Genomic DNA, 54,454 nt, shown 5'->3' with positions numbered 1-54,454 from the left:
CGCCATCCAAGGAGTACCCTTCCATGTCGCCTTACGAACGGCTCGCCGAACTCGGCCTGACCCTGCCCGAGCCGCCGACACCCATCGCCAATTTCGTAACCCATGCCGAGAGCGGCCGTCTGATCTTCCTTTCGGGCCAAGGGCCGCTGCGCGCCGACGGCACGCTGTGCACCGGCAAGGTCGGCGACGATGTCACCGTCGAGCAGGCTTATGAGCATGCCCGCCTCACCGGCCTCAACCTGCTTGCGGTCATGCATGCGGCGGCGGGCGACCTCGGCCGCATCGTGCGCGTGGTAAAACTGCTCGGCTTCGTCAACGCAACCCCGACCTTCAGCGACCACCCGAAGGTGGTCAACGGCTGCTCGGACCTTTTCGCCGATGTCTTCGACAAGATCGGCGGCCATGCCCGCTCGGCGATCGGCGTCGGCTCGCTGCCTGGCAACATCACCGTCGAAATCGAAGCGGTCGTCGAAATCACCGCCTGACTTTAGGAGTTCGCCCTCATGAAAACCTATTCCGACGCCGGCTCCAACACCACAATCCGTGAGCGTCTGGGGCTGAGACCCATCATCAACGTCTCCGGCACGATGACGGCATTGGGTGCTTCGATCATCGTGCCCGAGGCGATCAGCGCCATGGCCGAGATGGCCTCGCAATGGGTGGAGATGGACGATTTGCAGCGCGCAGCGAGCGCGGTCGTGGCTCGTCTCACCGGCGGCGAAGCCGGCTTCATCACCGCCTGCTGCGCCTCAGGCATCACCATGGCGGTCGCCGGCGCGATGACCGGCACCAACCTTCTGGCAATCGAGCGGCTGCCGGACGACACGGAAGGGCTGAAGTCGGAAGTCGTGATCCAGCTTGGCCACATCGTCAACTATGGCGCGCCCATCGACCAGTCGGTCCGCGTCGCCGGCGCCAAGGTCATTCCGGCGGGCACAGTCAGCGTCACGCAGGACTACCATGTGCGCGAGGCAATCAATGAGCGCACGGCGGCGGCCCTCTACGTCGTCGCCCACCATACGGTGCAGTACGGCATGCTTTCGCTGGAGGAGTTCTGCGAGATCTGCCACGCCAAGGGCGTTCCGGTGATCGTCGACGCCGCCTCGGAATACGATCTGCGCAGCTTCCTGGCGCGCGGCGCCGACATCGTGGTCTATAGCGGCCACAAATTCCTTTCAGGGCCTACCAGCGGCATCGTCACCGGCCGCAAGGACCTGGTGCGCGCCGCCTATCTGCAGAACCGCGGCGTGGCGCGCGCCATGAAGGTCGGCAAGGAAAGCATCGCCGGCACGATGGCGGCGCTCGACGCCTGGGAGAGGCGCGACCATACAGGCATTCGCCGGCGCGAGGAGGCGGCGCTCAATCTGTGGAAGGACGCGGTCCAGGGCATTCCGGGCATCAATGCGCAAATCATTCCCGACCCGACCAACAACCCTCTCGATCGCCTGCAGGTGTTCGTGCGCCCTGAGAGCCGCTTCACCGCTGCCGGACTTGCCTCCGCGCTCGCTGCCGGCTCGCCGCCGATCATCGTGCGGAATCACGAGGTCGAGCGCGGCCATTTCTTCCTCGACCCCTGCAATTTGCATCCCGGCGAGGCGGAGATCGTGGCCGAGCAACTGCGCGCGGTGCTGACGGCGAAGGACCGGCCGACTGACGCGATGAAAGTGGCGCGCAAGGATTCGGCCGGATCGTTGCGCTGGCCGGACTAGCTGGCCGCCGGCATCGACAATCCTTGCGGCTATCGGCGAATTCCGCTAAGGCGCGCCTTTGCCGCCGGGAGCGAAACCTTGACCGATCAGCGTGCCGACGTCGCCATTATCATGGGCAGCCAGTCCGACTGGGCGACGATGCGCCAGGCGGCCGAAACCCTGGATGCGCTCGGCATCCCGCACAAAAGGCTGATTGTCTCCGCTCACCGCACACCCGACCGTCTCTATGACTTCGCCAAGGGCGCCAAGGCCGCCGGCTTCAAGGTCATCATCGCCGGCGCCGGCGGCGCGGCGCATCTGCCCGGCATGACCGCAGCGATGACGCCGCTGCCCGTCTTCGGCGTTCCGGTCGAATCCAAGGCGCTGTCGGGCCAGGACTCGCTGCTCTCCATCGTGCAGATGCCGGCCGGCATTCCGGTCGGCACACTGGCGATCGGCAAGGCCGGCGCGGCCAATGCCGCGCTGCTTGCCGCGGCGGTGCTGGCGCTCAACGACGACAAGCTCGCCGCCCGGCTCGACGCCTGGCGTTCGGCGCAGACCGCCAAGGTCGCCACCGAGCCGACGGACGCGCCGTGAGCCTGGCCCCCGGATCGACCATCGGCATCATCGGCGGCGGCCAACTCGGCCGCATGCTGGCGATGGCTGCCGCCCGCCTCGGCTACCGCATCGTCGTCCTGGAGCCCCAGGCCGACTGCCCGGCGGCCCAGGTCGCCAACCGGCAGATCGTCGCCGCCTATGACGATCCGCCGGCGCTTGCCGAGCTCGCTGTCGCCAGCGCCGTCGTCACCTACGAATTCGAGAATGTCCCGGTCGCCGCCGCCGAAACGCTGGCGGCGAGGGTTCCAGTCTATCCGCCGGCCCGCGCGCTCGAAGTTGCGCAGGATCGCGTCACCGAGAAAAGCTTTTTGAACGGCATCGGCATTCCCACGGCCGAATTCTGCCCGGTCGACAATGACGATCAGCTGACCGAGGCGTTGAGGACGTTCAACGGCAGCGGTGTGCTGAAAACCCGTCGCATGGGCTATGACGGCAAGGGCCAGCGCGTCTTCCGCAACATGGAAACGGGCGGCTTTGCCGGCGTCTGCGAGGCGATGGGCAATGTGCCGCTGATCCTGGAATCGCTCGTGCCCTTCGAGCGCGAGATTTCGGTGATCGCCGCGCGCGGTCTCGACGGAACTGTCGCTGCCTTCGATCCGGCCGAGAATGTCCACCGCGAGGGCATATTGCGCAGCTCGACCTTGCCGGCGAGCATCCGCTCCGAAACGGCCGCTGCCGCCAAGGATGCCGCCGCGAAAATCCTTTCCGCGCTCGACTATGTCGGCGTCATCGGCGTCGAATTCTTCGTACTCGCCGACGGCTCGCTTCTGGCCAACGAATTGGCGCCGCGCGTGCACAATTCCGGCCATTGGACCGAGGCCGCCTGCGTCGTCTCGCAGTTCGAGCAGCATATCCGCGCCGTCGCCGGCCTGCCGCTGGGCTCGCCCGCCCGGCATTTCGACTGCGTGATGGAAAACCTGATCGGCGACGACATGCTGAAAGTGCCGGCGCTGCTCGCAGAGCCCGACCTGATGCTGCATCTCTACGGTAAGGCCGAGTCGCGCCCCGGCCGCAAGATGGGCCATTTCACGCGCCTCATCAGGCCGTGATTGCGCTCTATTGCATATCCTGGTCGTCGTCGCCCGCGTCCGAGCCGGCGCAGCTCGGATCGCTCAGCTTGCAGTTGGCGCCGGAGATGAGCTGCTTTATGCGCTCGTTGGTGAGCTTGGTCAGGCACTGCGACACCTCCATCGGATGGATCGAGCCGCCCTCGCTGTCGGCGGTCGAATAGGCGCATTCGGCATCGCGAAAGGCGATCCAGGCGCGCTGCGCCGTCTGTAGCAGCTTGTTCGAGGCCTGAGCGTTGCTGCTGACGATGTTCTTATAGGTGGCGTTGAGCTTGGCATCGGCGGCCTGATAGTCGGCATCGGCGCAGATGTTCAGCATCGACTGGCTGTCGTCGCTGCGGTCGCAATCCTCGGCAAAGGCAGCGGGGGCGGTTGCCAGAAGGAGCAGGCAGGCGGACAGAAAGAGGCTGCGCATGGGAGATCTCCAGTCGCTTGAGCGTTGGATCACCATCCCAGCCACCCTTGAGTCGCGCAATGCCGCGCCTGTCGAGGTGGCGAATATTTGATGGATCGCGCCAATTGCCCTATTCCGGCGCCGTCACGTGGTTGACACGAACAACACTCCTCGTTTATGAGCCACGCCAAGTTCAAAGGCGCGCTTTTTTCCGGCGCGCCTTTAAAATTCGGCCCGGGACGGGCCCTGACCGAACAGGCAAGACCATGAAGATCAAGAATTCGCTCAAGGCGCTCAAGGCGCGTCACCGCGACAACCGGCTGGTTCGCCGCAAGGGACGCATCTACATCATCAACAAGACCGCTCCGCGCTACAAGGCGCGCCAGGGCTGACGCTTGCGCGCGCGGCTTAGTGCATGTCGGCCAAACGCGCCAAGCGGCTTGGGTGAACGAGATGCACGAAGAGACCAGGCCGCGCTGATGTCGGGTGCCGGTTCGCCGGCCCTTTCACGCTAAAATCACTTTGACGATCCGCCGTCCGGGATTAGATTCCGGCGATGCGGATTCTCTTTGCATTTTTCACGGCGTTTTTGCTTTCCGGCGCAGCTTCGCCTGCGGGAGCAGAAACGGTGCCGGGCGCGCTGCCTCCCGATGCCGCGCCGCCCACTGCGACACCGCCGCCGGCCGCGCCGACCAGGCAAGGCCGCCTCGACCAGCTGTTCACGGAGTTGAAGCGCGAGCGCAATGAAAAGGCGGCTGAGCGCATCGCCGGCCGCATCTGGAACGAATGGAACCAGTCGGGCAGCGCCTCGATCGACCTGATGATGCAATGGGCGCAAAAGGCGACGGAAGACCAGAAATTCGACGTCGCGCTCGATTTCCTCGACCAGGTGGTGACCTTGCAGCCCGATTATGCCGAAGGCTGGAACCGGCGCGCCACCGTGCATTTCCTGATGAAGAATTACGGGAAGTCGATGGCCGACATCGACCGCACCCTGCAGCTCGAGCCGCGCCATTTCGGCGCGCTCTCGGGCCTCGCCCAGATCATGACCGAGACCGGCCACAAGCAGTCGGCACTGGAGGCCTGGCAAAAAGTGCTGGCGATCTATCCGATGATGCGCAGCGCCCAGAACCAGGTCTCGACGCTTTCGGAAGAACTCGCCGGCGAGGGCATCTGACGCGTTTACGTGCGTTTCTTCATCGTAAAGCGCGTCGCGCTAACCGGATCCGCGCAACGCGCTTCAAGCTTCTGTCTTGATGTTGCGAAGTTCCTCGGCCTTGCGCTCGACGACGGCCTCATAAGCTGCCCGCAACTGCTGGCGCACGGTCGGCGCGCCGGGTGGTGTCCTCGAGGGCGCGCCCAGATGCTCGTGGCGCAATTCGTCCATGAACTGCTCCCATAGCGGCGGACCGCCCTTTTCGAGCAGCTCGGCGCGGATCGACAATTCTTCGCTGACCGGCAGCCAGACCCGGCCCCAGGCGCCGAGCTGCGCCATGATCGGCACCAGCGTGATCGCCATCTCGGTCAGGCTGTAGATCGCCTTCTGCTTGTGGCTGGGGTCGTCAGCCTTGGTCAGCAGGCCGAGCGCCATCAGCCGCTTCAGCCGGTCGGCCAGGATGTTGGAGGCAATGCCCTCCAGCGAGCCATTGAGCAGTTCGCGAAAATGACGCCGGCCGCCAAAGATCATGTCGCGCAGGATGATCAGGCTCCAACGGTCGCCGAAGACCTCGAGCGACAGATTGATCGGGCAACCGGACCGGCGGTCGATGTTCATGGCAGTCTCCAGAAAAACCAGTTGCATTATGATATCGGTTTCAGTATCGTGCAACTGATTGCAAATTGCAATCGGATTGGAGGAGCAGATGACCACCACAACACAGCGCCCCGACGTCGTTTCGGAAAGCTTCGGCAGTCCGAAAGATCCGCCGATCCTTTTGATCATGGGCGCCATGGCATCGATGTCGTGGTGGCCCGAAGCCTTCTGCCGGCAGCTCGCCGGGCGCGGCCGCTTCGTCATCCGCTACGACAACCGCGACACCGGCCTGTCGACGAAGTATCCGCCAGGCGCGCCGCCCTACAATTTCGAGCACATGGTGGACGATGCCATTCGCGTGCTCGACGACCACGGCGTCGGCAAGGCGCATGTCGTCGGCATGTCGATGGGCGGCATGCTCGCGCAGAGCGTGGCGCTGAAATATCCCGAACGCGTCGGCGCGCTCACCGTGATCTCATCTTCGCCGCTCGGCGTCGATACGTCCGGCCTGCCCGGAGCGACCGAAGCCTACAAGGAGCATTCAGCGCAAGGCGGCGACGTCGACTGGTCGAAGCGGGAGCAGGTGATCGACTTCATGGTCAAGGATGCCCGCGCGATCGCCAGCACGCGCCATCCATTCGACGAGGAATGCACGCGCGCGATGATCGAGGCGGACTATGATCGCTCCGGCGGCCTCGCCAGCACGACCAACCATTTCCTGCTCAAGGGCGGCGGCCCGAAACGGACGGTGCGAGACCTGGCGGCACCGCTGCTTGTCATCCACGGCACCGCCGATCCGCTCTTTCCGATCGAACATGGCGAAGCTCTGGCAAAGGCCGTTCCCGGCGCAAGGCTGGTCAAGATCGAAGGCGGCGGCCATGAGCTGCATCGCAACGACTGGCTGCAAATCGTCGACGCCATCGCCGCGCACGGCTAGTGGCACTGCACAGGGATTTTGACCGGTTGGCTTTGTTTGCGTTGGCAGGCGGCATGCCTTGGAGGTTGGCCGAAACGCCCATCGCGATCGTCATTCTAGGGCGGAGCAAGGAGCGAAGCGACGCGCGCAGACCCTAGAATCCATGCCGTTACCTTCGCCCAGGAGTGCAACGGAGCAGAATTCTGTACCGTGGCGGCGCTTAGAAGTCACGGCATGGATTCTATGGTCTGCGCGCGTCGCTTCGCTCCTTGCTCCGCCATAGAATGACGAGGTTGGGGCGGCTTCAACATCCCCGGCGTTTGCGCTGATTTCGCGGAAATGAATGGAAAATCTTGTGCCAAGACAGACGGCAACCTTTCAAAACCCCTGTGTCGGGGTGCTCGGCGCGGAAGCTCCGGCTTGACTCAGCGAGCTTACGACAATAGTGAAGCAATTACTTCAGCATTGCCCTATGGCCAAACGCGAAAGAGAGCGAGAATGTCCCTGACGCTGCATTTCCACCCGCTGGCCTCATTCTGCTGGAAGCCGCTGATCGCGTTTTACGAGAACGGCACGCCTTTCGAACCGGTGATCGTCGACCTGGGCGACGAGGCTTCTCGCGCCGCCTTCTTGAAGGTATCGCCGACCGGCAAGATGCCGGCGCTTCGTGATGACGCGCGGGGCCGCACGGTGCTGGAATCCACCATGGTGGTCGAATATCTCGCCGCTCACTATCCGGGGCCGGTCGAGCTTGTTCCGGCCGACGTCGATCTCGCTTTGCAGGTCCGCCAGGCCGACCGCTTCTACGATTTTTACGTGCAGCATCCGATGCAGAAGATCGTCGGCGACAGGCTGCGGCCAAAGGACAGGACCGATCCGTTCGGCGTCGAGGAGGCCCGCGCGCAACTGCGCAATTCCTACGCCATTATCGAAGAGGAGATGGCGGGAAGGACCTGGGCGGTGGCCGAGAGCTTCACCATGGCCGATTGCGCCGCCGCGCCGGCGCTGTTCTACGCCAACAAGGTCGAGCCGTTCGGCGAAAAATTCCCGGCGGTGAAACGCTACCACGACCGGCTGCTGGCGCGTCCGTCCTTCGCCCGCGTCATCGAGGAAGCGCAGCCCTATTTCAAGCTCTTTCCCTATAACAACGACTAGAACAAGATGCTGCATGATCCGGCCCAGCTCGATTTGATGTTTCAGGCGCTTGCCGATCCGGCTCGGCGCCAGATGGTGGACCGGCTGTCGCGTGGGCCGGCGTCGGTCAGCCAGCTGGCCGAGCCGCTGGCGATGTCATTGTCGGCCGTCGTCCAGCATCTCAACGTGCTCGAGGCGAGCGGCCTGGTCAGGACCGAAAAGCTTGGCCGAGTGCGCACCTGCCAGATCGAGCCGAAGGCACTGGGCGCGGCGGAGAACTGGATTAACGAGCGGCGGCTCGCCTGGGAGCGCCGGCTCGATCGTCTCGGCGATTTCCTGGCTGAGACCAAAGACCACACCTGAAGGGACCCGTCATGACTGAACGATCCGTCGTCCATTCCACCTTCGTCATCGAGCGCGTCTACCCGGTGGCGCCCGAGAAGGTCTATTTCGCGCTGAGCGACAAGGAGGCCAAGAAGCGCTGGTTCGCCGATCCGGCCAACCCCAGACCCGACAGCTATCGGATGGACTTCCGCATCGGCGGCCAGGAGGTCAACACTGGCGGGCCGAAGGACGGACCGCTTCATACCTACACCGCTACCTACCTCGACATCGTGCCCAACGAGCGCATCGTCTACAGCTACGACATGCTGTTCGGCGACATCCGTATCTCGGTGTCGCTGGCAACAATGGAATTGCGGCCGGAAGGCGCGGGCACGAGGCTGGTGCTGACCGAGCAGGGCGCCTTCCTCGACGGCCATGACACGTCATCGACACGCGAGCATGGAACCAACATCCTGCTGGACATGCTCGGCAGAGCCCTGTCGGCAAGCTGACGTCTTTCGCGACTCCGATTGCCGTCGAACTGGCAATCGGCAGTCGCGAGAGCTATTCCCCCGGCGCCGTTTCCCAGAACTGGTCGAGCCAGATGTTGAGCCTGAGGAAGCCGGCGCTGCTGACAGTATAGACGCGCCGCGTGCCTTCGGCCTTGGCCTTGACCAGGCCGGCATCGAGCAGGACCTTGAGATGCTGGGAAACCGCCGGGCGCGAGACGGGCAGTCCGGCCGCCAATTCGTTCACCGTCTTCGGGCCGCGCCGGAGTTCTTCCAAGAGATAGCGCCGATTGGGATCGGCGATCGCCACGAAGGCATCAGAAAAGATCATGCCTTCATTTGTGGGGCAAAGTTTTCGGAATCTCAACTATTGGTTTCAATCTTTCTGCGCGGATCGAGCCGGGTTGCTTCGGGCGTGACCGCACGGTCCGCGGGTTGCGTCTTGAAGGCATCGCGGTTTTCGATCGGCACGGGCGCGCGGGCGCGGATACGCAGCAGCGTGTAACCGGCGAGGCTGAGATGCGCGAGCGCGGTTGCAAGAAAAAGCCCTTCCGGACGCACCGAACCCATCAGGGCCGCTGCCAAAAGCGGGCCGATCATGGTGCCGAAGCCGTAGAGCAGGAGCAGGCCGCCGGAAACCTTGACGAAGTCCTCGGGGCGGGCGTGGTCGTTGGCATGCGCGACGGCGATCGAATAGAGCGTGTAGGCGAAACCGCCATAGGCGGCGGTCAGCACGATGACGAAGACACCTGAACGCGGCGCAATCAGGAAGATCAGCACCGCGACCAGAGCCGCGCCGAAGGCAGCACCCGCCAGCACGAAGCGGCGGTCGGTTGTATCGGAAAGGCGTCCGGCCGGAAGCTGCATGGCGGCGCCGGCAACGACCACAAGGCTCATCATCAGCGCGATCTCGGCGGTGGAGATGCCTATGCGCGCGCCATAGACCGCGCCCAGCGTGCCCCAGGCACCATTGGCGATGCCGACCAGGAGGCAGGCCACCGCCGACACCGGCGAATTGGCGTAGAGGCCTTTGACGTCGAGCTTGACGTCCTGCAGCGGTTTCGGGGTCGATTGGGTAGAAACCGCCGTCGGAATGAGCGACAGGCAAAACAGGATGCCGGTGATCATGAACAGCGAAGCCGACCGCACATCGCCGCCGGCGACGATCATCTGGCCGCCCATGATCGAGGCATAGGTGACCATCATATAAAGGCCGAAGACGGTGCCGCGGTTCTCGTTGGTCGCCTTCTCGTTCAGCCAGCTCTCGATCACCATGAACGCGCCGGCCATGGTGAAGCCGGTGAAGGCGCGCAAAAGGATCCAGAAATACTCGTTGATGATGAGGCCGGTGAGCAGCGCGATGATGGCGCCCGACGCGGCGAAGGCGCCGAAGGCCCTGACATGGCCGGCGCGGCGCACCAGCCGCGGCGCGAAGAAACAGCCGGTGACGAAGCCGCCGGCCCAGGCCGTGCCCATCAGGCCGAGCGATGCCGTCGAAAAGCCCTCGATCTGGCCGCGCAGCGGCAACAGCAGCCCGTGCAGGCCGGATGCAGCGAGCAGGAAGGCGGTACCGCGCAGCAGCGAGAGGATCGGTCGGTAGGTTGCAAACATCGCTTGTCCTGGTTCGGGCGCCGGGGTCTGAAAACAGGCGTATTGGGGCTTTTCGGCGGCAGTCTTGCGCGCCGACGAAATTATCCGCGGCGGAACAATGCGTCGGCGGCGGATTTGGTGGCGCCCTTGGCGACCCGCTCTGCCTCCAGCCTGGAGATCTCGTCGCGCAGCAGCGCGATGCGCTCCGACAATTCGTCGACGGAAAGCAGCGACAGATCCTGGCCGATCTCGTGCGGGCGCGGCTTCTTCCTGGGTTCGTCGTCGAAGATCGCCATCGTCGCTTCTCCCTTGCTTGGCCATTTGCCTGATTTGGCGATCAGCATACATAGGGCAGGGGCGCCGATGCAAACCACGAGCGACGACAAGGGATCCGAGGAGACGGGAAAGCCATGGCAAACGGACACAAGATACCGGCAAAGATGACGGCCATCGCGATCTCGCAACCCGGCGGCCCCAGGGTGCTCAAGCCGGAAACCCGCGATGTGCCTGAGCCCGGCCCCGGCGAAGTGCTGATCCGGGTGCACGCGGCCGGCGTCAACCGGCCGGACGTGCAGCAGCGCAAGGGCGCCTATCCGCCGCCGCCCGGCGCCTCGGACCTGCCTGGCCTCGAAGCCTCGGGTGAAATCGTGGCGCTTGGCGACGACATATCGCGCTGGCGCATCGGCGACCGGGTTTGCGCGCTGACGCCGGGCGGCGGCTATGCCGAATATGTCAAGGTGCATGCCGGCAGCGTGCTGCCGCTGCCGGCGGGCTTCACGCATTCGGAGGGCGCGGCGGTGCCGGAGAACTACTTCACTGTCTGGCACAATGTGTTCGAGCGCGGCGGCCTGAAGAAGGGCGAGACGCTGCTCGTCCATGGCGGCTCGTCCGGCATCGGCACCACCGCCATCCAGCTTGCCTCGGCCTTCGGCGCCTATGTGATCACCACTGCCGGCAGCAGGGAGAAATGCGACGCCTGCCTGAAGCTCAGCGCCGACCGGGCGATCAATTATCGCGAGGAGGATTTCGTCGCCGCGGTCAAGGAGGCGACCGACGGTAAGGGCGCCGACGTCATCCTCGACATGGTTGGCGGCGATTATGTCGCCCGCAACTACGAAGCCGCGGCCGTCGAGGGGCGGATCGTCCAGATCGCGGTGCAGGCTGGCGCTATCGCAAGCACCAATTTCGGGACGCTCATGGTCAAGCGTCTGACCCATACCGGCTCGACGCTTCGCCCGCGCACCGTCGAGTTCAAGGCGGCGATCGCGGCCGCGCTGGAGGCGCAGGTGTGGCCGCTGCTCGGCACGCGCAAGGTGGCTCCCGTCATGGACATGATCTTTCCGCTCACCGAAGCCTGGCGGGCGCATGAGCGGATGGAAGAGGGTGAGCATATAGGCAAGATCGTCCTCGACGTCGGCTAGGATGTGCGCACATTCAGGTGAGGCCGGCCTGCAAATGACAGCTTCCTCCGCTTCCGGTGCTCACGTACTTAAGTACGCTCCGCTCCGGTTCTCGGAAGCTGCCATTTTCGTCTCGGCCTGACCTGAATCTCCGCACATCCTCAGGCGCCGCGCGTCCCCGAGTGACAAGCTGAACAAAGGCTTAATGGTGCAATGCACAAAACGCATTGCGGCCATGCAAAAGCGTCCGTTCAATTCTTGGGCAGGCATGCCTATTTACGCGGCATCAAACGATTTCCTCAAATGACTGGAGAAACTGAAATGAACCCGATCCGTGCTTTCCGTAAGTGGCGCATGTACAACGAAACCGTGCGCGAGCTGAACAAGCTCAATGCCCGCCAGCTGAACGACCTTGGTATCAGCCGTGGCGACATCGAGCGCATCGCCCGCCAGGCGGTGTAATCAGACGCAGCCCGGCCGCAAGGCCGGGCTGGACAGGCAAGCAAGAGCCGTCGAGACGCTTGCTTCGTTTCCGGTTCCAAACCCGCTGGACCTCGTCCAGCGGGTTTTGTCTTTTCAGGGCCCTGAATCGGGTCCTTCCCAAAAACATTGCGAAAATTCGAGGGAGCGTTTATACAGGCCGCGAATTTCCCATTTTGGTGGCTCTAAAACCACCGCCCGCGCGGGAACGCGGGCGAACGAGAAGGATTTTTGACATGGCCAATACGCTGCTGATGCCCAAGGCGACCGCCGTCTGGCTGGTCGACAACACCGCGCTCTCCTTCGAGCAGATCGCGCAGTTCTGCGGGCTGCATCCGCTCGAGGTCAAGGCGATCGCGGACGGCGAGTCGGCGCAGGGCATCAAGGGCATGGACCCGATCATCACCGGCCAGCTGACGCGCGACGAGATCGCGCGCGGCGAGAAGGACGTCAATTACCGGCTGAAGCTGTCGGAGCCGAAGGTGCGGGTGCCGGAATCGAAGCGCAAGGGCCCGCGCTACACGCCGCTGTCGAAGCGCCAGGACCGGCCGAATGCCATCCTGTGGCTGGTGCGCAACCATCCCGAGCTCAAGGACGCGCAGATTGCCCGTCTCGTAGGCACCACCAAGTCGACCATTGAGCAGATCCGCGAGCGCAAGCACTGGAACTCGGCCAATCTGCAGCCGATGGACCCGGTGACGCTCGGCCTCACCTCGCAGATCGACCTCGACCTCGAAGTCAACCGCGCCTCGCGCGGCCGCGAGCAGCCTCAACCCGTCGGCGACACGCTGCTGCCGGCCGCGCTCACCGAACGGCTGGTGCCGGCGCCGGAGAAGCCGAAGGACGAGGACCAGGAGCTCGACGCCAACGCGGTCTTCGCCAAGCTTTCGGCGTTGAAGTCGAAGGACAAGGACGAAGGCGACGATCAGGAGTAAGCCCTTCGGGGTACTCAACAAAAAAGCCCGCTTCGAGCGGGCTTTTTTGTTGAGCTTGGGAGGAAGTCACGTCCGCGCGGCGCGGTCGGGCGCCATGCCGTAATCCTCTGACCGCTCGACGGCGCGGTAGAAATCGGCGAGCTGCTTGCCGCGCTCAGGCTTGAAGACACGCCCTGCGATGACGACCGAGGCGATGCGGTCGATGCGGAAGGCGCGGAAATCGTCGCGCATCTCGCACCAGGCGACCAGCGTCCAGACCTTGCCCCAGAACCACAGGCCCAAAGGCCGGATGTCGCGCGCGGTGCCGCGCCCGGCCTCGTCGGAATAGTCGATGGTCAGCACCTGGCGTTTCTCGACGGCGCGCTCGATCAGGTCGATCGCTTCGCGCGCGGCGTCGCTCACCACCCACATCGGCGTGTGGATCTCGGTGCGGGCGATGCGGTCCTTCTCGGTGTCGGGCAGCACGGCGCCGATCTTGACCAGCGCCTCGTCGGCCGCCCTTGCCATTGCCGCGCCGCCAAAGGCGCGCACCATGCGGGCGCCGGCAACCAGCGCCACGATCTCGTCACGTGTGAACATCAGCGGCGGAAGGTCGAAACCCTCCCTCATCATGTAGCCCACGCCTGCTTCGCCGTCGATCGGCACGCCGGTCGACTGCAGGTCGGCTATGTCGCGGTAAATGGTGCGCTCGGAAACCTCGAGCCACGTGCCGAGCTTCTGCGCGGTGACCAGCCGACCACCCCGCAAATGCTGCACGATCTGAAAAAGCCTGTCGGCGCGGCGCATCGGTTTCTCCCCCGGGGGTTTATGGCTTCAGCCCTTCGCGCTTGCGCTGCGCGGCAACGAATTTCGCCCCGAAGGACAGTCTGCCCGTGGTCGGCGTCCCAGCGTCCAGCACACGCCAGAACGGCGCGACGTCGCTCAGCGCCATGCCGCGCTCGAGATCCTCGTGAGCGGCCTCGGCAACGGTGCGAAGATGATAGCCGATCGTCACCGGGCATGTCACTTCGGCCCCGTGCTCGATGGCCAGTGCGGTGCGCAGCGCGCGAACGTCCATCTCCACCCCTTCGGGGATCGAGCGGATGAAGTCGTCGACCTGGCGCGCGGTCGGCACCAGCATCGACTGGCCCTCAACGACATCGCCGACCGTGCGCGGCGACGGCTTGATGCCGTTGATGCCCGGCGTGTTCAGCCTGTCGTTCCAGCTTTTCACCATACGCGGATTACTCCGGATAGTCGGTTCATGTTCGTAACTGTCAGGATTGAAGCCACCCCAATTACCGTATGCCTCCTGACAACATACTGTCAGGAGGCTGCGGTGAAGCTATCGGCAACAAAGGCTTCTTTCCCTGAACTCAACATCACTGGCCGCATTACATCTGGGCGTGGTGCCGCCACAATCCAAGTCGCGGCGGCAAAATTTCAGTTTTCACGCACGCGGCCGGTGTAAAGATCCGGCCAGCCGATGTCCTTACGGATATCCGCCGGCAAGGTGTTCAGGAAACGCTGGGTGCGGATCTCGTTGCGCACCGCGCGGATCCTGCCGACATAGTGCTGCACGCCGCGCAGAATGGTAGAACCGTTCATGACCTCACTCCTCTCTTTTCGATGAGAAGAGTATCTCACACCCCTCCTGACAGCAGTCTGTCAGGAGGTTGGCAGGGTAGGAAAGAAGGCGGCGCGGTGTCCCTCGCAAGGCCCGGATGAAGCCGATTTCTGTCAGGAGTGCTCGGCCCGAATTGTGCCCTAAGAACAGCTTTGACAGCCGCCATCGTTGCTGGTCAAAGGCGGCATGACGAAACTGCTCGCCCTAGTCATCTGCGGCATCATGCTGATCCAGGTCATCAAGCCGCTGGGATGGCCGGGGCTGAAGCGGCGCGGCGATTTCTGGAAGCTGGCGCTGCTCGCCATGGTGGCCATCTCGCTTGCCGCTGTGCTAGGGCACTGGGCTTAGTTCCTTAACACAGAAGTTTTGACCGGTTGGTTAGTGTGCGTTGGCACGTCCTATGCCTTGGCGATTGGCCTCGACGCCCATCGCGGTCGTCATCCACGGGCGGAGCAAGGAGCGAAGCGACGCGCGCAGACCGAGGATCCATGCCGAGACTTGGAAGCGCCGCGGCGATCCAGAATTCTGCACCGTTGCACACTTCGGTCCAGGCAACGGCATGGATTCCAGGGTCTGCGCGCGTCGCTTCGCTCCTTGCTCCGCCCTGGAATGACGAGGTTCAGGAGCCTTCAGCTCATCGCCAGCGTTTGCGCTGACCACCCAACAGACGTTGATGGCCTTGCACGACAAGTCTGCGGAACCCGCAATTCTCGGCTCGCCCTGACCTCAATCTCAACGTACCTCAGCGCGGTCCAGCACGAAATCCAGCAGATGCTCCGCCCAGGCGATAGCCTGCTTCGGAAGCGTGGATGCCGTCAGAGGCGAAGCCGGCTTTCGGGTTGGTGATCGGCAGGCGCGAGGCGGGCACGGCGCCGCGTTCGTTGCGGAGCCGCACGCCCATGCGGTTTATTTCCGTGTTAGCGCATGTTTCAGTCGAGGTGAACGAGACGATCACGCGCAGCAGTCCGGCCGGTCCTCGTCCCTGTCCTGGTATTCGTCGTGGAGGCGCACCCAGTCCATCAGGTTGTGATAGGGGCCTGTCTCGCCGCGGCCCTTCGGCGTCATGTCGAGATAGTGATAGGCGCCGATCAGCGCGTCCCCACCGCGGGCCCGCGACAGGAAGGTGAGGAAGATGTCGCCATTGCCGTGGCGGTAGAAGATGCTGGTGCCGGGCAGGTCTTTCGAGCGCAACGGTCGCTTCTCGAAATTGTAGGTGGTGTCGCCCGCCGCGATCTGCATGTCGGTGAAGGAGACCTGCAGGTCGAAGTTGAAATCCGACGCATAGGACGACACCCAGTCGAACTTCCAGCCCATGCGCTGCTTGTAGGGCAGGATCTCGGCCAGCGGCGCGCGTGCAACGACGACCAGCGATACGTCATGATGTTTCAGATGCTGGTTGGCGCCGTCGATATGGTCGGCGAGGAACGAGCAGCCGTGACAACGATGATCGCAACCGGGCGTCATCATGAAATGATAGACGATAAGCTGGCTCTTACCGGCGAACAGGTCGCCAAGGCGTTTCGGCCCCGCTTCGCTCTCGAACACATAATCCTTGCGCAGCTTGAACCAGGGCAGCTGCCGCCGCTCGGCGGCAATAAGGTCGCGGAACTTTGTCAGTTCCTTCTCGCGTTCAAGATGCTTTCGGTGCGCTTCGAACCAGTCCTCGCGTGAAACCACGGCATTGCGTTGCATGACCATCTCCTGTCCTCTCCTGCCAAGGACGTTCGACATCGGCGCGACCCGACATCGCTGCCTCAGGTAGGAGTGCGGCCTGCAAAAAACAAAACCCGGGCCACTGGCCCGGGTTGTCGATGAACGAGATGGATAAACGTCAGGCGGCTTTTTCAAGCGCCGGCTGCCATTTCCCGAGCGCCGCCAGATGGTTCATATGGGCGCGGTGGGTGAAGGCGGCCTGGCCGGCGGCGATGTTCGAGGCCTTGCCGCTCCATGCCTTCTGCGGCGCGGCCTGCAGCGCGCGGCCATAGGAGAAGGTCAGTTTCCAAGGATGCGGGCCGATGGCGTTGATGGCGTTGAGGTTGGCGGTCGCCTCCTCGTCCTCCTGGCCGCCGGAGAGGAAGGCAATGCCCGGCACCGCCGCCGGTACCACTTCGCGGAACAGCTTGATCGTCTTTTCCGCGATTTCCTCGGGGCTGTCGGTCTTGCCCGATTTCTTGCCGGAGATGACCATGTTCGGCTTCAGGATCGAGCCTTCCAGCACGACGCGCGCCGCGTAGAGCTCGTCATAGAGCTTGACCAGCGTCGCCTTGGAGACGTCGTAGCAGGTGTCGATCGAATGCGCGCCGTCCATCAGCACTTCCGGCTCGACGATCGGCACGATGCCGGCCTCCTGGCAGAGCGCGGCATAGCGGGCCAGCGCATGGGTGTTCGAGGCGATCGAATTGGCCGATGGCACGCCTCTGCCGGTGTCGATATCGATCACCGCGCGCCATTTGGCGAAGCGGGCGCCGAGCTTGTAGTAGTCGGCGAGCCGCTCACGCAGCCCGTCCAGGCCCTCGGTGATGGTGTCGCCGGGAAAGCCGGCAAGAGGCTTGGCGCCTGCATCGACCTTGATGCCTGGAATGGAGCCGGCCGCCTTGATGATATCGACCAGCGGCGTGCCGTCGGCAGCCTTCTGGCGGATGGTCTCGTCATAGAGGATGACGCCGGAGATGTACTTCGTCATAGCCTCTTTCGAGCGGAACATCATCTCGCGATAGTCGCGCCGGTTGTCGGCGGTCGATTCGACGCCGATGACGTCGAAGCGCTTTTTGATGGTGCCGGAGCTCTCATCGGCGGCCAAAAGGCCCTTACCACCGGCCACGATGGCAGCGGCAATATCTTCGAGACGTTCGCTCATGGGTGCTCTCCTTGACGGTGTCGGTTCCGCGCTTAGCGGAACTCTACCGCCAATGGAATGGCGTCGAAAAGCACGAATCGATTGAAAGTTTTCGCGACTGAAATCGGCCAGCCCTGAGTTGGTCGCCCCTTGCCGGTCTTACCGCTTCAGCACCTCGACGCCGGGCAGCGGCTTGCCTTCCATCCATTCGAGGAAGGCGCCGCCGGCGGTCGAAACATAGGTGAAATCGTCGGCGACACCGGCATGGTTGAGCGCCGCCACCGTGTCGCCGCCACCGGCGACCGACACCAGCTTGCCTGCCTTGGTGCGGGCCGCGGCATGCTTTGCCGCCGCCACCGTTGCGCGATCGAAAGGCTCGATCTCGAAGGCGCCGAGCGGGCCGTTCCAGACCAGCGTCGCGGCACGGTCGATCCAGTCGTTGACGCTCTGCACGGTCTTTGCACCGACATCGAGGATCATGCCGTCGGCCGGCACGGCCTCGATGGCGACGGTCTCGCTCGCAGCACCAGCCTTGAATTCCTTGGCGACCACGCCGTCGGCGGGAAGGATGATGGCGCAGCCGGCTTCCGCCGCCTCGATCATGATCTGCTTGGCGGTGCCGGCAAGGTCATGCTCGCAAAGCGACTTGCCGACATCGGTGCCGCGCGCGGCGAGAAAAGTGTTGGCCATGCCGCCGCCGATCACCAGCGCGTCGACCTTCTTCACCAGGTTCATCAAAAGGTCGATCTTGGTCGAGACCTTGGCGCCGCCAACGATGGCCACCACCGGCCGAACCGGATTGCCGAGGCCCTTCTCCAGCGCGTCGAGCTCGGCCTGCATGGTGCGGCCGGCATAGGCCGGCAAATGACGCGCCAGGCCTTCGGTGGAGGCATGTGCCCGGTGCGCGGCGGAAAAGGCGTCGTTGACATAGATGTCGCCATTGGCGGCGAGCTTTTCGGTGAAGGCGGGCTCGTTCTTCTCCTCGGCCTTGTAGAACCGGGTGTTTTCGAACAGCAGGACGTCGCCGTCCTTCATGGCGGCAACCGCTTCGGCGGCCTTGTCGCCGACGCAGTCGGCGGCGAAGCCGACCGGGCGCCCGAGAACTTCAGCCGTGGCCCTGGCGATCGGCTCCAGCGAGAACTCGGCAGAGGGGCCGTCCTTGGGACGGCCGAAATGCGCAAGCAGGATCACCTTGGCGCCCTTTTTCGAGAGCTCGGCGATGGTCGGCGCGATGCGCTCGATGCGGGTTGCGTCGGTCACCTTGCCGTCGGCGACGGGAACGTTGAGGTCGACGCGCACCAGCACGCGCTTGCCGCTGACGGCGCCGATATCATCGAGTGTCTTGAAGCTGGCCATGGTCGTCGTTCCTTCCTGGTGCCTTGACGCAATTCCGGACGGAAAACCGCCCACACTCTTCCTGGAATTGCTTTAGCGAAAACGCGGGCGACCTTACCCGGCGCGAAGGACGATGCAAGGGTCGCGTCGACGGCGCGCGCGCAAAAATGATGTCGCCGTGAGACATCAGCCTTCGCCGGTTGCCTTTTGCTCGCCCGGTGCCGGCGCCACGGGGTCGATCGGGACGTCCTCGACCGGCTGCTTTTCCACCGGCCTGCGCCAGTTGCGGATCAGCGCCGCTATGCGGTCGCCGATCTCGCCGGCGCTCATGAACACCGGCACGCGCGCCACCGGCGCGGTTGGCTCGAAGGAGAGGCCAAGTCCGGTGATCCTGCCCTTTTCGTCGACATCGCGCACGATCAGCTCGATCGGACCGATCACGACGCGGTCGGCATATTCGGGACGGCCGCCGAGCCGCTCCGAAACCAGCGCTGCGACGGTGAGTCTCTGCTCGGCTTCTGTCAGGCCAGGCCCATAGGCAGCTTCAAGTTCGGCCGCCGGGCGGGCCGGATCGAGCGCGAAGGCGCCGAAGAAATCGGCATCCTCGGGATCGACGATGGCACGGCTGGCGAAAAGCTTGTCGAGCAGGCGTGGGTAGCGGTCCGGCACGAAGATGTAGACTTGGTCGCCGGCGGTGAGCCGGCCCATGTCCTGGAAGCGCATGGATCGGCCGTCGCGTAGCACCAGCGAGGGCCTTGCCCAGCGCGGGATGCGCTCGCCGCGCGCCACCGGACTGCCGGGCGCCACGCGATAGGCGAGCAGCTCGTGATGGGCCGAGCCCGGCAATTCGAGCTCGACCTTGTCGAGCGGCCCGAGCCGGGCCGGCACGATCAGGCCGAGGCGGCGCGCCAGCGGGCCGACGGTCCAGCCTTGAACCACCAGCGAGACAAGCACAATGATGAAGGCGGCGTTGAAGATCAGCCGGCCATGCTCGAGGCCGCCAAGCAGCGGCGTGATGGCGAGCAGGATCGAGACCGCGCCGCGCAGGCCGACCCAGGAGACGAAGGCGACCTCGGGCCGCGGCAGGCGGAACGGGATCAGGCACAGCCACACGGCGACCGGCCGCGCCACGAAGATCAGGAACAGGCCGAGCAGGATCGCCGGCACCAGGATCGCCGGAAACTGCGAGGGCGTGGCGAACAGACCGAGGATCAGGAACATGATGATCTGCGCCAGCCATGACATGCCGTCCTGGAAGCGCTTCAGGATGGTGACGGCGCGGATATCGGAATTGCCGGCAATCAGCCCGGCAAGGTAGACAGCAAGGAAGCCCGAGCCGCCAATCGCGCCGGCCGCCGCGAACACCATCAGCGACAGCGTCAGCACGAAGATCGGCAGCAGGCCGTGATCGAGATTGAGCCGCTCGACAAGCCGCACGATGCCAAAGCCGCCGAGCACGCCGATGACGGCGCCGAGCCCCATATTGACGAGGAAGCCGAGCAACAGGCTGGTGGCCAGCACATTGGCTTCCGGGTTGGCATGCGCGGCGATGATCTCGACAAGGGTGATGGTGAGGAAGATGGCGATCGGGTCGTTGGTGCCGGATTCCACTTCCAGCGTAGAACGCACCCGCTCGCGCAAATGGATCTCGCCGGCGCGCAGCAGGAAGAACACCGCGGCCGCGTCGGTCGAAGCGACGGCGGCGCCAAGCAGCGAGGATTCCAGCCAATCGAGTTTGAGAACATAGGACGCGGCGGCGGCAAAGATGCCGGTGGTCAGGATCACGCCGATCGTGGCCAGCGACAGAGCGGGTCCGGCCGCTTGCCTGAGCGCGTTGAGCGGGGTGCCGAAACCGGAATCGAACAGGATGATCGCAAGAGCCAGTGAGCCGGCAAAATAAGCCAGCCGCGCATTGTCGAATTCAATGCCGAGCCCGTCGACGCCGGTGGCAAGTCCGATGCAGAGGAAGAGCAGCAGCAAAGGAGCGCCGAAGCGGAAGGCGATCAGGCTCGAAAACGCGGCGGCAACAACGAGCGCGGTGCCGACCAGCGTCACAAGATAGATCGCATGCTCCATCAGCCAGTGCCCCTCAAGTCCCTCTCATTTGTCGGTTTAAGGGAGAGTGGGGCGAAGACATGACCAGTGCAAGGCAACGGCGTGGTTTTTTGGATTCTGCTGGCGTCGGGAAATGGAGGAGCCGCTTTCCTGTCGTCGTCCACGGGCTCCGCCCTTGCTCCGCCCTGGAATGACGACGCAACTTGTGCTCCGCCAGGTCTTAAATGAAAACGCCCGGCCAAAGCCGGGCGTTTCAAACTGCCAATGAACCTTGGATCAGGCGATGGTCTTGCCGAAGGCGACGGCGGTGTCGCCCATGCGGTTCGAGAAACCCCACTCATTGTCGTACCAGGACAGCACCGAAACGAAGTTGCCGTCCATGACCTTGGTCTGGTCGAGCGCCGCGATCGAGGAATGCGGATCGTGGTTGAAGTCGATCGAGACGTTCGGGTGGTGGGTGACCGAAAGGATGCCCTTCAGCTTGCCCTTCGAGGCGGCGATCAGCGCTTCGTTGATCTCCTGCGCGGAGGTCGAACGCTTGGCGATGAACTTGAGGTCGACGACCGAGACGTTCGGGGTCGGCACGCGGATCGAGATGCCGTCGAGCTTGCCCTTGAGATCGGGCAGGACCAGGCCGATCGCCTTGGCGGCACCCGTCGAGGTCGGGATCTGCGAGAGCGCTGCCGCGCGGGCGCGGTAGAGATCCTTGTGCATGGTGTCCAGCGTCGGCTGGTCGCCGGTGTAGGAGTGGATCGTCGTCATCATGCCCTTCTCGATGCCGACGGTCTCATGCAGCACGGCCGCCAGCGGCGCCAGGCAGTTGGTGGTGCAGGAGGCGTTCGAGATGACGACGTGGTCCTTGGTCAGCTTGTCGTGGTTGATGCCGTAGACGACGGTGAGGTCGGCGCCTTCGGCCGGTGCCGAGACGAGGACGCGCTTGGCGCCGGCGGTCAGATGCGCGGCGGCCTTGTCGCGGGCGGTGAAGATGCCGGTGCATTCAAGCGCGATGTCGACGCCGAGCTCTTTCCACGGCAGCTGGCTCGGATCCTTGATCGCCGTGACCTTGAACTTCTCCTTGCCGACCGAGATCTGGTCGCCGTCGACGGTCACCTCGTGCGGGAAGCGGCCATGCACGCTGTCATAGCGCAAGAGGTGCGCGTTGGTCTCAACCGGGCCGAGATCGTTGACGGCGACGACCTCGATATCCTTGCGGCCGGATTCATGGATGGCGCGCAGGATGTTGCGGCCGATACGGCCAAATCCGTTGATGGCAACTCTGACGGTCATTGTTTTCTCCCTAGGGACTGGGGCGATTGGGTCCGCTGCTTCATAGCGGCGATGGGCCAAAGAATCCAGCCGCAGAAGGTCGAACTTAAATCGATTAGGTTGGTCCAGCATCGCGGAGCCGCCTATTTGCGGCCCCGCGAATTGACGCAGCCGGTCAGCCGTGCAGACGAGTCTCGACCGCCTTCGCCGCGGCCTCGGCGGTGATGCCGAAATGCGGATAGAGCTGCTCGATCGAGCCGGAGGCGCCAAAACCGTGCATGCCGATGAAAATGCCGTCGGTGCCGATCAGGTGATCCCAGCCCTGGCGGATGCCGGCCTCGATCGCAACCTTCACCTTGGCGTTGCCGATGGTCTTGGCGCGATAATCGTCGCTCTGCTGGTCGAACAGCTCGAAGCAGGGCACCGAGACGACGCGGGTCGGATGGCCATGCTTTTCGAGCAGGTCGCGCGCGCCGAGCGCGATCTCGACCTCGGAACCGGTGGCGAAGATCGTCACCACCGCCTCGCCATTTGCCGGGGCAAGCTCGTAGGCGCCCTGGCTGGAGAGGTTCTTCGCCGAATGCTCCGTGCGCACCGTCGGCAGGTTCTGGCGGGTCAGCGCCAGGGTCGACGGCGTCTTTTCGGATTCGAGCGCGATCTGCCAGCATTCGGCGGTTTCCACCGCATCGGCCGGGCGGAAGAAGTTGTGGTTCGGGATGGCGCGCAGCGCCGCCATGTGCTCGACCGGCTGGTGGGTCGGGCCGTCCTCGCCGAGGCCGATGGAGTCATGCGTCATGACGAAGATCGAGCGGATGCCCATCAGCGAGGCGAGCCGCATCGACGGGCGGGCATAGTCGGAGAAGCACAGGAAGGTGCCGCCATAGGCGATCAGACCGCCATGCAGCGTGAGACCATTGATGGCCGCCGCCATGCCGTGCTCACGGATGCCGTAGTGCACATAGCGCTGGCCATAGTCGTCGGGCGTGATGTTCTTGGTCTGGCTGGTCTTGGTGTTGTTGGAGCCGGTGAGGTCGGCCGAGCCGCCGATGGTTTCGGGAACCGCGCCGTTGATGACTTCGAGCACCATCTCGGAGGATTTGCGGGTGGCGACTTTCGGCTTGTCGGCCGACAGCTTCTTCTTGTAGTCGGCGATGACGGCGTCGAAATTGGAAGGCAGCTTGCCGGCGATGCGACGTTCGAACTCGGCCTTGAGCTTCGGCTCGGCCTTGGCCAGGCGGCCTTCCCAGTCGGCGCGCGCCTTGGCGCCGCCCGTGCCGATGGCCCGCCAGGCGTCGAGGATGTCGGCGGGAATCTCGAAGGGCGGCGACTCCCAGTTGAAGAATTTACGGGCGCCGGCGATTTCCTCGGCGCCGAGCGGCGAGCCATGCGCCTTGTTGGTGCCGGCCTTGGTCGGGGCACCGAAGCCGATGGTGGTCTTGCAGGCAATCATCGTCGGCTTGTCGGAATGGCGCGCCGCCTCGATGGCATAGGCGATCGCTTCCGGATCGGTGCCGTCGATGTGGCTGGCGTTCCAGCCCGAGGCCTGGAAGCGGGCGACCTGGTCGGTGTTGTCGGCCAGCGAAACCGGGCCGTCGATCGAGATGTTGTTGTTGTCCCAGAAGACGATCAGCTTGTTGAGCTTCAGATGCCCGGCCAGCGCGATGGCTTCCTGGGAGACGCCTTCCATCAGGCAGCCGTCGCCGGCCAGCACATAGGTGTAGTGGTTGACGAGATCATTGCCGAAGGCGGCGTTCATGATGCGCTCGCCGAGCGCGAAGCCGACCGAATTGGCCAGGCCCTGGCCGAGCGGACCGGTGGTGGTCTCGATGCCGGCGGCATGGCCGTATTCGGGATGGCCGGCGGTCTTGGAGCCGAGCTGGCGGAAATTCTTGATCTGGTCGATGGTCATGTCCTCATAGCCGGTGAGGTAGAGGAGCGAATAGAGCAGCATCGAGCCATGGCCGGCCGACAGGATGAAGCGGTCGCGGTCGGCCCAGTGCGGGGCCTTGGCGTCGAATTTCAGGAAACGGCTGAACAGGACTGTGGCGATGTCGGCGCAGCCCATCGGCAGGCCGGGGTGACCGGAATTCGCCTTCTCGACGGCGTCCATGGAAAGGAAACGGATCGCGTTGGCCATCCGATCATGTTGTTCACGCGAGGTCATGCTTCCTCCGGAAGTGGGTTGGAGCCTGGGGAGAACCCTTGGAAAAGGATGCCGCGACACATAGCAGGCGCGGCCTTTTAGTCAACAAATCGGGACGGATTTTGCCGGGCTTGTGATGGCGTCTTTTTGTGGGTCGGGCGGCTTACATTAGCGATAGCGGGGGACAGTCGCGAGAGCTTTGTTGACGCGCCCTTCACCCGGCGCCTAATCTTTCCGAGGTAACGCGTTCTGAATGCGTGCGATTCGGTGATGGGCAGGGCATAGGACGAAGGCCATGACCGGGGAAACGACCCTCAAGGAAGTCATCGCCAGGCTGGGCAAGGCCATGGAAGGGCTGGAAAACGCCGTGGCGGCGAAGCTCGAGCATGAGCGCGATTATTCGGAAGCCGAGGCCGAGGTGCAGCGCATGAACGCCGACCGTTCGCGCCTGGCACAGGAGCTCGATAATTCCGAGGCGCGTGCCGAGCGGCTTGAAGACGCCAACAAGGAAGTGTCGCGACGGCTGGTGACCGCCATGGAAACCATCCGGGCGGTGCTGGACAGGTAGCGCAATGGCACAGGTCACGGTTTCCATCGACGGCAAGCAGTATCGCATGGCCTGCGACGAGGGCCAGGAAGAGCACTTGATCGACCTTGCCGAGCGCTTCGACCGCTATGTCTCGCATCTGAAGGATTCCTTCGGCGAGATCGGCGACCAGCGGCTCACCGTCATGGCCGGCATCATGGTGATGGACGAACTCTCGGAGCTCACCAAGCGCGTCAAGGGCATGGAAAGCGAGGTGCTGACCCTGCGCAAGACGCGCGACGAGGCGCTGACCAAGGCCGACAAGAGCGACAGCGTGCTGACAACCGCGCTTGGCGCGCTTGCGCAGCGCATGGAAGATCTCGCGCTGACGCTCGCGGTGAAGAAGGCCTGAGCGGCTCCCCTATCTTCGCAAGCAGAATAACTGTCGCGGATTACCGGCGGTCGCGGAAAAATTTCGCGCGGTGACGTTCTCGATTGCGGCTCCCGACGTTGGACCGTTACCGCGATGGTGCTAGCTTAGCACCCGCGCCGGTCCATGCCGGTCATTGCTTCACAAAAAAGGGTTGGGAGAGCGTCATGAGTCTTCGTATCAACGATGTCGCGCCGGATTTCACCGCCGAGACCACGCAGGGCACCATCAAGTTCCATGACTGGATCGGTGACGGCTGGGCGGTGCTGTTCAGCCATCCAAAGAACTTCACGCCGGTCTGCACCACCGAGCTCGGCACCATGGCCGGTCTCGAGGGCGAGTTCAAAAAGCGCAACGTCAAGATCATCGGCATCTCGGTCGATCCGGTGTCGAGCCACGACAAGTGGCAGGCCGACATCAAGACCGCTACCGGCCATACCGTGCACTATCCGCTGATCGGCGACAAAGACCTTCACGTCGCCAAGCTCTATGAAATGCTGCCGGCCGGCGCTGGCGAAAGCTCGGAAGGCCGCACGCCGGCCGACAACGCCACCGTGCGGTCGGTCTATGTCATCGGCCCGGACAAGAAGATCAAGCTGGTGCTGACCTATCCGATGACCACGGGGCGCAACTTCGACGAGATCCTGCGCGTCATCGATTCCATCCAACTGACCGCCAAGCACCAGGTGGCGACGCCGGCCAACTGGAAGCAGGGCGAGGACGTGATCATCACCGCCGCGGTCTCCAACGAGGATGCGATCAAGCGTTTTGGGGCGTATGAGACGGTGCTGCCTTATCTGCGCAAGACCAAGCAGCCGACGGCGTGAGCCTTTTCCTTCTCCCCGGTCAACGGGGAGAAGGTGCCCGAAGGGCGGATGAGGGGCGGCGCGGCGGTCGGAGGATGAGCGCGCCGGCTCCCGATCCGATTGTTGGAACGATACCTCGCAGCTCGGCGCTGCCCCTCATTGCCCTGCCGGGCATTTCTCCCAGTATAGTGACGGGGAGAAAGGGCTGGTTCGCCGCCTTCGCCAATAAAAAAACGGCGGCGCCAGATCGTGGCGCCGCCGTTTTGTCTTTTGCGTAATGCTTTCGAGCTTATTAAGCCGCCGGCTGCGCTTCGATGGTGCGCAGCGCCTGCATCTGGCGCTTGGCGGCGGCCTTGACCGCGTCCTGCACCTTCTCGAAGGCGCGCACCTCGATCTGGCGCACGCGCTCGCGGCTGATGTCGAACTCGGCCGAGAGCTCTTCCAGCGTCAGCGGCTCTTCGGCGAGGCGGCGCGCCTCGAAGATGCGCCGCTCGCGGTCGTTGAGGACCGACAGAGCGCCCGACAGCATGGAGCGCCGGTTTTCCAGCTCGTCCTGCTCGATCAGCATCTCTTCCTGGCTTTCGTGGTCGTCGACCAGCCAGTCCTGCCATTCGCCGGACTCGCCTTCGCTTGCCCGGATCGGAGCGTTGAGCGAGGCGTCGCCCGACAGGCGGCGGTTCATCGACACCACTTCGGCCTCGGAAACGTTGAGGCGGGTGGCGATCTCGGCGATCTGGTCGGGCTTCAGGTCGCCTTCGTCAAGCGCCTGGATCTTGCCCTTCACCTTGCGCAGGTTGAAGAACAGACGCTTCTGGTTGGCGGTGGTGCCCATCTTGACCAGGCTCCACGAGCGCAGGATGTATTCCTGGATCGAGGCTTTGATCCACCACATGGCATAGGTGGCGAGCCGGAAACCACGCTCCGGTTCGAATTTCTTCACGGCCTGCATGAGGCCGACATTGCCTTCCGAGATCACCTCGCCGATCGGCAGGCCGTAGCCGCGATAGCCCATGGCAATCTTGGCGACGAGCCGCAAATGGCTGGTGACGAGCTTGTGCGCAGCCGTGGTGTCCTGATGCTCGGCGTAGCGTTTCGCGAGCATGTACTCTTCCTGCGGCTGAAGCATCGGAAAGCGGCGGATTTCTTCCAGGTAACGGGCGAGACCGCCTTCACCGGAAACAATACTGGGTAATGATTGGGCCATGATAGCGCCCCCTCTCTCTTTGGAGTGGATGCCCCCGAAACGCGGCGGGCATTCGTCACGGATGCCAAAGGCTCATCCGCGACAACCTGTGTATATAGGAACAAAACCAGAAAAGACAGGCATTTGTTCAACGCTAAACAGTCTGTCACGTTGAAGTGAACAACGCCGGTCAGGTTTTTTGATGGCTGGTTTGCAGCTTGTTTCGTGGCGGGTGAAATTCAAAGTCTCCGGAAGTCGCCGACGAGTTCCTCCATGTCTCCGGGCATCGGCGCTTCGAACCTCATCGTTAAGTGGGTGGTCGGGTGCCGGAATTCAAGGAGCCAGGCGTGCAGGGCCTGCCGGGGAAAGGCTTTGACCTTGGTTTTCAAGGGTGCGGGCAGCCGGTTGGCCTTGGTGCGGAAGGCCTGGCCGTAGTCCGGATCGCCGACAACCGGATGGCCGATATGGGCCATGTGGACGCGGATCTGGTGGGTGCGGCCGGTTTCGAGCCGGCATTCGACCAGGCTTGCGGTGGCAAAGGCCTGCTGTTCCACGCCGAAGCGCTCGACGACGCTGAAATGGGTGACGGCATGACGGGCGTCGTCGCGGCCCTCGGGAACGACCGCGCGGCGCACACGGTCGGCGGCGCGGCCGAGATGGGCGTCGATCGTGCCGGTCGGCCGCTGCGGAATGCCCCAGACCAGCGCCAGGTAGGCGCGTTCGAGATCGCCGGTGCGGCCATGGTCGGCAAAGGCCTCCGACAGGGCCTTGTGGGCGCGGTCGGTCTTGGCCACGACCATGACGCCGCTGGTTTCCTTGTCCAGCCGGTGGACGATACCCGGCCGCCTAACGCCCCCGATGCCGGACAGGGTCTCGCCGCAATGATGGATCAGCGCGTTGACCAGCGTACCGGTCCAGTTGCCCGCGCCGGGATGGACGACCAGTCCCGCCGGCTTGTTGATGACGACCAGCTCGTCGTCCTCGTAGAGGATGTCGAGGGGAATGTCCTCGCCTTGCGGCGCGGCCGGTTCGGGCGCGGGGACCAGGATTTCGATGCGCTCGCCGGCCGTCAGCTTGCGCTTGGCTTCCAGCACCGGCTTGCCGTCGATAGAGACCGCGCCTTGTTTGATCAGCGCCTGTACGCGGCTGCGCGAGAGATCCGGGTCGAGCTGGGCGGCAAGCCACTGGTCGAGGCGCTGGCCGGCGGCGTCGGGGCCGGCTTCCAGCGCGACGGCTTCGCCGGATTCCTCGTCGGCCAATTCGTCCTCTATCAATATCGGGGTCTCTTCGTTATGAGCGCTCATCGAAACCCGTTGCGGATTGTTTAGCCATGGCCCGGCCGATCGCCGAAGAAGATGAGGAAAAGCCGCTCGACCCTGCGGCCGAGAATGTGCGCCGCAAGCTCGTTCGCTTCATGATCGTCAATCTCGGCCTTCTGTTTCTCGCCCTTATGGTGGTGATCGGCGCGCTTGTCTACAAAGCGCGCAACGCGCCTGTTGCCGGATCAGCGCCCGTCGGCGATGTCCAGGTTCCGGTCGGCGCGTCGCTCTCGGGCGACATCGTGCTTCCCGTGGGCGCCAAGGTGATCAGCCAGTCGCTCTCCGGCAACCGCCTGTCGATCGATGCCGAGCTTGCCGACGGCAGCCGGTCGATCTTCGTCTACGACATCGCCGAGCGCCGCGTGATCGGCCAATTCCCAATCCGAAACAAATGAGCCCGAAACAAATGAGCGGCTTTGCCGAACGCCGCAGCGTCGCGACCGTGGCCCTTGTCGTCGGCAGTTACGACGAGGCGATCTCCTGGTATGTCGAGCGGCTCGGCTTCGTGCTCATCGACGATGTCGACCTCGGCGGCGGCAAGCGCTGGGTCACCGTCGCGCCGGCCAACGGCAAGGGCGCACGGCTGCTGCTGGCGGAGGCAGCCGACGAGGAGCAGGCCAGCCGCATCGGCAATCAGACCGGCGGCCGGGTTTTTCTCTTCCTCGAGACCGACGATTTTGCCCGCGACCATCAGGCGATGCTCGCCAGGGGCGTCGAGTTCCGCGAGGCGCCACGCCACGAGGCCTATGGCACGGTGGCGGTGTTTGCCGATCTCTACGGCAATCTCTGGGACCTGATCGAGCCGAAACGGCAGGTCTGACCAGGGCCGTTCGGTAAAGTGGTCCGGGTGCCAGAAACCCCAGTTGCTTTTTCGCGGCCGCCAGCCTATGTAGCCGGTTCTTGAGCGCGCCCATCGTCTAGCGGTCAGGACACCGCCCTCTCACGGCGGGAACAGGGGTTCGATTCCCCTTGGGCGTACCAAGCTTCCAAAAACCGACTTTCGAAGACAATTCCGCAGGGCTGGTCATTCCGCAGCAAGGGAGACGGCGGCTGATTCGGCTGCGGTTCTTTCGCGTGATGCTTGCTCCAACAACCTCGACAGATGCTGGAGGTGCATCGATTGCGCGTCTTCAAGCAATTGCAGGAAGGTGGCCGCCTTGCCCCGGGGCAACCGACGCTGCTTCAGCGCGGCGATGCGCGCGCGCTGGCACTTTATGTGTCGCTCGGCTTGCAGAACGTGCCGTTCCGCCATCTGGATGTCATCAGCCAATGCCATCAACCGCTAAACGGTCACTGCGGGCAGAGAGTTCCGTGGGACAGGCGCCATCTTAAAAACGCAGGTCTCGATTGGACCCTACCCCAGCTACAGCTATCGCGACAATGCAAAGCATGTCCGAGTCGGTCCAGACTGCTGAGCCGTCCGCCGGCCTAGAGGCGCTTTACGAGCAACTTTCCCAACGGATACGATTTGGGACTGCTGCGAAACTTGTCGATGATTTTCACCGGTGAAAGGTCCCAGCAGGACGTTTCACGTTTCCGCCTCGGCAGACACGAGCCTGCGCGTTCGCCAGACCGCTCGACGGACTCCGTATGGTGTCTTTGTTGTTCGACATAAAAGACCATGTAGCGATCGAGCGCGGCACGGAACTCCTCCTCACGTCCGGGAGGGCTTTGAGCCTGCCGTACAGTCGGGGGTTCAGTTGCTACCGTCGGGTAATCGCGGCTCCCAGGCATTCACGCTCTCCTGTGGCTGAGCTGGAGCCAAGATGTCAGGCCGCCTGCAAAACGTATCGAAGCGCGGCCGAATAGTTCCGAAAATCCCCGAAAACACGTAATGTCTCGCAATGCCGGAGCAGCGGCTCGCATTTGGCCCTTTTGTGCTCAACCCCGAGGCGGGAACGCTTCTGAGGCAGGGCCTGCCTGTCGCGATCAGCTACCGGGGGCTGCTGCTCCTGTCGGCGATGGCAAGGAACGCCGGTGAGGTCCTGACCAAGTCCGAACTACTGGACGCCGCCTGGCCTGGGACCGCAGTCGAGGAAAGCAATCTCTCGGTTCAGGTCGCATCCCTGCGGCGCCTTCTCGGCTCCATGGCAGACGGAACAGAGTGGATCGCAACCGTTCCGCGGGTTGGTTACCGTTTCACCGGCGCGATCGAGAGGCTCAACGAGGCGGCAGCCGCGCAAAATTCTGCGGAGCCTGAGCCTTCGATTGCCGTGCTCCCTTTCGTCAACCTGAGCGACGATGCCGAGCAGCAATATTTTGCCGACGGCCTGGCTGAAGATATCATCATGCGGCTGGCGCGGCTGCGGTGGCTTTTCGTCTGCGCCCGCAACTCGTCCTTCAGCTACAGGGACAAAACCATCGACGTGAAACAGGTCGGGCGTGAACTCGGAGTCCGCTACGTGCTGAGCGGCAGTGTTCGCCGCTCGGGTCAGCGGCTCAGGATCAGCGCCGAGGCGAGTGAGACCTCCACTGGGCGCCAAGTATGGACAGAGCGCTACGACGTCCAACTGGCTGATTTCTTCACGCTACAGGATCAGATCGCCGATAGCGTCATCGGTGCCGTCGAACCTAAACTCTATGCGGCAGAGCATCAGCGTTACATCAGCCGGCCTCCCGCCAGCCTGGACGCCTGGGGCTTCGTAATGAAGGCGATGCCTCACATATGGAGCTGGAGCTCAGAAAGCGAACTCGCGGTCGCCGAGCAACTGCTACGCAGGGCCGTAGACGCTGACCCGGACTACCCGCGTGCCAATAGCCTGCTCGCCTGGACGATGGCATCCCGGGTGCTGCTCGGATTGGCGGAGCCGGCCGAGGTTCTTCCGAAAGCGAATGAGATGGCTCAGCGAGCCATTGCGCATGATGCCGACGATCCTTGGACGCATTTCGCCGCCGGTTACGTGCACATGATGGCACGCCGAACGCAGGCTGCCATCACCACACTAACCGATGCGATCACGCTCAATCCAAACCTGGCCATCGCACATGTCATTCTGGGCGCCGCGTACGGCTTTGGTGGAATGCCTGAGGACGGCCTGCATCATCTGGCGATCGCCGAGCGACTTAGCCCGCGCGATTCCACGCAGCAGCCGGGAATTTTGACCGTGACCGGGATGTGTCACTTCGTTGCCCAACGATATGTCGACGCAGCGAGTTTCGAGCGCCGAGCAGTGCAGCTTCGGCCACATTTTGGCGCTGCGTGGCGTACGCTGGCCGCCGCGGCAGGAATGGCAGGGGATCTCGATGAGGCGACACATGCCCTTTCAGAGGTGAAGCGACTCCATCCAAAGCTGTCGGTCCATTGGGTGGAGAAATATTACCCGATGATCCGGGAGCAGGATCGCGCCGCCTATATCGAGGGGTTGCGGACCGCCGGCCTCGAATGATGTACGCGTTTCGAGGAGCGTTGCCTCGCGAGGGGCAATTGCCACGGCGGGAACTAGGGGTTCGATTTCCCCCTCAGCCATACAAGGTCTTTCGGTCCAGGTTCAGATCTAGCGGCACATGTCCCTTCTGGCGTGGTATCGCGGATTGAACTAGCATTACATCATGCTCCTCTGGCCGAAGGCGCCAGGGAATGCGGTTTCGAACTTGCCCGGCGGAAGAGGCGAGCGGAATGCGGGGAGGAACCAATGCGGAAGCTGCAGTCGCAAGGCGTTCATCACATCACGCTGGTCGGCGCCGGACGCCAGACCTCGATCGACTTCTGGGAAGGGGTGCTCGGCATGCCCTTCATCTTCGAGCAGCCCAATCTCGACAAGGCTAGCGAGAGCCATCTCTATTTCGATCCGGGCGACGGTCGCCTGATCACCGTCTTCACCGACGAGAGCCGGACCCCGGTAAAGCGGCGGACGCCGACCGATATCGGCTGCGTCCACCACATCGCCTTCGCGGTGTCGCGGGTCACCTTCCTGCAGGCGGTCGTGCGGCTCGACGAGCGCGGCATCAAGCACAGCGGCGTCAAGGACCGCGGCTTCATGGATTCGATCTATTTCGAGGACCCGCTGGGGCTGCTGATCGAGCTTGCTTCCTACCGTTTCGAGCCGCCGGCCGGCTTCACCCATGCAGACGTGCTGATGGAGGCGCACAAGATTCGCGTGGCGCGCGGCGACTACAATATCGCCGAACTCCATCTGGCCGACGCCATCCAGGCGCTGGTCGAGCGGTCGCGCGAAACCCTGTCGGATGAGCGGACGGCGAAGAATCCATATTGAGCAAGCCACAAGGGGAGGAACAGATGGCAAAGGCTGCAGCGAAGAGCGTGAAGAAACCCACGGCCAAGGCCGCGGCAAAGCCGACGGCGAAGGCTGCGACGGCAAAAGCCGCGCCTAAGGCGACAACTAAAGCCGCACCTAAAGTGACGGCAAAGGCCGCACCTAAAGCCAAGGCCAAACCGGCCAAGAAGCCCGGCATAAAACTCAGCATGCTGAGGCCGAGCGTCAACAACATGACGGTCAGGGTGTTCGCGCGCGCGGCCGGCCTCGATCCCGCCGAGACCGATGCCTGGGGCCATACGCGCTCGCCTGAGTTCCTGGCGCGCAATCCGGCGCATCTGACGCCGATGATCGAGGACAAGCGTCTGCCGCGCGGCGTGCTGTGGGAAAGCTGCGCCATCATGCAGTATCTTGCCAACAAGCACGGGCTGGAGAAGTTCTATCCGAAGGCGCCAGCCAAGCGGGCGATGATCGACAGCGCCATGTTCTATCTGATCGGCACGCTTTATCCTTATGTCGCGCGCGCCACCTATCCGGCGCTCGGCTTCCCGCAATATGCCGGCGAGGTCGGCCACAGCGACGCCCATCCCGACAAGAAATCGGAAGCGCAGAAGGCGGCGATGGCCGCGATCGCCGAGCCGCTCGAGGTGTTTCACTCATTCTTCCGCAACGGCAAACCGTTCATCGGCGGCAACCACCCGTCGATCGCCGATATAAGGCTGGGGGCAACGCTCGAATTCCTGGCGGTCGTCGACTACCCACTGCCCAAATGGGCGCAGGAGTACATGGCGGCGCTGGAGAAGAAGCTCGGCAAGGCCTATGCGGAACCGGCCGGCGACGTGCGCGGCTACATCGCGCATGTGAAATCGCAGGCGAGAGCCTAGCGGCGGTTAAGGTTTCGTTTACCCAAGGCCTGTCTACTGATCTCAGTCCTCGCAGCGACCACGGATGTACTGGCGCGATGGCGAGGCAAGGGAAAGGTCGGCTCCGTGCCGGCCTTTTGCTTTTTTGCGGACATCGCCGAAATCATGACAGTATGATTGCACCATCGACGGGTGGACTGAAAGCCTATTGTCATCCTCGTCATGGATCGTACGATGCCGTCAGGGCAGAGCGACGGCGACGAGGACCTGCGATGAACACGGCAAGATTTCTGATGATGGCGGGCGCGCTGTCGGTTGTGCCCTTTCCAGCGGGCGCCACCGCACCGCTCAACGGCATGAACGAGGTCGGCGCCGCCCTGCTCGCCTGCTGGACGCCGCCGGCCAATTCCGACAATTCCTCGGTCACGCTCAGCTTCAGCTTCAAGCGCGACGGCACGCTGATCGGGCCGCCTAAAACAACCGCCATTCATGTCGCCGGCGACGACAAGGCGCGCAAGGCCTATGTCGATGCGGCGATAAAGGCGCTGAATGATTGCCTGCCGCTCAGCCTTTCGCCGGCGCTGGCGCAAGGCATTCCCGGCAACGTCTTCACGCTGCAGTTCAACTCGCCGAAGAAATGAGCGGCAGGCTCACCGTTTCAGGTGAGGCCGTGCACGCCTGACCTGGCACGCCTGAGTTGGGCATGTTTTTCCAACTCCGGCATCTCGAAGACATAGTCGCTCCAGGCCGAGTCCGGGATCTGCCCGGCCATGTAACAATCCAGCAGAAGGTTCTGTTCCGGGGTAAGGGGCCTCGGCGCCGGCTCATGATCCAACCCAAGCGAATGGATCAGGTTCCTGGTCAGGCCAGAGACAGTGAAGTGAATCGACATCTTCAGTCTCCTGGGTGCAGCGCGGATCGCATCAGTGCCAGAAAACGTCCACCACCGGTCGAAGGTTTCATCAGCAATCCGTGATCGCGACGGCGGCTCGGTTTCTTACGCCGGCGGTTGTTCGGCGCTGTCCGGCCGGCACTGGGTCCACGGAATGAAGGAACGTTATTCGCAGATGACGCGATAGCGCTTGCCGTCTTCCCCGACATTCCTGCAGGTGAGGGGGCTCTGCTCGCCGGCTGCCGGGTCGGGCAAATCCTGGCCGAAGGACGGCTTCGCCGAAGCGGGTCTGGAATGGCGCCGGACGGTCGGGCTCGCCGGCAGGCTTGCCGGCGCGCTCGGCGGCGGGGGAAACACATTCGACACGATCTGCCGCGAGACGGCCGTTCCCGGCGGCGCCTCGTCCCAGACACGCCTGACATCCATCCGGCTTGGAACGATCACCGTGCCGTCGTCGCTTCGCGTGCAGGCGCCCGCTGCAAGCAGCGCCGGGCACAGGACGAAAGCGGCGATTCGACTGAACATTAGCAACACCTCAGCCGCTTTATAATGTGTCGTTGCCCCAATCGCCAACAGGCGGATTACCGCAACCGGCGCCACGATCCTGGTTCTCTCAACGGCATCGAAAGGCAGCCGGGTTGCACTCATTATGGTTAGCGGATCGTTAATGCTTGTCGGGCACATTCCGCCGACGAACCGCGAAGCGGGGTTCGGCTGGGGGTGGCAACAGCATGGCGGACGTGGACAAGACGAGTGGGACGGGCGGCATGCGCAACCCCCTCGGCGCAACGGTTGGGCATGACGACGACACGCCCGTCGGCGAAGGCGGCGAACAGCATCTTGCCGATCTCGAACGCACGATGGACGCCATGCGTATGGGCGTCGTGCTTCTGGACGCCCGGCTCGACACGCTGATCATCAATAAAGCCTACCGGGAGTTGTCCAAGATCCCCGAGGGGGCGGTGACTGTCGGCGCGCCGTTCAGCCGCCTGATGGATCTCAATCGCCGCAACGGCATCTATGGCGAGATCGAAGAACAGGAGTGGCAGCGCTACCTGGTCAGCCGAATCGCGGAAATTCGTGCCGGTTCCGTCGCGCCGCGCGAGTTCGTCCATGCCGACGGCCGCACGATGATATTCTCGGTGACGGCGTTGTCCGGCGGCAAACGCCTGTTGACCTACTATGACGTCACCGAGGTCAAGCGCCGAGACGCCGAGATCGAAAGAGCCAATGCCAGGACGGCCGAGACGTTCAGCAATCTCAGCCTGATGGTAAATTCGATGCCGATCGGCGTCATCGTTGTCGATGCCGAAATGCGCGTCGAGGTGATCAACCGGGCCTTCTACGACTTCTGGAAGATCGATCCGCTGCGCGCTCCGGCCGGCACCTCTTTTCGCGACCTCATGGAAGCCACTCGTGCTGCCGATCCGTTCGGCGGCGAGGAGCGGAACTGGCAAAGCCATGTGGCCGAGCGGGAAGCCGAAATCCGGGCCGGCGCCGCAGGCTCCAGACAGTTGCCGCGCAGCGACGGCCGCACGCTGATCGCCTCGCTGGCGCCGCTTCCGGGCGGCAAGCGGCTGATCTCCTATGTCGACATCACCGACATGAAGCAGCGCGAGACCGAGGCCGAGGACGCGCGCAGGAACCTCGCCACCGTTCTGGAATCGCTGCCGGCTGGCGTCATCATCTACGACCGCGACGACCGCTTCGTCTTCGCCAACCGCAAGCTGCAGGACACGCTGCCGGCGCTGAAGCCGGCCTGGCAGCCGGGCTGCATGTTTCGCGAAGCATTGGTTCTCGGTCATTCGGTCGGCTATTTCCGCTCGAGCGGCGACACCCAGATCGACAGTCTGTACGGCGTCGACACCGAGCGCTGGCTTGACGCAATGCTCAAGCGGTACCGTTTGCCAAATTCCGCCTACGAGCGCCTCAACGCCGACGGGCGCTGGTACCAGGTCTATGACATGCGCACCGATGACGGGACGTTCATCGGCGTGCGCGTCGATATCACCGACATCAAGGTCCGCGAGAAGGCGCTGCGCGACTCCATGCGCCAGATCGACCTCTACCGGCACGTGATGGACGAGCTGCCGGTGGCGGCCTTCATCAAGGCCGACGATCTCAGCATGGAATTCGTCAACAAGGCCTGGAGCGCGCTGACCGGGTTCGACAAGGACGAGGTGCTCGGCAAGACGGATCGCGAGCTTTTCGCGTCGGAAGAAGCCGACGGCTTCAGCAGCGACGATACCGAAGTCGTGTCGACCGGTCTGGGGCGCGAGGTCGAGGAGGCTGTCACCCATCGCGACGGCACGGTGCGGCAGCTGATGACGCGTAAGAGCCGGCTGGTGGCGACCGACGGCTCGGTGCATCTGGTCGGCTCCAGCACCGACATCACCGAGGTCAAAGCGCGCGAGCAGGCGCTTCGGCAAAGCATGAGCGAGAACGAGGTGTTCCGCAGCCTCATCGACAATGTGCCGGTGTCGATCTACGCCAAGCGCTCGGACCTCAGGCAATTCTACGTTAACCAGGGCTGGTGCGATCTCACCGGCTTCAGCAGGGAAAAGGCGATCGGCAAGACCGATGTCGAGATATTCGGAGCGGATGGCGAAGCCTTCGTGGCCGGCGACCTTGCAGTGCTGCGCACCGGTGAGACGCAGGAGATCGAAGAGACGGTGACGCTGCCGGACGGCAGCGTCCGGCACCAGTTCGCCCGCAAGGGCGCGATGATAGCCTCCGACGGCTCGCTCTATCTCATCGGCTCCACCACCGACATCACCGAGCTCAAGCAGCGCGAGGCCGAGCTCAGCGAAGCGCGCCGGCGCGCCGTGCTCGCCGACCGCGCCAAGTCGGAATTCCTCGCCAATATGAGCCACGAAATCCGCACGCCGATGAACGGGGTCCTTGGAATGGCGGAACTGCTGGCAAAGTCGGACCTCGATCCGAAGCAGAAGACGTTCACCGACATCATCGTCAAATCCGGCAACGCGCTGCTCACCATCATCAACGACATCCTCGATTTCTCCAAGATCGACGCCGGCCAGCTGGTGCTCGATCCGGCGCCCTTCAACCTCGCCGAGGCGATCGAGGATGTGGCGACGCTGGTCTCGACGCGCGCCAAGGAGAAGGATCTCGAGCTCATCGTCCGCGTCCAGCCGGGGCTCGACGGCGAGTTTGTCGGCGATGTCGGCCGCATCCGGCAGATCGTCACCAACCTGCTCGGCAATTCCGTGAAATTCACCGATGAGGGCCACGTCCTGGTCGACGTGACGGGCGAGCGGGTTCCGGCGGGAACGAAGCTCACCATTTCCGTGACAGATACCGGCATCGGCATTCCCGAGGACAAGCTGAAGCTGGTGTTCGAAAAATTCAGCCAGGTCGACACCTCCTCGACCAGGCGGCATGAAGGCACCGGCCTCGGCCTCGCCATCACCTCGCGGCTGGTCGAGATGATGGGCGGCGAGATCGGCGTCGACAGCGCGGAGGGCAAGGGTTCGACGTTCTGGTTCACCGTCACGCTGCCCAGGGCCGAGCAGGGCGCGCAGCGCATCACGCCGGTCGACGTCACCGGCGCGCGCGTGCTCATCGTCGACGACAATGGCGTCAACCGCTCGATCCTGAGCGAGCAGATGGCATCGTGGACGTTCGATGCCTGCGCGGCCGAAAGCGGCGCCGAAGGGTTGAAGGTGCTGATTGCCGCCGCGGCCTATGGCGTGCCGGTCGATTGCATCGTGCTCGACTACCAGATGCCCGGCATGACCGGCGCCGAGATGGCGCGCATCGTGCGCAACACGGCGGGTCTGGCGCATACGCCCATCATCATGCTGACCTCGGTCGACCAATCGCTCGCCAATACGGCCTATCGCGACCTTGGCATCGATGCGCAGCTGATCAAGCCGGCGCGCTCCTCCGTCCTTCTGGAGACGCTGGTGGCAACCATCCAGCGCCATCGCCACAGCAGCGCCGTGGTGCAACCCGCCGTTGGCGGCAGCCCACCGCAAGCCGCGCCGGCGCAGACGGCGGCGTCGGACCGCGCCATGCTGCAGCCACCGCCCGTGCGTGCGCGCCCACGCCCGGCCGAAGCCGAGCGCGAGCTCGACATCCTCGTCGCCGAGGACAACGAGGTGAACCAGATGGTGTTCACCCAGATCCTTGGCGAGACCGGCTACCGCTTCGAGATCGTCGGCAACGGCCGCAAGGCGCTCGATGCCTTCGGCAAGCTCAATCCGCGCATGATCCTGATGGACGTGTCGATGCCGGAAATGAACGGGTTGGAGGCGACAGGCGCCATTCGCAAGCTCGAGGAGGACACGGGCACGCATGTGCCGATCGTGGGCGTCACGGCGCATGCGCTGAAGGGCGATCGCGAACGCTGCCTCGAGGCCGGCATGGACGATTACCTGCCGAAGCCGATCAGCCCGCGGGCGCTGCTGGAGAAGCTCGAGCGCTGGCTGGGTTCGGACATCGAGACCCGGCGCAACGCGGGTTAGAGCGAATTTAGCCGGCAGGCGGGCGCAAGGCGTTGACGCATGCGTATGGTGCGATCGCACCATACCAAAGCAAAAGCCAAGCTTGGACAATGTGTCATTGATTCCGCTCCTCGGTTACGGGCGGGAGCAAGCGACCGCCAACAAGAAACAGTGTCGACTCTACCCCAACGGACCTGTTTTCGGCGATGGCCAGGCCATGATCCGCTCTGGCGTGCAGGCAACGCGCTCTCGTCCGGATTTTATTTCCCGGCGGCCACCATATGGCCGCCGGGATAATTTTTGATTCAAAAGTCAGACAAGTTGCTGATTCCCGCGGCAAACTTCGGCCGGTCCTTCGGGGCCTCCGCCGACCTCTCCAGACATCCTCGTCCAGACGTTACCGGGCTGACACGAAACTGTCATGCGACTGTAATAATCGAGGGCTATTGCGCTCACCGGGCGCCGATAGAACGGGTGCCGAAAGACCATCTTCCGAACAGGAGCAGGCCACATGAGACATTTCATCCGCTCGGCGGCCGTTGCGATTGCAATGGCTGCGGCATCTACCTTTAGCATCGCCGCCGCGATGGCTGCCGACATTTCCGGCGCCGGCGCCACCTTCCCCTATCCGATCTATGCGAAGTGGGCCGACGCCTACAAGAAGGAGACCGGCATCGGTCTCAACTACCAGTCGATCGGCTCCGGCGGCGGCATCAAGCAGATCAAGGCCAAGACGGTGACCTTCGGCGCTTCCGACGCGCCGCTGAAGGGAGACGAACTCGACAGCACCGGCCTCGCGCAGTTCCCGATGGTGATGGGCGGCATCGTTCCGGTCGTCAACCTCGAAGGCGTCAAGCCCGGCGAACTGGTGCTCGACGGCCCGACGCTGGCCGATATCTTCCTCGGCAAGATCACGAGCTGGGATGACCCGGCGATCAAGAAGCTCAACCCCGACGTCAAGCTGCCTTCGCAGGCGATCGCCGTGGTTCACCGTTCAGACGGTTCGGGCACCACCTTCAACTTCACCTACTATCTCGGCGACGTCAGCGCCGACTGGAAGTCGAAGGTCGGCGTCGACAAGGCTGTGGAATGGCCTGTCGGTATCGGCGCCAAGGGCAATGAGGGCGTCGCCAACAACGTCTCGCAGACCGGCGGCGCGATCGGCTATGTCGAATATGCCTATGCCAAGCAGAACAAGCTCACCTATACCGACCTGGTCAACAAGGACGGCAAGAAGGTCGAGCCGACCGCTGCGGCGTTCTCGGCTGCGGCGGCCAGTGCCGACTGGAGCTCGCAGCCGGGCTACGGCGTGATCCTGGCCAACCAGGCCGGCGCCGAAACCTGGCCGATGACGTCGGCCACCTGGATCCTCGTCTACAAGAAGCCCGACGACGCGGCGGCTACGACCGAAGCGCTCAAGTTCTTCGCCTGGTCCTACGCCAAGGGCGACGACATGGCCGCCGAGCTGGACTATGTTCCGATGCCCGGCGCGGTGGTGAAGAGCGTCGAGGAAATGTGGGGCAAGGACATCGTCGACGCGAACGGCAAGCCGCTCTATTCCGGCATGTAATTCTGACGAACAAGGGAGGGCGCTTCCGGCGCCCTCCTGTCTCTTTCGAAATGCGAGGGGCTAGATGAGTGCCGCTTCCGAAGCCGTGACCGCGTCCTCCATGCGCACCAGAGAAGCGACGGTGCGCCGCTTCGCCCTCACCGATACGATCTTCCGCTCCGCCACGCGTCTTTCCGCCATCCTCGTGCTGGTTATTCTCGGCGGCGTCGCCATCTCGTTGTTTGCCGGCTCATGGCAGGCGCTGTCGAAGTTTGGTTTTTCTTTCCTGACGACCGAGGCCTGGAACCCGGTCACTGAGAATTTCGGCGCCCTGGCGCCCATCTATGGCACGCTCGTCACGTCGGCCATCGCCATTCTTATCGCCGTGCCGATCGGCATCGGCATCGCCGTCTTCCTGACCGAGTTGTGCCCGCGCCCGCTGAGGCGCCCGATCGGCATCGCGGTCGAATTGCTCGCCGGCATTCCCTCGATCATCTATGGCATCTGGGGCCTGTTCGTCTTCGCGCCGTTCCTGCAGACGACGATCCAGCCCTTCATCATCTGGGTCTTCAAAGGCATCCCCGGCCTCAACAGCCTGTTTGCCGGCCCGCCCTACGGCATCGGCCTGCTGACCTCCTCGCTGATTCTCGCCATCATGGTGCTGCCCTTCATCACCTCGATCACCAAGGACGTGTTCGACACGGTGCCCGCCGTGCTGAAGGAATCGGCCTACGGCATCGGCTGCACGACCTGGGAAGTGACGCGGCGCGTGGTCATCCCGTATACCCGTGTCGGCATCATGGGCGGCGTGATGCTCGGCCTCGGCCGCGCGCTCGGCGAGACCATGGCCGTCACCTTCGTCATCGGCAATGCGCACCGCATCAGCGCCTCGCTGTTCGCGCCCGGCACCACGATCTCGGCAACCATCGCCAACGAATTCACCGAGGCCGACGGCGAGCTCTACACCTCCTCGCTGGTGGCGCTCGGCCTGATCCTGTTCATCATCACCTTCGTCATCCTTGCCATCGCACGCTACATGCTGCTGCGTATCGATCGCCGTGCGGGAGCCTGATCCATGTCGACAGCCCTGTCTCTCCACCGGAGCCGCAAGCGCAAGAACGGCGTGATGATGGCGCTTTGCGTCGTCGCCGCCGGCATTGGCCTCGCCTGGCTGGCGCTGATCCTCGGCGCGCTGATCTACAAGGGCCTGTCCGGCGTCTCGCTGGCGGTGTTCACGCAAATGACGCCGCCTCCCGGCGATGCCGGCGGTCTGCTCAATGCCATCTACGGCAGCATCGTCATGACCATCATCGGCATCGTCGTCGGCACGCCGATCGGCGTGCTGGCCGGCACTTACATGGCCGAGTACGGGCGCTTTTCACGCCTTACGACAATCGTGCGTTTCATCAACGACATCCTGTTGTCGGCCCCTTCGATCATTGTCGGCCTGTTCGTCTATGAGCTGCTGGTGCGGCCCATGGGTCATTTCTCGGCGATCGCCGGCGCCGTCGCGCTGTCCATCCTGGTGATCCCCGTGGTGGTTCGCACCACCGAGGACATGCTGAACCTCGTGCCCAATGCGCTGCGCGAGGCGGGCACGGCAATCGGCGCGCCGCGCTGGGTGGTTATCCGTTCGGTCGCCTACCGCGCCGCGATGTCGGGCATCGTCACCGGCATCCTGCTGGCGATCGCCCGCATCTCCGGCGAGACGGCGCCGCTTCTCTTCACCGCGCTCAACAACCAGTTCTGGTCGAGCAATCTCAATGCTCCGATGGCCAGCCTGCCGGTGACCATCTTCCAGTTCGCTCTCAGCCCCTACGAGGAATGGCAGCAACTGGCCTGGACGGGCGCACTCATAATCACCCTGACGGTTCTCGGGCTGAGCATCTTCGCCCGCAGCCTGACCGGACGCAGAGAGGACAGATGAAACCGATGTTGTCCACCGACCTGAACGTAGCCGACACGACCGTCGAGAAGGCCAAGATCGAGGTCAAGAACCTCAACTTCTACTATGGCCAGTCGAAGGCGCTGAAGGACATCAACCTGTCCCTGCCCGAGCGCAGCGTGACGGCCTTCATCGGCCCGTCGGGCTGCGGGAAGTCGACGCTGCTGCGCGTCTTGAACCGCATCTACGAGCTCTATCCGAAGCAGACCGCCGAGGGCCAGGTGCTGCTCGACGGCAAGAACATCCTCGACCGCTCGCAGGACCTCAACCTGCTCAGGACCAAGATCGGTATGGTGTTCCAGAAGCCGACGCCGTTCCCGATGTCGATCTATGAAAACATCGCCTTCGGCGTCAGGCTCTATGAGAAGATCAGCAAGGCCGAGATGGACAGCCGCGTCGAGTCGGCGCTGAAGCGCGCGGCGCTGTGGAACGAGGTCAAGGACAAGCTCAACGCCAGCGGCCAGAGCCTCTCCGGCGGTCAGCAGCAGCGCCTTTGCATCGCCCGCACCGTCGCGGTGAAGCCGGAGGTCATCCTGCTCGACGAACCGGCCTCGGCGCTCGATCCGCTCTCGACCGCCAAGATCGAGGAGCTGATCGACGAACTGCAAGCCGACTACACGATCGTCATCGTCACCCACAACATGCAGCAGGCGGCGCGCGTGTCGCGGCAGACGGCGTTCATGTATCTGGGCGAACTGGTGGAATTCGACCGGACCGAGAAGATCTTCACCTCGCCGCGTGAGAAGCGCACCCAGGACTACATCACCGGCCGCTTCGGCTGAGCTCATACGAGGACACCATCATGGCCGAACATACCGTCGCCTCCTTCGACGAAGATCTGAGGCAGATCAGCCGGCTCATCAACGACATGGGCGATCTCGCCGGCTCCATGGTCGGCGGCTCGACCAGGGCCTTGCTCGAAAGCGACAATGCGCTGGCGCAGCGCGTCGTCTCCGACGATGCCATCATGGACGCGCGTCAGCGCGAGCTTGACGACCGCGCCATCACGCTGATCGCCAAGCGGCAGCCGATGGCGGACGATCTTCGCCACGTGGTCGGATCGATCCGCATGGCGGGCGACCTCGAACGCATCGGAGATCTCGCCAAGAACATCGCCAAGCGCGTCGGGTCGGTCGGCGTCAGCACCGCTCCGCGCGACCTCACGCATTCGATCGATTCCATGGCGCAGCTGGTGCTGATCCAGGTCCAGGCGGTGATCCAGGAATATACGGTGGGCGACGCCACGGCGCTGGCCAAGCTTCGCAACGACGACGAACGCATCGACGTCAAATACACATCCGTCTTCCGCGAACTCCTGACCTATATGATGGAAGACCCGCGCAACATCACCGCTTGCACGCATCTTCTGTTTTGCGCCAAGAATCTCGAGCGCATCGGCGACCATGTGACCAACATCGCCGAGAACGCCTATTATGTGCTGACCGGCACGCAATTGCCCGCCAACCGTCCCAAGCAGGACGAGACGGCAATGTCGGCGCCGGCCGCCTGACGGAAAAGGTTACCCCGATGATCGCGCCACGCATCATGGTGGTGGAGGACGAGGAGCCGCTGGGGGTGCTGCTCCGCTACAACCTCGAATCCGAGGGTTACCAGGTGGAAGTGGTGACCCGCGGCGACGAGGCCGAAATCCGCCTTCAGGAAAATGTGCCCGACCTGCTCGTGCTCGACTGGATGGTGCCGGCGGTCTCCGGCATCGAGCTTTGCCGGCGCCTCAGGATGCGGCCCGAGACCGAGCGGCTGCCGATCATCATGCTGACCGCGCGCGGCGAGGAAAGCGATCGGGTTCGAGGTTTGTCCACCGGCGCCGACGACTATCTGGTCAAGCCGTTCTCGACGCCGGAATTCATGGCGCGCGTCAAGGCGCTGCTGCGCCGCGCCAAGCCTGAGGTGCTGTCCAGCGTGCTCAAGGTCGGCGACATCGTGCTCGACCGCGAATCGCATCGCGTCTACCGCAAGAAGAGCGAGATCAGGCTCGGCCCGACCGAGTTCCGCCTGCTCGAATTCATGATGCGGCATCCAGGCCGCGTGTTCTCGCGCAGCCAGCTGCTCGACAATGTCTGGGGCGAGACGATCTATATCGACGAGCGCACGGTGGACGTGCATGTCGGCCGCCTGCGCAAGGCCGTCAACAACGGCCGCATGCCGGACGTCATCCGCACCATCCGTGGCGCGGGGTATGCAATCAGGGAAGATTAGGCTAGAGCCCCGCCATCCCAATGGACCGAAATCATGTTCCAGGGGTAGAACTCAATAGCAGGCGGTTGCCGATGCCGCAGTAGTGGCGATGCAGGGGGGATATGCATGAGACCCGGCTCGCATGGCCTCAAGCCTTCTTCCGGCTTTCCCGCAGGCGCTTCACCGTTGCATCGACGATCGGACCGATGTCACTGCGATCGATACCCACGTCTTCGAGATAGTGGTCGTTGAGCCTATTCAGTTCGTCAATCGCGGCGATCCGGAATACCTCATCCTGGCACCAGCCCACCAGTTTGCCGAGAACGCGGCCGACACCAGCAGAGGACCAGCGGCGCCAGTTATGGGGCCTTGCGTATGGCAGCGGGGACTTCACATTCGTTGTCATGTCGAACCTCCAAGAGATGTTTACACAGTCTCTGCCTTCTCCGTCCGAAAGACGTGAAATGCTCCTGAAAGAGTTCGGAAAAGTTTCCGAAGTCGGGTAGATTTCGGGCCATGGTGACGATCCACCGAATGGGACCGTTCCGTCTCGATACCGAGATGGGAATCGTGTTTCGGAATGCTGAGCCCCTTGCATTGGGACAGCGCGCGGTTGCGCTCCTGCGCGTCCTGGTGGAACGAGCGGGCGCGCCCGTCTCCAAGGCTGCGCTGATGGATGCCGGATGGTCCGGTCTCGCCGTTGAAGAAAGCAACCTGACTGCCCAGATCGCGGCACTCCGGCGGGTGTTCGGGGAAGAACCTGGCGGCGAGCACTGGATCGAGACGCTCCCGCGCCGCGGCTATCGGTTCGTCGGACCAGTGGTCGCGACGAGGGACCCGCCCCAGGAGGAAGGAGCGGAACTGAAGCCGGCACTCCTGATTCCCGGCGGGCCCTCCCTCGCCGTTCTGCCCTTCGTCAACATGAGCGGCGACCCCGAGCAGGAATACTTCAGCGACGGTATCACCGAGGACATCATCACCGACCTCTCGAAGGTTTCCACGCTCAAGGTGCTGTCGCGCCACACCACGTTCACGTTCAAGGGCAAGGCCGTCGAAATAGGTCAGCTGGCTGAGCGGCTGAAGGTCGGTTATGTCGTCGAAGGGAGCGTGCGTAAGGCTGGCGGGCGGGTGCGGATCACGGCGCAGCTGATCGACGCGAGCAAGGACAGCCAGGTCTGGGGCGAGCGCTATGACCGCGAACTGAAAGACATCTTTGCGTTGCAAGACGAAATCGCGCAGGCCATCGTGGTGGCGCTGAAGATCAGGCTGCTGCCGGCCGAAAAGACGGCGATCGAGAGCCGCTCAACGCAAGACCCGAAGGCCTATCAGCTCTATCTCCTGGGTCGGCACTACCTCACGCAGCAGGGAGCGAGAAGCTTGGAGATCGCCGTTCGCTTCTGCCGGCAGGCGTTGGAGATCGATCCTGATTACGCCCGCGCCTGGGCTGTGGTCGCCCTCTGCCAAGCGTTCCTGCATTTCGGGGGATCGGAGGAGTCAGGCTTATCAGCGGCCGAAAAGGCGCTCGCGCTGGATGCGACATTGGCCGAGGCTCATGCCGCCAGGGCGCGGGCACTGGCCGCGCTGGGATGCAACGATGAGGCGCTGGCGGCGCATGAGGAATCGCTACGCCTTGAACCGGACTCGTTTGAGGTGCGAGTTAACTTTGGCCTGACCTGCCTTTACCTTGGCCGCTACGAAGACGCGATCGAGCATTGCGAGCGCGCCGCTCAGCTTCTTGAAGCAGACCATTGGGCTCTCCTCATTGCGGCTGATTGCTATCGATTGTTGGGACGACATGACGAACTGGGTGTTGCTTCACGCCGGGCTTTGGAGCGCGCCGAAAGGGAGATCGCGCTGCACCCCGACAACGCGCGTGCCTTATCGTTGGGAGCGATCGCATTGGCCCATCTGGGAGAGAAAGAGCGCGCCGAGGAATGGGCCGCGCGGGCGTTGACGATCGAGCCGGACGATATGAGGGACTACCACAATATTGCATGCGCCTTTGCCCAAATGGGCGAGCCAGATCGGGCTCTCGATTTGTTGGAGACTTGCCTTCCCAAAGCGCACCTCCTCGCATGGATCAAGCGAGAGCCCGAGTTGATGCCGCTGCACGGCCATCCGCGATATCAAGCCCTGATTGCGCGCGAAGAAGCGCGGTTGGCTGCGATTGCGACCGGGTAAGCGAGCTAAGCAGGTTGACTCGCTTGTCCGATATCGACTCGAAAGTCTCGATGTCAGCATTTGACGCAAAGCCGTTGCAGCTCAAGGTTCCCAATTGGGTCGGAAATCGGTCGCTTAGAGATGATTGGTTTTACCCTAATCGTCAGGCGACGTTTTTCCCGGTTGCGCCAGACCTCGCCTGGACGCCCGGCGCGAAGATCTCCTGGTCGACGAAGGACAGCGCGCGCATGGCGCAGCCTTCGCGAATCAGCGGCAGTTCGTTCGGCTCGGTGTCGAAGGAGATCGAGTTCGTGTGCTGGCCACCGGCGGTCTGGGCGATCGCCTCTCTCAACGCCGGCTCGATCAGGTCGAAGGCGGCCGCGCTGACGCCGACCATGGCGACGGGCGCCGGATCGATAAGGGCGAAGAGGCTGCCCAGGCCGAACCCCAGCGCTTCGCCGGCCCGCCGATATGCTACCCGCTCGGGGCCGTCCTTTTCGCGCGCCTTGGCGGCCAGGGCGCGCATGTCGGCGTCACCGATGTCGATCGGCGCGGCGTCCTCGCTTATCCCCATGGCGCTGCGCCAGATGGCGTAATTGCCGGCATAGGCCTCGACGCAGCCGCGGCGGCCGCAGCGGCAAAGCGCGCCGCCCGGACGATGGATCATGTGGCCGAACTCGCCGCCGGAAGAATGCGTGCCGGTAAACAGTTCGCCCTTCAGCACCAGGCCCATGCCGATGCCGTGCGAGAGCAGGATGGCGATGAAATTGTCGCGATAGCGCTCGGGATCGCGCCATCGCAGCGCCACCGCCATCATATTGCAGTCGTTCTCCATGGTGGCAGGGATGTCGAATTCCCTCTCCAGGATGTCGGCGAACGGAATGTCGGTCAGCGGCGTGATCGGCGACCACAGCATGGCGCGCGAGTGGGAATCGGTGATGCCTTGAATGCCCATGGCGATGCGGGCGACACTGCTCACGTCGAGATCGGGATCCTGCAGCCGGCGCCGGACGATCGCCAGGCACTCGCCGATCAGCTCGTCGCGCGGCATGACAAGCGTATCCAGCCGCCGCTGCTCCTCGGCGATCACCTGGCCGGCATAGTCGATGACGGCGACCGACAGGAAGTTCAGCGACAGCACCACGGTCAGCACCGCGGCGGCTTCGGGGTTCAGCGCCAGGCCGATCTGCGGCCGGCCGCGTTTCAATGCCGTCGGCTCGCTGGCCTTGCTTTCGGTGAGAATGCCCTCCTGAATCAGATCGGCGGAGATCGCCGAAATGGTCGAGTGGCTGAGGCCGGTGGTGGCGGCAATTTCCGTCCGGGACGGCTGGCCGGCGCGGCGCACGGCCGAAATCACCATGGCGCGGTTGCGCCGACGCAAATCGTCGTGGCGGATTCCGACCGACATCGTCTCGCACGTCCTCCCCGGTCATCGCGGCCTTGTGATGATGCCATGGCCTGTCGCTGACACGCTAGGGATAGTGGCAGAAGCCAAAGCCGATGTCATTATTTATTGCGAACCCCGAAAAAAATGCCTGGACCCATCAAATGCCATCAGAATCTCGGTTGACAGCACCATTTCGCTGCATCACTATTTTTTTGAGGCTCGAAAAAAAGCCTCTATGCCGGCCTTTGGGCCAGTCTGGGTCGCGCCATACAGGGCGCAGGGAGGATATCATGAAAAAATTCGCAGCCGCCATTCTGGCGGGTGTTGCCATGTCGCTGACGCTGGCTTCGGTCGCCGAGGCGAAGGGCAAGGTGATCGGCGTCTCGTGGTCGAATTTCCAGGAAGAGCGCTGGAAGACCGACGAAGCGGCGATGAAGGCCGCCATCGAGGCCGCCGGCGACAAGTATATTTCGGCCGACGCGCAGTCCAATCCGGGCAAGCAGCTGACCGACGTCGAAAGCCTGATCTCGCAGGGCGCCAATTCGCTGATCATCCTGGCGCAGGATGCCTCGGCGATCGGTCCGGCCGTGCAGAAGGCGCTCGATGAAGGCATCCCGGTCGTCGGCTACGACCGCCTGATCGAGAACAAGGACGTTTTCTACCTGACTTTCGACAACAAGGAAGTCGGCCGCATGCAGGCCCGTGAGGTGTTCAAGGCCAAGCCCGAAGGCAACTACGTCTTCATCAAGGGCTCGGGCTCCGATCCGAACGCCGACTTCCTGTTCTCGGGCTCCATGGAAGTGCTGAAGGAGACGATCGACAGCGGCAAGATCAAGAATGTCGGCGAGGCCTATACCGACGGCTGGCTGCCCGCCAACGCGCAGAAGAACATGGAGCAGTTCCTGACCGCCAACGACAACAAGGTCGACGCAGTCGTGGCGGCCAATGACGGCACCGCCGGCGGCGTCGTCGCGGCGCTGACGGCGCAGGGCCTGGCAGGCACCGTTCCGGTCTCGGGCCAGGACGGCGACCACGCGGCGCTCAACCGCATCGCGCTCGGCACGCAGACCGTGTCGGTGTGGAAGGACGCGCGCGAGCTCGGCAAGAACGCCGCCGAGATTGCCTCGCAGCTCGCCGACGGCAAGAAGATGGGCGACATCGCCGGCGCCAAGGACTTCACGACGCCTGGCGGCAACACCGTCAAGTCGCTGTTCCTGACCCCGATCGCGATCACCAAGGACAATCTCAACGTCGTCATCGACGCCGGCTGGATCAAGAAGGACGAAGTCTGCGCCGGCGTGCCCGCCGGCAGCGTCAAGGTCTGCAACTAAGCTTGCCGACACTAGACCAAAACCTTGCGCCGCGGCCTGAAGGCCGCGGCGTTTTCTCAAAGATTTACCGTTCCGCCGCGAGCGGATAGGCTTCCAGGCTGAGGTCCGGCATCCGCGTCAGACGGCAGGCCGGCGGGAGAAAATCATGACCGACACGACGTCTACCCAACCGGCAGACACCGCGCGTGCCTCGGAGCTGGGCGCCGTCGCCCGGTTCCTGAAGGCAACCGAGCTGGACACCCGCATGCTCGGCATGATCGGCGCGCTGCTCCTGATCTGGATCGGGCTGCATGTGATCTCCAGCCTGCGGCTTGGCGTCAATCCGCTCGATTTCGACAGCCGCACCTTTCTCACGCCGCGCAATCTCTGGAACCTGTCGGTGCAGACTTCGGCGGTGGCGATCATGGCGTCGGGCATGGTGCTGGTCATCGTCATGCGCAACATCGACCTGTCCGTCGGCTCGGCAGAAGGGGTGATCGGCATGGTCATGGGCTTCGCCCAGGTGCATTTTCTGGTTCGCTTCGTCGGGCTTGAGCTTGGCAACCCGTGGATCTGGGTCCTGGCGCTGCTGATCGGCCTGGCGCTCGGCCTCATCATCGGCGCCTTCCAGGGATTCGTCATCGCCTATCTCGAAGTGCCGGCCTTCATCGTCACGCTGGGCGGTCTGCTGGTCTGGCGGGGCGCTGCCTGGTGGGTCACCAGCGGCCAGACCGTTGCGCCGCTGGACGCCACGTTCCAGCTGATGGGCGGCGGCCCGGCGGGCTCGATCGGTGCCAAATGGAGCTGGGTCGTCGGCATCGTCGCCTGCCTGGCGGTCATCTTCATGCATTATAACGGCCGCGTGCAGCGCAAGCGCTTCCGTTTCCCGCTGCGCCCGGTCTGGGCCGAGACGCTGCTCGCCACGGTCACCTGCGCGATCATCCTGGGCGCAGTGTGGCTCGCCAACTCCTATCCCTGGCCGGTCGGCATCGTGAACCGCTACGCCGCCGCCAACAACATCACCGTCCCCGAGGGCGGGCTGTTCATCGCGCATGGCATCGCCATTCCGGTGCTGATGGCGGTCGCCGTCGGCCTGATCATGACCTTCGTCACCAAGCGCACGCGCTTCGGCCGCTATGTCTTCGCCATCGGCGGCAATCCGGAAGCGGCTAACCTCGCCGGCATCAACACGCGCTGGATCACCATGAAGGTGTTCATGATCATGGGCGTGCTGGCGACGATCGCGGCGGCGATCTCGTCGGCCAGGCAGAATTCATCCACCAATGCGCTCGGAACGCTGGACGAGCTGCTGGTCATCGCAGCGGCCGTCATCGGCGGCACGTCGCTTGCCGGCGGTTCCGGCACCGTGCTCGGCGCCATGCTCGGCGCGCTGCTGATGCAGTCGCTGCAGTCCGGCATGGTGCTGCTCGGCGTCGATTCCCCGCTGCAAAGCATCGTCGTCGGTGCCGTGCTGGTCGTGGCGGTGTGGCTCGACACCCTCTATCGCAAGCGGGCCTGAGCATGATCCCGAAAAGTGGAAACCGGTTTTCGGGCGAGATCATGCTCAAGCATGAACTATAGGGAGGAGAAACAACATGGCTGACACATCCGCTCCCGCCGGCGTTCCGCTGGTCGACATGCGCAACATCTCGATCGCCTTCGGCGGTATCCGCGCCGTCGACGACGCGTCCGTCGATCTTTTCCCCGGCGAAGTGATGGCGCTGCTCGGCCACAACGGCGCCGGCAAGTCGACGCTGATCAAGATCCTGTCGGGCGCCTACAAGCGCGACAGCGGACAGATCTTCATCAATGGCGAGGAGGCTTCGATCTCGAACCCGCGCGACGCCAAGAAATACGGCGTCGAGACGATCTACCAGACGCTGGCGCTGGCCGACAATGTCGATGCCGCCGCCAATCTCTTCCTCGGGCGCGAGCTGATGACCGGCTGGGGCACGCTCGACGACGTCGCCATGGAAGCCGAGGCGCGCAAGGTGATGGGACGGCTCAATCCGCGCTTCCAGCGCTTCAAGGAGCCGGTCATCAAATTGTCGGGCGGCCAGCGGCAGTCGGTGGCGATCGCGCGCGCGATCCTGTTCAATGCCCGCATCCTGATCATGGACGAGCCGACGGCCGCGCTCGGTCCGCAGGAGACGGCGCAGGTCGGCGAACTGGTCAAGCAGCTCAAGGCCGACGGCATCGGCATCTTCCTGATCAGCCACGACATCCATGACGTGTTCGATCTCGCCGACCGGGTCTGCGTGATGAAGAACGGCCAGGTGGTCGGCACCGCGCGCACCACCGACGTCACTCAGGACGAGGTGCTCGGCATGATTATCCTGGGCAAATGTCCGCCCGGCGCCATCCCCGGCCCGGGCGCGCTGAAGATCGCGGCTTGAGGTGGTGACTTAGCAAGCCGCCGGCGGCCGGCTCCTGTGCCAGCCGCCTTCATGGTTTGGCCTCGCCATTGTCTTGTCACCCAGACTTGCCCATAAAGGTCCGAGCATTCCTGGACCCGGCAGTTGAAGAAACTCTTCCCCATCGTCGCTTTCATCGCCGTCGCGCTGATCAGCCTTACGATGGCGGGGTTCGCCTATTTCGCGACGCAAGAGGCGGCGCGGATAAAGTTCGAAGGCACCGCCGACGATGCGCTCAGCCGCATCGAGAGCCGCATCGACCTGCATCTGTCGCTGCTGCGCTCGACGCAGGCGCTGTTCGACGCGCGCAACGGTGACATCACGCGCGGCGAGTTCAAGGCCTTCTTCACCGCCCTCGACATCGACGACAATTTCGCCGGGCTGCGCGGTATCGGCTTCCTGAGGCTCGCCAAAGCCGGCGACGAGGCCGCGGTCGAACGCGATATCCTGCGCGACCATGGGTCGGCCCACCCGATCTACCCTGCGACGACCCAGCAATGGCGCACGCCCATCGTGCTGTTCGAGCCGCTCGACACGTCCAACCAGTCGATCATCGGCTTCGACATGTTCAGCGAGCCGGTGCGGCGCGCGGCGATCGAAAGGGCGATGGCCGACGACCAGCAGCATGCGAGCGGCATGGTCCAGCTCGGCCAGGGCGCCGGTGTGGCGCAGACCTTCACCGGATTCCTGGTTTTCGTGCGGCTGAACGTCGAAACCGCGCCCGAGGTGATCAATGCAAGCCGCTCCTCGACAGCCGGTTTTCTCTACGCCGCGTTCCGCGCGCAGGACCTGTTCCAGGTCGCGCTCAGCCATTCGCCGCTGCTGCCGGTCAATGTCGAGGTCTATGACGGCAAGCCGGAGGCCGGCAATCTGGTTTTCCGTTCGGAAGCACCGCCGGCGGAACGTATCGGCGCGAAGCTTTTGGCGCGTCGCGATATCGTCGTCGCGGGCCGGCCCTGGACGGTGCTGTTCAGGCCGACAAGCGCCTTCGAGCCACCGTCCTCGCGCGCCATCCCGGTGATGCTCGGGCTGTTCGGCCTTTTGCTCGCCGGCGCCATCGCCCTGGTGGCGCGCTATCAGGAGCGTGCCTATGACGCGAAATCGGCGCTGCACGAGGCGACGGAAAAGAGCCTGCTGGAGAAGGACCTGATCCTGCAGGAGATGAAGCATCGCATCAAGAATTCGATCACCCGCGTGCTGGCCATCGCGCGGCAGACGGCCTCGCAAGCCACCGACGTCAAGGAATTCTCGGCATCATTCTCTGCACGCCTCCAGGCCATGGCCGCATCGCAGGATATGCTCACGCGCTCGCGCTGGCAGAAGGCCGATCTTAGCGACCTGCTGCGTATCGAGCTCGGGCAGGTGTTCGGCAAGGATCTTCCCGAAGGTGTGCTGTCCGGGCCGCAAGTGCTGCTCGACGAGACGACGACTCAGGCGCTCGGGCTTACCTTCCACGAACTCGCCACCAACGCGCTGAAATATGGCGAGGCCGGCAATTCGGTGGGCGCCCTCAAGGTCGATTGGAGCGTCGAAACGCGCGGCGGTGCGCAGACGCTGCTCCTGAACTGGCGCGAAGCTGGGCAGAAAAAACTGGAGGCGCCGGCAAAGACCGGCTTCGGCACCAAGCTGATAGATCTCAACGTCACGCGTGAATTGCGCGGCACGATCGCGCGCGACTATCGCAGCGACGGATTAAAGGTGGAAATCAAAATCCCGCTCGCCGAATGAGCGGCCAAGATCCCGCGATGGCGGGCTTATCAGCGGATTAGAACCGGAAGCCGGTTAGCGGCCTCCGGTTCTTTTCCGGTATCAGTTGCAGCGAGCCGTGTAGATCCGGCCGCGATGATCGCGATACTGGCAATAGCCGTTGCGCAGGTTTCGAACCAGGAGGCCCGACCCGGCGCCGACGGCCGCGCCGATCAGCGCACCCTTGCCGCCGCCGACCAGGCCGCCCACGCCGGCGCCGATCAGGCCACCGCCCACGACATCCTGCTCGGTCGTGGTGCAGCCGCTGACAGCGACAACGGCTACCATGGCAATAATCATTTTCCGCATTGAAATGCTCCTCACTTTTGTCCTCACTTTCGGCAGTACCAGCCGCCATTTAGCATGAAAAAACGGGCTTTGCCTGCCCGATCTTACTGTTGTTTAAGATAGTCTTTTTCGGGGCGCCCGCTGTTCGACGCGACAAGCATGCCGGAAACCTCTAAAGACGCGACCAGCGTGCCGTCGGGCCGCACGTTCCAGGCGATGTGGTCGTAATCGTCCTCCAGGGCCGGATCGACGGCCAGGCATTTGCCGATAATGCGGGGAGCCCGGCCCTGCAGATCGCCAAGGGCGAAGGGCCGTTCGGCCGTACAGGCCTGCGCGGTCTCAAAGACGCTGACCGGCACTTCGAGTTCGCGGCAATCGGTCATTGTGCTCGAGCAACCGACGACGAAGAGCAGTGCGGCGATGTGTTCCATGGCTCCAAACCTCTCGCCGCAAACAACGATTCTCGCCGAGCGAAAGTTCCGGGCCGGGGTCAAAGCGTGACGCTGAAATGGATTCAGGCGACGCGCTTTACGTCCCGTTCCTGATGGCTGTCATCTACCAAGCCGCCGCACAACTTTGGTCGACATGCTTGCGGTCCAAGCCGCATGCGGGGATCAGAACAATTGCCAGGCGGCGGTCAGGGCCACGGCGGCGAGAAGCGCGACCGCGCCAAGGCGAAGCGAAAGATGGGACGGTCGCGGCGCCGGCTGC

Annotated in this window: 59 protein-coding genes, 1 tRNA gene and 1 pseudogene (1 of these 61 only partly in view); 36 read left to right on the top strand and 25 right to left on the bottom strand. The window is 63.6% G+C overall.

The window, feature by feature from the left end:
* Window positions 1–23: 23 nt before the first annotated feature.
* The 4 genes from EN862_RS18475 to EN862_RS18460 all read left to right on the top strand — a co-directional run bounded on the left by EN862_RS18475 (window position 24) and on the right by EN862_RS18460 (window position 3,355).
* On the top strand, window positions 24–485 hold the full coding sequence (locus tag EN862_RS18475; RefSeq protein ID WP_127865635.1) for a RidA family protein: 462 nt from the start codon (window positions 24–26) through the stop codon (window positions 483–485).
* A gap of 18 nt (window positions 486–503) precedes the next feature.
* Window positions 504–1,709 (top strand): aminotransferase class V-fold PLP-dependent enzyme, encoded by a 1,206-nt coding sequence (locus EN862_RS18470; RefSeq protein ID WP_127865636.1) that lies wholly within the window; start codon window positions 504–506, stop codon window positions 1,707–1,709.
* Between the two features lie 78 nt (window positions 1,710–1,787).
* The gene (gene purE / locus EN862_RS18465; protein WP_127865637.1) at window positions 1,788–2,285 is read left to right on the top strand and encodes a 5-(carboxyamino)imidazole ribonucleotide mutase; all 498 of its coding nucleotides are present in this window, start codon (window positions 1,788–1,790) and stop codon (window positions 2,283–2,285) included.
* The gene (locus EN862_RS18460; RefSeq protein ID WP_127865638.1) at window positions 2,282–3,355 is read left to right on the top strand and encodes a 5-(carboxyamino)imidazole ribonucleotide synthase; all 1,074 of its coding nucleotides are present in this window, start codon (window positions 2,282–2,284) and stop codon (window positions 3,353–3,355) included. The genes purE and EN862_RS18460 overlap by 4 nt, the downstream gene beginning before the upstream one ends.
* A 7-nt stretch (window positions 3,356–3,362) precedes the next feature.
* Here EN862_RS18460 and EN862_RS18455 read toward each other — a convergent pair whose 3' ends face one another.
* Window positions 3,363–3,788, bottom strand: coding sequence for a lysozyme inhibitor LprI family protein (locus EN862_RS18455; RefSeq protein WP_127865639.1), 426 nt, complete (start codon window positions 3,786–3,788; stop codon window positions 3,363–3,365).
* Between the two features lie 245 nt (window positions 3,789–4,033).
* On the opposite strand from EN862_RS18455, the gene ykgO reads away from it, so the two are divergent.
* Window positions 4,034–4,159, top strand: coding sequence for a type B 50S ribosomal protein L36 (gene ykgO / locus EN862_RS18450; RefSeq protein WP_040974291.1), 126 nt, complete (start codon window positions 4,034–4,036; stop codon window positions 4,157–4,159).
* A gap of 164 nt (window positions 4,160–4,323) precedes the next feature.
* Window positions 4,324–4,944, top strand: coding sequence for a hypothetical protein (locus EN862_RS18445; RefSeq protein ID WP_127865640.1), 621 nt, complete (start codon window positions 4,324–4,326; stop codon window positions 4,942–4,944).
* A 63-nt stretch (window positions 4,945–5,007) separates the two neighbouring features.
* Here EN862_RS18445 and EN862_RS18440 read toward each other — a convergent pair whose 3' ends face one another.
* Complete coding sequence (locus EN862_RS18440) at window positions 5,008–5,541, bottom strand: helix-turn-helix domain-containing protein (protein ID WP_127865641.1); 534 nt, start codon at window positions 5,539–5,541, stop codon at window positions 5,008–5,010.
* Between the two features lie 88 nt (window positions 5,542–5,629).
* Here EN862_RS18440 and EN862_RS18435 point away from each other — a divergent pair, with 88 nt between their 5' ends.
* From EN862_RS18435 to EN862_RS18420, 4 genes are all read left to right on the top strand, one after another.
* Entirely contained in the window at window positions 5,630–6,457 is an 828-nt protein-coding gene (locus EN862_RS18435; RefSeq protein WP_127865642.1) for an alpha/beta hydrolase, read from the top strand.
* 477 nt (window positions 6,458–6,934) lie between these two features.
* Window positions 6,935–7,591: a glutathione S-transferase family protein gene (locus EN862_RS18430; protein ID WP_127865643.1), complete on the top strand. Its 657-nt coding sequence runs from the start codon at window positions 6,935–6,937 to the stop codon at window positions 7,589–7,591.
* Between the two features lie 6 nt (window positions 7,592–7,597).
* Entirely contained in the window at window positions 7,598–7,933 is a 336-nt protein-coding gene (locus EN862_RS18425) for a metalloregulator ArsR/SmtB family transcription factor (RefSeq protein WP_127865644.1), read from the top strand.
* Window positions 7,934–7,944: 11 nt separating this feature from the next.
* Window positions 7,945–8,406 (top strand): SRPBCC family protein, encoded by a 462-nt coding sequence (locus EN862_RS18420; RefSeq protein ID WP_127865645.1) that lies wholly within the window; start codon window positions 7,945–7,947, stop codon window positions 8,404–8,406.
* A 52-nt stretch (window positions 8,407–8,458) separates the two neighbouring features.
* On the opposite strand, the gene EN862_RS18415 is transcribed toward EN862_RS18420, so the two are convergent.
* From EN862_RS18415 to EN862_RS18405, 3 genes are all read right to left on the bottom strand, one after another.
* Window positions 8,459–8,734, bottom strand: coding sequence for a metalloregulator ArsR/SmtB family transcription factor (locus EN862_RS18415; protein WP_112129620.1), 276 nt, complete (start codon window positions 8,732–8,734; stop codon window positions 8,459–8,461).
* 32 nt (window positions 8,735–8,766) lie between these two features.
* Window positions 8,767–10,014 (bottom strand): MFS transporter, encoded by a 1,248-nt coding sequence (locus EN862_RS18410; RefSeq protein WP_127865646.1) that lies wholly within the window; start codon window positions 10,012–10,014, stop codon window positions 8,767–8,769.
* An 80-nt stretch (window positions 10,015–10,094) separates the two neighbouring features.
* Complete coding sequence (locus EN862_RS18405; protein ID WP_127865647.1) at window positions 10,095–10,289, bottom strand: DUF1192 domain-containing protein; 195 nt, start codon at window positions 10,287–10,289, stop codon at window positions 10,095–10,097.
* A gap of 114 nt (window positions 10,290–10,403) precedes the next feature.
* On the opposite strand from EN862_RS18405, the gene EN862_RS18400 reads away from it, so the two are divergent.
* The 3 genes from EN862_RS18400 (at window position 10,404) to EN862_RS18390 (ending at window position 12,808) form a co-directional block, all read left to right on the top strand.
* On the top strand, window positions 10,404–11,414 hold the full coding sequence (locus EN862_RS18400) for an NAD(P)H-quinone oxidoreductase (RefSeq protein WP_127865648.1): 1,011 nt from the start codon (window positions 10,404–10,406) through the stop codon (window positions 11,412–11,414).
* Window positions 11,415–11,714: 300 nt separating this feature from the next.
* Entirely contained in the window at window positions 11,715–11,855 is a 141-nt protein-coding gene (locus EN862_RS18395; protein WP_095816751.1) for a DUF1127 domain-containing protein, read from the top strand.
* Between the two features lie 254 nt (window positions 11,856–12,109).
* Window positions 12,110–12,808 (top strand): DUF1013 domain-containing protein, encoded by a 699-nt coding sequence (locus EN862_RS18390; protein ID WP_127865649.1) that lies wholly within the window; start codon window positions 12,110–12,112, stop codon window positions 12,806–12,808.
* 66 nt (window positions 12,809–12,874) lie between these two features.
* Here EN862_RS18390 and EN862_RS18385 read toward each other — a convergent pair whose 3' ends face one another.
* The 3 genes from EN862_RS18385 to EN862_RS18375 form a co-directional block, all read right to left on the bottom strand.
* Window positions 12,875–13,594: a YafY family protein gene (locus EN862_RS18385; protein WP_127865650.1), complete on the bottom strand. Its 720-nt coding sequence runs from the start codon at window positions 13,592–13,594 to the stop codon at window positions 12,875–12,877.
* Between the two features lie 19 nt (window positions 13,595–13,613).
* Window positions 13,614–14,024 (bottom strand): hypothetical protein, encoded by a 411-nt coding sequence (locus tag EN862_RS18380; RefSeq protein ID WP_189401832.1) that lies wholly within the window; start codon window positions 14,022–14,024, stop codon window positions 13,614–13,616.
* A 206-nt stretch (window positions 14,025–14,230) separates the two neighbouring features.
* A complete protein-coding gene (locus EN862_RS18375) occupies window positions 14,231–14,395 on the bottom strand; it encodes a hypothetical protein (protein ID WP_127865651.1) in 165 nt (54 codons plus the stop codon).
* A 205-nt stretch (window positions 14,396–14,600) separates the two neighbouring features.
* Here EN862_RS18375 and EN862_RS18370 point away from each other — a divergent pair, with 205 nt between their 5' ends.
* Window positions 14,601–14,762 (top strand): hypothetical protein, encoded by a 162-nt coding sequence (locus EN862_RS18370; protein ID WP_127865652.1) that lies wholly within the window; start codon window positions 14,601–14,603, stop codon window positions 14,760–14,762.
* A 384-nt stretch (window positions 14,763–15,146) separates the two neighbouring features.
* Here EN862_RS18370 and EN862_RS18365 read toward each other — a convergent pair.
* The 7 genes and pseudogenes from EN862_RS18365 to tkt all read right to left on the bottom strand — a co-directional run.
* A pseudogene (locus EN862_RS18365) lies at window positions 15,147–15,330 on the bottom strand (SGNH/GDSL hydrolase family protein); the annotation flags it as partial.
* A 35-nt stretch (window positions 15,331–15,365) separates the two neighbouring features.
* Window positions 15,366–16,106, bottom strand: coding sequence for a thioredoxin family protein (locus EN862_RS18360; protein WP_127865653.1), 741 nt, complete (start codon window positions 16,104–16,106; stop codon window positions 15,366–15,368).
* Between the two features lie 139 nt (window positions 16,107–16,245).
* Window positions 16,246–17,271 carry a class I fructose-bisphosphate aldolase gene (locus tag EN862_RS18355; RefSeq protein WP_127865654.1) on the bottom strand — a complete coding sequence of 342 codons (1,026 nt, stop codon included), beginning with the start codon at window positions 17,269–17,271 and terminating at the stop codon, window positions 16,246–16,248.
* A gap of 138 nt (window positions 17,272–17,409) precedes the next feature.
* Window positions 17,410–18,606 (bottom strand): phosphoglycerate kinase, encoded by a 1,197-nt coding sequence (locus tag EN862_RS18350; RefSeq protein ID WP_127865655.1) that lies wholly within the window; start codon window positions 18,604–18,606, stop codon window positions 17,410–17,412.
* A gap of 165 nt (window positions 18,607–18,771) precedes the next feature.
* A complete protein-coding gene (locus EN862_RS18345) occupies window positions 18,772–20,661 on the bottom strand; it encodes a potassium/proton antiporter (RefSeq protein ID WP_245519640.1) in 1,890 nt (629 codons plus the stop codon).
* Between the two features lie 255 nt (window positions 20,662–20,916).
* Window positions 20,917–21,927: a type I glyceraldehyde-3-phosphate dehydrogenase gene (gene gap / locus EN862_RS18340; protein ID WP_127865656.1), complete on the bottom strand. Its 1,011-nt coding sequence runs from the start codon at window positions 21,925–21,927 to the stop codon at window positions 20,917–20,919.
* Between the two features lie 154 nt (window positions 21,928–22,081).
* Complete coding sequence (gene tkt, locus EN862_RS18335; RefSeq protein WP_127865657.1) at window positions 22,082–24,070, bottom strand: transketolase; 1,989 nt, start codon at window positions 24,068–24,070, stop codon at window positions 22,082–22,084.
* Window positions 24,071–24,344: 274 nt separating this feature from the next.
* Between tkt and EN862_RS18330 the strand changes: the two genes are divergently transcribed.
* The 3 genes from EN862_RS18330 (at window position 24,345) to EN862_RS18320 (ending at window position 25,832) form a co-directional block, all read left to right on the top strand.
* Window positions 24,345–24,617 carry a DUF4164 domain-containing protein gene (locus tag EN862_RS18330; RefSeq protein WP_023763725.1) on the top strand — a complete coding sequence of 91 codons (273 nt, stop codon included), beginning with the start codon at window positions 24,345–24,347 and terminating at the stop codon, window positions 24,615–24,617.
* Window positions 24,618–24,621: 4 nt separating this feature from the next.
* Window positions 24,622–24,987 carry a cell division protein ZapA gene (locus EN862_RS18325; RefSeq protein ID WP_127865658.1) on the top strand — a complete coding sequence of 122 codons (366 nt, stop codon included), beginning with the start codon at window positions 24,622–24,624 and terminating at the stop codon, window positions 24,985–24,987.
* 185 nt (window positions 24,988–25,172) lie between these two features.
* Window positions 25,173–25,832: a peroxiredoxin gene (locus EN862_RS18320; RefSeq protein WP_127865659.1), complete on the top strand. Its 660-nt coding sequence runs from the start codon at window positions 25,173–25,175 to the stop codon at window positions 25,830–25,832.
* Window positions 25,833–26,103: 271 nt separating this feature from the next.
* Here EN862_RS18320 and rpoH read toward each other — a convergent pair whose 3' ends face one another.
* Window positions 26,104–27,015, bottom strand: coding sequence for an RNA polymerase sigma factor RpoH (gene rpoH / locus EN862_RS18315; RefSeq protein WP_127865660.1), 912 nt, complete (start codon window positions 27,013–27,015; stop codon window positions 26,104–26,106).
* 218 nt (window positions 27,016–27,233) lie between these two features.
* Window positions 27,234–28,298 (bottom strand): RluA family pseudouridine synthase, encoded by a 1,065-nt coding sequence (locus EN862_RS18310; RefSeq protein WP_127865661.1) that lies wholly within the window; start codon window positions 28,296–28,298, stop codon window positions 27,234–27,236.
* 26 nt (window positions 28,299–28,324) lie between these two features.
* On the opposite strand from EN862_RS18310, the gene EN862_RS18305 reads away from it, so the two are divergent.
* The 3 genes from EN862_RS18305 to EN862_RS18295 all read left to right on the top strand — a co-directional run bounded on the left by EN862_RS18305 (window position 28,325) and on the right by EN862_RS18295 (window position 29,294).
* Entirely contained in the window at window positions 28,325–28,708 is a 384-nt protein-coding gene (locus EN862_RS18305; RefSeq protein ID WP_127865662.1) for a fimbrial protein, read from the top strand.
* An 11-nt stretch (window positions 28,709–28,719) separates the two neighbouring features.
* On the top strand, window positions 28,720–29,133 hold the full coding sequence (locus EN862_RS18300) for a VOC family protein (RefSeq protein ID WP_127865663.1): 414 nt from the start codon (window positions 28,720–28,722) through the stop codon (window positions 29,131–29,133).
* An 86-nt stretch (window positions 29,134–29,219) separates the two neighbouring features.
* A tRNA-Glu gene (locus EN862_RS18295) sits at window positions 29,220–29,294 on the top strand.
* A gap of 43 nt (window positions 29,295–29,337) precedes the next feature.
* Here EN862_RS18295 and EN862_RS18290 read toward each other — a convergent pair.
* Window positions 29,338–29,583: a hypothetical protein gene (locus EN862_RS18290; RefSeq protein ID WP_127865664.1), complete on the bottom strand. Its 246-nt coding sequence runs from the start codon at window positions 29,581–29,583 to the stop codon at window positions 29,338–29,340.
* A gap of 574 nt (window positions 29,584–30,157) precedes the next feature.
* On the opposite strand from EN862_RS18290, the gene EN862_RS18285 reads away from it, so the two are divergent.
* The 4 genes from EN862_RS18285 (at window position 30,158) to EN862_RS18270 (ending at window position 34,031) form a co-directional block, all read left to right on the top strand.
* Window positions 30,158–31,699 (top strand): winged helix-turn-helix domain-containing protein, encoded by a 1,542-nt coding sequence (locus EN862_RS18285; protein ID WP_127865665.1) that lies wholly within the window; start codon window positions 30,158–30,160, stop codon window positions 31,697–31,699.
* Window positions 31,700–31,945: 246 nt separating this feature from the next.
* A complete protein-coding gene (locus EN862_RS18280) occupies window positions 31,946–32,527 on the top strand; it encodes a VOC family protein (protein ID WP_127865666.1) in 582 nt (193 codons plus the stop codon).
* Between the two features lie 23 nt (window positions 32,528–32,550).
* Window positions 32,551–33,411, top strand: a complete 861-nt coding sequence (locus EN862_RS18275) for a glutathione S-transferase family protein (RefSeq protein WP_127865667.1) — start codon at window positions 32,551–32,553, stop codon at window positions 33,409–33,411.
* Between the two features lie 275 nt (window positions 33,412–33,686).
* Window positions 33,687–34,031 (top strand): hypothetical protein, encoded by a 345-nt coding sequence (locus EN862_RS18270; protein ID WP_245489385.1) that lies wholly within the window; start codon window positions 33,687–33,689, stop codon window positions 34,029–34,031.
* A 17-nt stretch (window positions 34,032–34,048) separates the two neighbouring features.
* Here the strand turns inward: EN862_RS18270 and EN862_RS18265 are convergent, their stop codons facing one another.
* Entirely contained in the window at window positions 34,049–34,282 is a 234-nt protein-coding gene (locus EN862_RS18265; RefSeq protein ID WP_127865668.1) for a hypothetical protein, read from the bottom strand.
* Window positions 34,283–34,447: 165 nt separating this feature from the next.
* The gene (locus tag EN862_RS18260; RefSeq protein WP_127865669.1) at window positions 34,448–34,807 is read right to left on the bottom strand and encodes a hypothetical protein; all 360 of its coding nucleotides are present in this window, start codon (window positions 34,805–34,807) and stop codon (window positions 34,448–34,450) included.
* Window positions 34,808–35,013: 206 nt separating this feature from the next.
* Here EN862_RS18260 and EN862_RS18255 point away from each other — a divergent pair, with 206 nt between their 5' ends.
* From EN862_RS18255 to phoB, 7 genes are all read left to right on the top strand, one after another.
* Entirely contained in the window at window positions 35,014–38,769 is a 3,756-nt protein-coding gene (locus tag EN862_RS18255) for a PAS-domain containing protein (protein WP_245519639.1), read from the top strand.
* Between the two features lie 490 nt (window positions 38,770–39,259).
* Window positions 39,260–40,318 (top strand): phosphate ABC transporter substrate-binding protein PstS, encoded by a 1,059-nt coding sequence (gene pstS / locus EN862_RS18250; RefSeq protein WP_127865670.1) that lies wholly within the window; start codon window positions 39,260–39,262, stop codon window positions 40,316–40,318.
* A gap of 64 nt (window positions 40,319–40,382) precedes the next feature.
* The gene (gene pstC, locus EN862_RS18245; protein WP_127865671.1) at window positions 40,383–41,369 is read left to right on the top strand and encodes a phosphate ABC transporter permease subunit PstC; all 987 of its coding nucleotides are present in this window, start codon (window positions 40,383–40,385) and stop codon (window positions 41,367–41,369) included.
* 3 nt (window positions 41,370–41,372) lie between these two features.
* The gene (gene pstA / locus EN862_RS18240) at window positions 41,373–42,224 is read left to right on the top strand and encodes a phosphate ABC transporter permease PstA (protein WP_127865672.1); all 852 of its coding nucleotides are present in this window, start codon (window positions 41,373–41,375) and stop codon (window positions 42,222–42,224) included.
* Window positions 42,221–43,024 (top strand): phosphate ABC transporter ATP-binding protein PstB, encoded by an 804-nt coding sequence (pstB, locus tag EN862_RS18235; RefSeq protein WP_127865673.1) that lies wholly within the window; start codon window positions 42,221–42,223, stop codon window positions 43,022–43,024. Before pstA ends, pstB begins: the two co-directional genes overlap by 4 nt.
* Window positions 43,025–43,044: 20 nt before the next feature.
* Entirely contained in the window at window positions 43,045–43,752 is a 708-nt protein-coding gene (gene phoU / locus EN862_RS18230) for a phosphate signaling complex protein PhoU (protein ID WP_095816775.1), read from the top strand.
* A 17-nt stretch (window positions 43,753–43,769) separates the two neighbouring features.
* Window positions 43,770–44,459 (top strand): phosphate regulon transcriptional regulator PhoB, encoded by a 690-nt coding sequence (gene phoB, locus EN862_RS18225; RefSeq protein ID WP_010911896.1) that lies wholly within the window; start codon window positions 43,770–43,772, stop codon window positions 44,457–44,459.
* Between the two features lie 127 nt (window positions 44,460–44,586).
* On the opposite strand, the gene EN862_RS36235 is transcribed toward phoB, so the two are convergent.
* Window positions 44,587–44,844 carry a DUF1127 domain-containing protein gene (locus tag EN862_RS36235; protein WP_189401829.1) on the bottom strand — a complete coding sequence of 86 codons (258 nt, stop codon included), beginning with the start codon at window positions 44,842–44,844 and terminating at the stop codon, window positions 44,587–44,589.
* A 110-nt stretch (window positions 44,845–44,954) separates the two neighbouring features.
* On the opposite strand from EN862_RS36235, the gene EN862_RS18215 reads away from it, so the two are divergent.
* The gene (locus EN862_RS18215) at window positions 44,955–46,619 is read left to right on the top strand and encodes a winged helix-turn-helix domain-containing protein (protein WP_127865675.1); all 1,665 of its coding nucleotides are present in this window, start codon (window positions 44,955–44,957) and stop codon (window positions 46,617–46,619) included.
* A 142-nt stretch (window positions 46,620–46,761) separates the two neighbouring features.
* On the opposite strand, the gene EN862_RS18210 is transcribed toward EN862_RS18215, so the two are convergent.
* Window positions 46,762–48,006 carry an ROK family protein gene (locus tag EN862_RS18210; RefSeq protein WP_127865676.1) on the bottom strand — a complete coding sequence of 415 codons (1,245 nt, stop codon included), beginning with the start codon at window positions 48,004–48,006 and terminating at the stop codon, window positions 46,762–46,764.
* 269 nt (window positions 48,007–48,275) lie between these two features.
* Between EN862_RS18210 and xylF the strand changes: the two genes are divergently transcribed.
* From xylF to EN862_RS18190, 4 genes are all read left to right on the top strand, one after another.
* A complete protein-coding gene (gene xylF, locus EN862_RS18205; RefSeq protein ID WP_127865677.1) occupies window positions 48,276–49,316 on the top strand; it encodes a D-xylose ABC transporter substrate-binding protein in 1,041 nt (346 codons plus the stop codon).
* Window positions 49,317–49,461: 145 nt separating this feature from the next.
* The gene (locus EN862_RS18200; RefSeq protein WP_127865678.1) at window positions 49,462–50,814 is read left to right on the top strand and encodes a sugar ABC transporter permease; all 1,353 of its coding nucleotides are present in this window, start codon (window positions 49,462–49,464) and stop codon (window positions 50,812–50,814) included.
* A 76-nt stretch (window positions 50,815–50,890) separates the two neighbouring features.
* Entirely contained in the window at window positions 50,891–51,691 is an 801-nt protein-coding gene (locus EN862_RS18195) for an ATP-binding cassette domain-containing protein (protein ID WP_127865679.1), read from the top strand.
* A gap of 123 nt (window positions 51,692–51,814) precedes the next feature.
* Window positions 51,815–53,437: a CHASE domain-containing protein gene (locus tag EN862_RS18190; protein WP_127865680.1), complete on the top strand. Its 1,623-nt coding sequence runs from the start codon at window positions 51,815–51,817 to the stop codon at window positions 53,435–53,437.
* Between the two features lie 81 nt (window positions 53,438–53,518).
* Here the strand turns inward: EN862_RS18190 and EN862_RS18185 are convergent, their stop codons facing one another.
* The 3 genes from EN862_RS18185 to EN862_RS36230 all read right to left on the bottom strand — a co-directional run.
* The gene (locus EN862_RS18185; protein ID WP_027166589.1) at window positions 53,519–53,764 is read right to left on the bottom strand and encodes a YMGG-like glycine zipper-containing protein; all 246 of its coding nucleotides are present in this window, start codon (window positions 53,762–53,764) and stop codon (window positions 53,519–53,521) included.
* 83 nt (window positions 53,765–53,847) lie between these two features.
* A complete protein-coding gene (locus EN862_RS18180) occupies window positions 53,848–54,174 on the bottom strand; it encodes a hypothetical protein (protein WP_127865681.1) in 327 nt (108 codons plus the stop codon).
* A 183-nt stretch (window positions 54,175–54,357) separates the two neighbouring features.
* A protein-coding gene (locus EN862_RS36230; RefSeq protein ID WP_189401826.1) for a hypothetical protein crosses the window boundary here: on the bottom strand, window positions 54,358–54,454 show its 3' portion. Its footprint extends 74 nt past the window's final position; only the last 97 of its 171 coding nucleotides appear in the window; the start codon falls outside the window, past its right edge; it ends in the stop codon at window positions 54,358–54,360.

The sequence above is a fragment of the Mesorhizobium sp. M2E.F.Ca.ET.219.01.1.1 genome (assembly GCF_004016445.2).
Lineage (GTDB): Bacteria > Pseudomonadota > Alphaproteobacteria > Rhizobiales > Rhizobiaceae > Mesorhizobium.
Note: the sequence above shows the minus strand (reverse complement) of the source record. Positions and strands in the feature narration are given on the sequence as shown.

Coding starts and splice junctions, on each gene's coding strand:
- EN862_RS18405 (WP_127865647.1), bottom strand. CDS start 10,289: ATGGCGATCTTCGACGACGAACCCAGGAAGAAGCCGCGCCCGCACGAG.
- EN862_RS18445 (WP_127865640.1), top strand. CDS start 4,324: ATGCGGATTCTCTTTGCATTTTTCACGGCGTTTTTGCTTTCCGGCGCA.
- EN862_RS18400 (WP_127865648.1), top strand. CDS start 10,404: ATGGCAAACGGACACAAGATACCGGCAAAGATGACGGCCATCGCGATC.
- ykgO (WP_040974291.1), top strand. CDS start 4,034: ATGAAGATCAAGAATTCGCTCAAGGCGCTCAAGGCGCGTCACCGCGAC.
- EN862_RS18360 (WP_127865653.1), bottom strand. CDS start 16,106: ATGCAACGCAATGCCGTGGTTTCACGCGAGGACTGGTTCGAAGCGCAC.
- rpoH (WP_127865660.1), bottom strand. CDS start 27,015: ATGGCCCAATCATTACCCAGTATTGTTTCCGGTGAAGGCGGTCTCGCC.
- pstS (WP_127865670.1), top strand. CDS start 39,260: ATGAGACATTTCATCCGCTCGGCGGCCGTTGCGATTGCAATGGCTGCG.
- EN862_RS18280 (WP_127865666.1), top strand. CDS start 31,946: ATGCGGAAGCTGCAGTCGCAAGGCGTTCATCACATCACGCTGGTCGGC.
- EN862_RS18265 (WP_127865668.1), bottom strand. CDS start 34,282: ATGTCGATTCACTTCACTGTCTCTGGCCTGACCAGGAACCTGATCCAT.
- tkt (WP_127865657.1), bottom strand. CDS start 24,070: ATGACCTCGCGTGAACAACATGATCGGATGGCCAACGCGATCCGTTTC.
- xylF (WP_127865677.1), top strand. CDS start 48,276: ATGAAAAAATTCGCAGCCGCCATTCTGGCGGGTGTTGCCATGTCGCTG.
- EN862_RS18210 (WP_127865676.1), bottom strand. CDS start 48,006: ATGTCGGTCGGAATCCGCCACGACGATTTGCGTCGGCGCAACCGCGCC.
- EN862_RS36235 (WP_189401829.1), bottom strand. CDS start 44,844: ATGACAACGAATGTGAAGTCCCCGCTGCCATACGCAAGGCCCCATAAC.
- EN862_RS18255 (WP_245519639.1), top strand. CDS start 35,014: ATGGCGGACGTGGACAAGACGAGTGGGACGGGCGGCATGCGCAACCCC.
- EN862_RS18215 (WP_127865675.1), top strand. CDS start 44,955: ATGGTGACGATCCACCGAATGGGACCGTTCCGTCTCGATACCGAGATG.
- EN862_RS18180 (WP_127865681.1), bottom strand. CDS start 54,174: ATGGAACACATCGCCGCACTGCTCTTCGTCGTCGGTTGCTCGAGCACA.
- EN862_RS18390 (WP_127865649.1), top strand. CDS start 12,110: ATGGCCAATACGCTGCTGATGCCCAAGGCGACCGCCGTCTGGCTGGTC.
- EN862_RS18430 (WP_127865643.1), top strand. CDS start 6,935: ATGTCCCTGACGCTGCATTTCCACCCGCTGGCCTCATTCTGCTGGAAG.
- gap (WP_127865656.1), bottom strand. CDS start 21,927: ATGACCGTCAGAGTTGCCATCAACGGATTTGGCCGTATCGGCCGCAAC.
- EN862_RS18275 (WP_127865667.1), top strand. CDS start 32,551: ATGGCAAAGGCTGCAGCGAAGAGCGTGAAGAAACCCACGGCCAAGGCC.
- EN862_RS18435 (WP_127865642.1), top strand. CDS start 5,630: ATGACCACCACAACACAGCGCCCCGACGTCGTTTCGGAAAGCTTCGGC.
- EN862_RS18285 (WP_127865665.1), top strand. CDS start 30,158: ATGCCGGAGCAGCGGCTCGCATTTGGCCCTTTTGTGCTCAACCCCGAG.
- EN862_RS18475 (WP_127865635.1), top strand. CDS start 24: ATGTCGCCTTACGAACGGCTCGCCGAACTCGGCCTGACCCTGCCCGAG.
- pstC (WP_127865671.1), top strand. CDS start 40,383: ATGAGTGCCGCTTCCGAAGCCGTGACCGCGTCCTCCATGCGCACCAGA.
- EN862_RS18185 (WP_027166589.1), bottom strand. CDS start 53,764: ATGCGGAAAATGATTATTGCCATGGTAGCCGTTGTCGCTGTCAGCGGC.
- EN862_RS18310 (WP_127865661.1), bottom strand. CDS start 28,298: ATGAGCGCTCATAACGAAGAGACCCCGATATTGATAGAGGACGAATTG.
- EN862_RS18410 (WP_127865646.1), bottom strand. CDS start 10,014: ATGTTTGCAACCTACCGACCGATCCTCTCGCTGCTGCGCGGTACCGCC.
- EN862_RS18420 (WP_127865645.1), top strand. CDS start 7,945: ATGACTGAACGATCCGTCGTCCATTCCACCTTCGTCATCGAGCGCGTC.
- EN862_RS18415 (WP_112129620.1), bottom strand. CDS start 8,734: ATGATCTTTTCTGATGCCTTCGTGGCGATCGCCGATCCCAATCGGCGC.
- EN862_RS18345 (WP_245519640.1), bottom strand. CDS start 20,661: ATGGAGCATGCGATCTATCTTGTGACGCTGGTCGGCACCGCGCTCGTT.
- EN862_RS18260 (WP_127865669.1), bottom strand. CDS start 34,807: ATGTTCAGTCGAATCGCCGCTTTCGTCCTGTGCCCGGCGCTGCTTGCA.
- pstB (WP_127865673.1), top strand. CDS start 42,221: ATGAAACCGATGTTGTCCACCGACCTGAACGTAGCCGACACGACCGTC.
- EN862_RS18380 (WP_189401832.1), bottom strand. CDS start 14,024: ATGGTGAAAAGCTGGAACGACAGGCTGAACACGCCGGGCATCAACGGC.
- EN862_RS18385 (WP_127865650.1), bottom strand. CDS start 13,594: ATGCGCCGCGCCGACAGGCTTTTTCAGATCGTGCAGCATTTGCGGGGT.
- EN862_RS18455 (WP_127865639.1), bottom strand. CDS start 3,788: ATGCGCAGCCTCTTTCTGTCCGCCTGCCTGCTCCTTCTGGCAACCGCC.
- EN862_RS18355 (WP_127865654.1), bottom strand. CDS start 17,271: ATGAGCGAACGTCTCGAAGATATTGCCGCTGCCATCGTGGCCGGTGGT.
- EN862_RS18195 (WP_127865679.1), top strand. CDS start 50,891: ATGGCTGACACATCCGCTCCCGCCGGCGTTCCGCTGGTCGACATGCGC.
- EN862_RS18425 (WP_127865644.1), top strand. CDS start 7,598: ATGCTGCATGATCCGGCCCAGCTCGATTTGATGTTTCAGGCGCTTGCC.
- EN862_RS18350 (WP_127865655.1), bottom strand. CDS start 18,606: ATGGCCAGCTTCAAGACACTCGATGATATCGGCGCCGTCAGCGGCAAG.
- EN862_RS18440 (WP_127865641.1), bottom strand. CDS start 5,541: ATGAACATCGACCGCCGGTCCGGTTGCCCGATCAATCTGTCGCTCGAG.
- EN862_RS18470 (WP_127865636.1), top strand. CDS start 504: ATGAAAACCTATTCCGACGCCGGCTCCAACACCACAATCCGTGAGCGT.
- EN862_RS18330 (WP_023763725.1), top strand. CDS start 24,345: ATGACCGGGGAAACGACCCTCAAGGAAGTCATCGCCAGGCTGGGCAAG.
- EN862_RS18375 (WP_127865651.1), bottom strand. CDS start 14,395: ATGAACGGTTCTACCATTCTGCGCGGCGTGCAGCACTATGTCGGCAGG.
- EN862_RS18200 (WP_127865678.1), top strand. CDS start 49,462: ATGACCGACACGACGTCTACCCAACCGGCAGACACCGCGCGTGCCTCG.
- EN862_RS18320 (WP_127865659.1), top strand. CDS start 25,173: ATGAGTCTTCGTATCAACGATGTCGCGCCGGATTTCACCGCCGAGACC.
- pstA (WP_127865672.1), top strand. CDS start 41,373: ATGTCGACAGCCCTGTCTCTCCACCGGAGCCGCAAGCGCAAGAACGGC.
- EN862_RS18300 (WP_127865663.1), top strand. CDS start 28,720: ATGAGCGGCTTTGCCGAACGCCGCAGCGTCGCGACCGTGGCCCTTGTC.
- EN862_RS18325 (WP_127865658.1), top strand. CDS start 24,622: ATGGCACAGGTCACGGTTTCCATCGACGGCAAGCAGTATCGCATGGCC.
- EN862_RS18370 (WP_127865652.1), top strand. CDS start 14,601: ATGACGAAACTGCTCGCCCTAGTCATCTGCGGCATCATGCTGATCCAG.
- EN862_RS18270 (WP_245489385.1), top strand. CDS start 33,687: ATGGCGGGCGCGCTGTCGGTTGTGCCCTTTCCAGCGGGCGCCACCGCA.
- phoB (WP_010911896.1), top strand. CDS start 43,770: ATGATCGCGCCACGCATCATGGTGGTGGAGGACGAGGAGCCGCTGGGG.
- phoU (WP_095816775.1), top strand. CDS start 43,045: ATGGCCGAACATACCGTCGCCTCCTTCGACGAAGATCTGAGGCAGATC.
- EN862_RS18395 (WP_095816751.1), top strand. CDS start 11,715: ATGAACCCGATCCGTGCTTTCCGTAAGTGGCGCATGTACAACGAAACC.
- EN862_RS18305 (WP_127865662.1), top strand. CDS start 28,325: ATGGCCCGGCCGATCGCCGAAGAAGATGAGGAAAAGCCGCTCGACCCT.